This window comes from Achromobacter sp. 01N37 (genome assembly GCF_056399725.1).
On the sequence record NZ_JBFTRX010000018.1, the window covers coordinates 1 to 55,690 of the forward strand.

The window sequence follows — 55,690 nt, forward strand, 5'->3', positions numbered from 1 at the left end:
ACCGTCCAGTGTCCGCGATGGCGTCAGAGGTGAGAGACAGGGGTTTAGTCTTCAGAACAGGGTCGACCACCTAAGGGAGCCGCAGAAACTCACCTGTCTCTCGTGGAATGGTAGCTAACCATTCCAGGGCTCAAGATACAAGGGAGCCGCAGAAACTCACCTGTCTCTCGTGGAATGGTAGCTAACCATTCCAGGGCTCAAGATACAAGGGAGCCGAAGGCGGACGAAGATGACAAGGGGGAAGTCCGGAGCGAAGGCTCCGGACCGCAATCGTTGCCCCGCGCCCCGCAGGCCACCGCCGTCACGGGCGTCTTAAGAACCCAACCGACAGCCCATAAAAAAAACCCCGATCCATCAAGGCAACGCCTCAGGCACCCCCAGTTCGACAGCCAACTTACTCAACCCATCCCAGATGCGGCTGTCGAACTCTACCGAGTCCGCATTCACCGCCCGGTTCCGAGCTTCGTACTCCCCCGGATACTGCACCGCTTCCACGCCGGGTTGCGGTTTGCACGCGTGCAGGTAGTCAATGAACGCACCCACTTCCATCGACCGCCAATCCGTATTGAAGTCCACTTGCGGGTCCAGCAGCAGCGCGAACATATTGTTCGTCGCCACGCCGATGCGCGGGTGCTCGGGTTGGATCGTGCCGCCGCCAGACAGCACGCCGGCTAGCAGTTCGGCCACCAAACCCAGTGCATAACCCTTGTGGCCACCGAACGGCAGCAACGCGCCGGGCGGGTCCGCGAACAGCGCGCCTGGGTCCGTCGTCGGATTGCCTTCGGCATCGATCAGCGATCCCGGCGGTGCTTGTTCGCCCTTGGCGGCCAACACGCGCGCCTTGTTCACGGCGATCGAACTCGTTGCCATGTCCACGATAAAGGGCGGACGGCCGCCGGGCAGGGGGCCGGCAAAGCACAGCGGGTTCGTGGTCAGGCACGCTTGTGCGCCGCCGAACGGCGCCACGGTGGGCGCGCGGTTGATCACGTTGGTGAAGGCCAGCAGGATCAGGCCCTTGGCCGCCACCATTTCGCCAAAGTGGCCCATGCGGCCCAGGTGATGGCTGTGGCGCAAAGTCAGGATGCACTGGCCATGTTCCTGCGTGCGCTCGATCGCTTTTTCGATCACGACCTTGCCCACGTATTGACCCAGACCGTGGTGGCCGTCATAGGCCAGCATCGCGCCACGGTCGTTCACCAGTTCGGGGCGGCCGTCGGGCTTGGCCAGCCCTTCGGACAGCACACGCCGATAGTTCGTCAGGATCGACAGCCCGTGGCTGGTGTAGCCCACCCGGTCGGACTCGACCAAGTGTTCAGCCACGTCGCGGGCGATGTCTTCCGGCACGCCTTGCGCCATCAGCACCAGGCGGCCGTATTCATTGGCTTGAGCTAAAGAGAGTTTCATGATGCGTGCTCCTTAGATCCAGCCGAGCCAGCGCCAGTAGGTCGCGCCCATCACCAGCATCAGCAGGTAGCCCACGATGGTGACGATGATGCCGACCTTTGCGAACTGCTTGGCGTTAAACGTTTCCGTACCCAGGCACACCATGTTCTGCGGCGCGTTGATCGGCAGGATGAAGCCGTAGCTGACCACGAAGCCCAGCAACATCGTCATGCCCAGGCGGCTGAAGTCGCCCGGCAGCGTGGCCAGCACCGAAATCAGAATGGGCAGCATGGCCGACGTCAGTGCCGTCGCGCTGGCGAAACCCAGGTGGATGACGATCAGGAAGGCGGCAAGAATGGCGAAGATGGCGAGCGGCCCCAGGTGATCCAGCCCGGTGTGCGCCACGACCTGGTTGCCCAGCCATTGGCCCGCTTGCGTCGTCAACAGGGCGGTGCCCAGGCTGATACCCACGCCGAACACAATCACCGTGCCCCATGGGATACGCGATTGCACGTCTTTCCACGTCATCACGCCAAAGCGCGGCAGCATCAGCAGGACCAGACCGAAGTAGGTGGTCGAGGTGGTGTCGAACTTGTGCAGCTTGCCTTCGGTCGACCAGAACAGCAGCAGCATGATCGACACGGCCATCAGGCGCTTTTGCGCGCCCGTCATCGGGCCCAGTTCAAGCAGCGACTTTTCGACCGCTTCCTTGCCCCCGGCGATGCTGTCGCTTTCCGGCGGCAGCAGCTTCAGAACGACGACAATCAGCACGGCCGACATGATCAGCGACCAGGGGGCGCCGGCAATCAGCCAGTCCGACCACGCCACGCGTTCGCCCAACATCTTTTCCATGAAGCCGACCGTCAGCAGGTTCTGCGCGGCGGCGGTTTGGATGCCCACGTTCCAGATGCTGGTGGCTTGCGCCACGATGATCATGATGCCGGCGGCGATATTCGAACGCTTGTCCACGCCGAAGGCCGCGATAACGCCCATCATGATTGGCACGACGGCGGCGCTGCGCGCAGTGGCGCTGGGCACAACCAGGCTCAGCACGATCGTCACGGCGATACATCCGATCAGGATGCGGCGCGTGCTGGTGCCCACCCGGGACAGCGTGACCAGCGCGATGCGCCGGTCCAGCCCGGTGAAGGTCATGGCGGCCGCAATAAACAAGGCGCCGGTCACCAGCGCCAGCGCCGAGTTCGCAAAGCCTGTCAGCGCCATGCTGATGGCGGCCGACGTGCCGTACAGCACGTTCGGGTCTTTGATTGTCGGAGCCGTGCCCAACAGGAAAGCCATCAGCGTCGTGATCATGATCGCGCTGGCTTCGTAAGACACGGCTTCGGTAATCCAGACCACCACCGCAAAGGCCAGGATCGCCAACATGCGGTGTCCCGCGACCGGCAGGTCGGCGGGCAAGGGCATCATCAGCACCCCGATCATCACCACGATGCCGGCGACGAGTCCGATTGGAATTTTTGCTTTCTGGGGTGCCTGTGAGGCAGGGACAGCGGCTGGCGCGGTCATATCCATCTCCGGTTGAGGTCAAACTGACGACACACGCCCCGCGAGCACGGGTTTATCTAATTCGATGTGTCGACGCTACAGGACGATCGTGACGGCATTGAGGAAAACCCGCATTGATGTGGATCAAGCTGATGAAAATCTGGGCTTGAGCAAACCCATCCGGGGCATTATGCTCGTCCGCCCTTGATGGTCGCAAGCCGGGACTGTTGCATGAATGCACACGAATTGTGCCAGCGCCCTACGCAGTTGGCACCTGATTTTTACTTGAATTCGTTCGTGTTATGCCGCTAATGCGTGGGCGTACTTAACCCAGCGCCAGGCGCAGTTGCTCATCCAGATGCAGCGTCGGCGCCACGCGCCAGCCGCTTTGCGCATAACGCAGCCAGCGGCCCAGCACCAGATGCGTCAGCAGGCTGGCGTGCGCGGCCACATTGGCGTCCGAGGGCAAGCCGCCATCCGTGATGGCGATGCGTAGCGATTGCTTCAGCGACGTTTCGATGCGGTCGTTGATATGGTTGATGCGTTCTTGCAGCCGGTTGTCTTCCGTGACCAGCGCGTCGCCCGTCAGCACGCGCGTCATGCCCTTGTTGCGTTCGGAAAACGTCAACAGCATGGCCACGGTCTTGTGGGCTTGCGGCACGCCGTAGGGTTCGGCGGCGGCGATCTGGTTCACCAATGTGAAGATGCTGGTTTCGATGAATTCGATCAGCCCTTCGAACATCTGCGCCTTGCTGGCAAAGTGCCGGTACAGCGCGGCTTCGGACACTTCAAGGCGCGCGGCCAGCGCGGCCGTGGTGATGCGAGCCGCATGCGGCTGCTCCAGCATCTCGGCCAGGGTTTGCAGAATTTGGGTCTTGCGCTCGCCGGGTTTGCTCGCCATGGAAGGAACTGCTCTCGCGCAGGCTTGACGGTGTGGGGGGAGGGAGACGCGCGCCGTTATCCCCGCAGGGGACGCCGGCGTAACAACAAATCACTGACGGAGTTTACTCGCAAGTCGACGTAGCCCGGACGGTGGGATTGGCCGCGCGAAAAGGGGGTGCCAGGGTGATAAACGTGCACCGTGCGCACGCCGACGCGCCGCGCGCCGCGCAGGTTGGCCAGCGTGTCTTCCACCAGCACCGCGCGATGAGCCGGCACGCCTTCGCGGGCCAGCACGTAGCGCAGCAGCGCGGGCGACGGCTTGGGGCGGAACTCGCCGTGCAGGCGCATGTGTTCAATGGCCCACAGGCTGTCGAACTGGCGCAGGATGCCCAGCCGCGCCAGCACGGATCGCGCATAGTGCAGCGGCGCATTCGTCAGCAGCACCTTGCGGCCCGGCAGTTGCCGCAGCTTGTAGGCCAGCGCCTTTTCGGCGCGCACCAGCGGGTTGACGTCGAAGTCGTGGCTGCGATGCAGGAACTCGTGCGGGTTCACGCCGTGATGCCGCACCATGCCGATCATCGTGGCCCCGTAGCGCTGCCAGTATTGGCGGCGCAAGTCGTTGGCGGTATCGATATCGACATTCAACGCCTCGGCGACGGCCATGGTCATGCCGTGGTCGATCTTCGGAAAGATGGCGTGAGAGGTGTCGTGGAGCGTGTTGTCCAGGTCAAACAGCCACAGGCGTTCGGAAACGCCCGTGGCCTCGCGGCGCGAGCGGCGCATGCGCACCGCCGGCCGCAACAGCAGACGCTGTGCTCGCATCAATGCGAGCTGATCATCGTGCCAACGCCTTGATCGGTCAGGATTTCAAGCAGCAGGCAGTGCGGCACGCGGCCGTCGACGATGTGGACAGAGTTCACGCCGTTCTTGGCGGCGTCCAGCGCCGACGAGATCTTGGGCAGCATGCCGCCCGAGATGGTGCCATCAGCGAACAGTTCGTCGATGGTCTGCGCCGACAGGCTGCGCAGCAACTTGCCGGCCTTGTCCAGCACGCCCGGGGTGTTGGTCAGCATCAGCAGCTTTTCAGCGCCCAGCACTTCAGCCATCTTGCCGGCGACAACGTCGGCGTTGATGTTGTAGGCCGTGCCGTCTTCGCCGTAACCAATAGGCGAGATGACCGGGATGAACTGGTCGTCTTGCAAGGCCTTCACCACGGCCGGCTCAACCAGCGTGATGTCGCCCACGAAGCCGATGTCGATCGGTTCATTGGGGTTGTCCTTGTTGGCCATCAGCTTTTTCTGGGCCTGGATCAGACCACCGTCTTTGCCGGTCAGGCCAACGGCCTTGCCGCCGACTTCGTTGATCATCATGACGATGTCTTGCTGGACTTGGCCGCCCAGCACCCATTCGACCACTTCCATGGTCTCGGCATCGGTCACGCGCATGCCCTGGATGAAGGTGCCTTGCTTGCCGATGCGGCGCAGCGCGTCGTCGATCTGCGGACCGCCGCCGTGCACCACCACCGGGTTCAGACCCACCAGCTTGAGCAGCACGACATCGTGCGCGAAGCTGCGCTGCAAGCGCTCTTCCGTCATGGCGTTGCCGCCGTACTTGACCACGATGGTCTTGCCGTGGAATCGTCGGATATACGGCAGTGCTTCAGACAGCACAGCGGCTTTGACAGCGGGGGACGAAACGGCAGCAGGGTCGGGGGTGTCGGTCATGGCAGCTAAGTCGGCAATATATGTGTAAGTGGTTAGAAAAAATGCCTGCACAAAAACGCGTTTGGCACGCGGTAGCGCAAGCATACGACGGATTGTAGTACCACACGTTTCATATACCCAAAACCCATGTTCATATGCCCGACAAATAACCGTCATTCAGGTAAATTGGGGGCGTTTTCGAGGACGCGGGGCCCCGCAAAAGGGGGCTGATCCGCACTGGTTGGGCATCGGCCCCCAATTTTTATCCTATAAAAGAGGCGACACATGCGTTTGAACTTCGTCCGCTCTGCCCTGATGGCATCGGCCTTCCTGGTGGCAGCCAATGCCGCTCATGCTGAAAAAGTCGTAGTGGGCGCAACCCAGGTGCCGCATGCCGAAATTCTGGAAGTGGTGAAGCCGCAGTTGGCCAAGCAAGGCGTCGAGCTCGACATCAAGGTGTTCAGCGATTACGTGCAGCCCAACCTGCAACTGGTCGACAAGCAGCTGGACGCCAACTTCTTCCAGCACAAGCCCTATCTGGATTCGTTCAACAAAGACCGCAAGGCCACGCTGGTGCCGGTGGCGCTGGTTCACGTCGAGCCGTTTGGCGGTTATTCCAAGAAGATCAAGAGCTTGTCCGAGCTCAAGGACGGCGCCACGGTCGCCATCCCGAACGACCCGTCCAACGGCGGCCGCGCGCTGGCGCTGCTGCAAAAGCAGGGCGTGATCAAGCTGAAGGACCCGTCCAACATCCTGGCTACCGCCGCTGATGTGGTCGAGAACCCCAAGAAGCTGAAGTTCCGCGAACTTGAAGCCGCGATGTTGCCGCGTTCGCTGGACGACGTGGACCTGGCGCTGATCAACACCAATTACGCGCTGGAAGCCGGCCTGGTGCCGACCAAAGACGCACTGTTCATCGAAGGCGCCGATTCGCCCTACGCCAACATCCTGGTCACCCGCACGGACAACAAAGACGCGCCGGGCATCAAGAAGCTGGTCGACGCGCTGCACTCGCCGGACGTGAAGAAATTCATCCAGGAAAAGTACAAGGGCGCCGTGGTTCCGGCGTTCTAAGTTTCAGCCCGCTGCGGTCTCCTGCATGAACCGCCCGCTTGCCGGGCGGTTTTACTTGGGCGAAACAAAAGGCGGAAAAAGGGCGGAAAAACAAAAAACCGCCCAAGCGGGCGGTCTTTGGAGGCGGTGGCGATGACCCGGGCATCAGCCCGCCGCCAGCGCCTTTTCTACGGTGGCGTGGAATTCGGCCACATCGTATTCGCCCAGATAGCGCTTGATGATGTGCCCCTGCTTGTCGATCAAAAAGGCCGTGGGCGTGAGCCGGATGTCGCCAAAGGCGCGGGCGATGTCGCCCTTGGTATCCAGCGCCACGGGGAACGGCAGCTTGCGCTGGTCGGCGAAGTTCAAGACGAAGTTGGGCGGATCGTAATTCATGGCGACCGCCACGGCCTCGTAACCCTTGCCGGCGTATTCCTTATAGGCGGCGATGGTTTCCGGCATCTGCTTCACGCACGTCACGCAGCTGGTTGCCCAGAACTTGACCAGCACGACCTTGCCGCGCAGATCCTGCATCGAGAAAGTTTTGCCTTCCAGGGTGGTGAAGGTGACGTCGGGTGCGGTCTGGGCGGGGCGCCAGACGAACCAGGCGCCGATACCAACCGCCACCAGGACGGCCAGGGCTACGATGGCTTTTTTCATTTGATGGGCATCGCTTCAACGCCATTGCTCGTGCCGGCCGCGTTGTTGTCGCTGGGTGCTGTGCCGGTGCCGCTTTGAATGGGCGCTTTGGTTTCGGTGGAGGCGTCTCGGGTGCTGCTGTTGGACAGCCGGATCGCTTCTTCGCGGCTGATGGTCTCGAACAGTTTAACCACCTTGGCCACGCCGCCCACGTCCGCGGTGGCGTTGGCGGCATACTCGCCTTCAGCCTGCGTGACCTTGCCCATCAGGTAGACGACGCTGTGATCGGTCGTCAGGGCGATGGTGCCGGATGGCACGTACTTGGTGTTGATCAGCGCGGTCTTGACCTTGGACGTGAGCCAGGTGTCGTTCGAACGCGTGCCGAACGAGGCGATGGGGCCCACGTTCAACTGGTTGATGACCTGTTTGACGTTCTCGATGCTTTGCGCGATGGCGGTCGCCTGGGACTTGGCTTCCTCGGTGGGCACGTCGCCCGTCAGCAGCAGGTGGCCGCCGTAAGCCATGGCGTTGACCCGGGCGGTGTCGCCCAGCTTTTGCGAAATCTGGCTTTGCGCCTTGAAGGCCATGTTCTGGTCTTCAAGCTGGATACCGGAGGTGCGGCGGTCGGTGACGACAACCGCCGTGGTGGCGGCGGCGCCGCCTACGATCAGCGGCGCGCAGGCCGACAGCGACAGCGCGGCCGTGGACAAGGCCGCGGCAAGCATCAGCGGGCGGACGGCGGTTCTGACGTCAGACATCATTCGGTATCTCCAAGCAGAAGAGCGTCGATGCCGTCGCACAGTGCGTGCAGCAGCAGAATATGGACTTCCTGGATACGCATCGTGCGATCGCTGGGAACACATAGATGGACGTCCATGGGCGTAATGAGTTCCCCCATGACGCCGCCGCCTTTGCCCGTGAGGGCCAGTACGTGCATTTCGCGCGCGCTGGCGGCTTCCATGGCGCGGACCACGTTGGGCGAATTGCCGCTGGTGGAAATGGCCACCAGCACGTCGCCCGCCTGGCCAAATGCATTGACCTGGCGTTCGTAGATCTCGTCAAAGCCATAGTCGTTGCCGACGGCGGTGAGGATCGAGGTATCGGTGTTGAGCGCGATGCCCGCCAGCGGCAGGCGCTCGCGTTCGAAGCGGCCCACCAGTTCGGCGATGAAATGCTGCGCATCGGCGGCCGAGCCACCGTTGCCGCAAGCCAGAATCTTGCCGTTGTTCGCCAGGGCGCCGAATAGCACGTCCACCGCCACTGCCAGCGGTTCGGCCAGGACGTTCATACTTTGTTCGCACGCAGCCATGGCGTCGCGAAAGTGCGACGTCATACGAGAGGTCATATCCATGGGCGCGATTATCTCACGGGGCCGCCTCGCTGTTCTGTCCATGCGTAACGACTGTGCGGATGGTCGTTACGGAGGGGCCGCGTGAGAGGCAACGGCGAGCCGGGCCGGCGCGTCGGGGCAGAGAGAGGTGGGCAGCGAGCTGGGCCGGCGCGTCGGGGCAGAGGGAGGCGGGCGGCGAGCCGGGCCGAAGCGTCATGGCAGCGAGAAGGCGTCGCGCAGCCATTGTGGCTGGCCGGCCTCGAAGACGACGGCGTCGAACCGGGCGGCGGGCTGGGAGCCCGCCCAGTGCCGCCGGGCCAGCTCCGGCAGCCATTGCGCCGCAGCGCGGGCCAGCCGGGCCTGCTTGTCGTGGCCGATGCTGGCCGCGGCACCCCCGAAGCGCGTGCCCGCGCGGGCGCGGACTTCGATGAAGACCAAGGTGTCGCCATCACGCATGACAAGGTCGATCTCGCCCATCCGGGTCCATAGATTGCGCGCCAGCAGCACCAGGCCCTGCGCTTCTAGCAGACGCAGCGCGGCGTCTTCGTGGCCATCGCCCCGACGCTGCATGGGCGAGCGGTGCACCGGCGTGTCGTCGGGTATGGCGTGTGGCGCGACGCGCGGCCGGGCGCGCCGGCGCCGCTTGTTTGCGCGCACGCGTGCGGCCAGCGCCAGTTCGCAGGCCAGTCGCAAAGCGTCATCCGTCATGAAGGCTCCAAGGGGTTGCGGCCGGAAGGCGGCGGGCATTGGCGGCTACACTGACATGGTTTTCCGTGTCAGTAGGCTGCAATGAATCAAAATGTCTCACCCCCGCCTGCCGGCGATGCCTGGAGCCGCGTCGCTGAACGCGTTGCAGGGCAGCATTGGCCCGCGTCGACCTTGTACGTCGTGGCCACGCCGATCGGCAACCTGGGCGACTTGGGGCTGCGTGCCTGGCATGCCCTGCAACGCGCCGACGTGATCGCGGCTGAAGACACGCGCGCCAGCCGCACCTTGCTGGACGCCTGGGGGGTCAATACGCCGTTGATGGCGGCCCACCGCCATAACGAAGCGGCCGCCGCCCAAGCCATCTGTGAACGCCTGGCCCAAGGCCAGCGCGTGGCGCTGGTGTCAGACGCGGGCGCACCCGCCGTCAGCGACCCCGGCGCCCGTGTCGTGCGCGCGGTGCGCGACGCCGGTTTTGCGGTGGTGCCCATCCCCGGCCCCAGCGCCGTTATCGCCGCGTTGATGGGCAGCGGCGTCACCACCGACGAAAATCCCGCCTATGCGTTTGCCGGTTTCCCGCCGCCCAAGGCCGTGGCCCGCCAGCGTTGGCTGCGGTCGTGGTGCGCCTTGCCCGCGCCCGTGGTGATGTTCGAATCACCGCATCGGCTGGCGGCAACGCTTGCCGATTTGCTGGAAGTCTGTGGCCCTGACCGCCAATTGACCGTGGCCCGCGAACTCACCAAGCGCTTCGAGGAAATCGCAACCATCACGATGGGCGAAGCTGCCGCGTGGCTGGCCGCGGACTCGCACCGCGAGCAGGGCGAATTTGTGCTGATCGCGCACGCCAAGGTCGAACAAGAGATTGATGAAGACGCCGACCCGCGCACAGACGTGCTGCTGGACGCGTTGCTGGAATCCATGTCCGTGCGCGACGCCGCGCGCGTCGCCGCCAAGGTCACGGGGCAGCCGCGTGACGTGTTGTACAACCGCGCGCTATCGCGCAAGAAGTCGGCGGAGTCGGAGTAAAGCATGGCGTACGCAACCCTCGTATCGAACAAGCCTGCCGATCCGCTGGAACCCATTAGCTATTGCGACATGGCCACGCCCTTGGGCGAATTGCGCCTGGTCGCCAGCCCCAAGGGCCTGCGCGGCGCCTGGTTCACCGACCAGGAAGGGCTGCCGTCCACCGAGGGCTGGACGCTGTCGCAAACCGATCCCATCCTGGAGCAGGCGCGCCGCGAGCTCGACGATTGGTTCGCGGGCAAGCGCCGGCATTTCGACGTGGCGCTGGACCCTGTCGGCACCACGTTCCAGCACAAGGTCTGGCATGCGTTGTGCGATCTGGGTTTCGGCAAGCTGGCCAGTTATGGCGATCTGGCGCGCACCGTCGGACGGCCCAAGGGCGCGCAGGCGGTAGGCGGCGCGGTGGGTCGCAATCCGATCATCATCATCATTCCGTGCCACCGCGTGATCGGCGCCGATACGTCGTTGACGGGGTTTGGCGGCGGCTTGCCGCGCAAGCAGGCATTGCTGGCGCACGAAGGCAACCGCTACCTGAGCCGCAACGCCCGCGCGCGTCGCGTTTGTGACGGTCAGGCGGAATTGCCCTGGTAATGGGAAGACCCGGGAAGACAGACCCGCGAAGACAGACCCGGGAAGACGGACCCCGCGAATTCGGGCTGAGCGAAAGCTGGCCGGGTTTGCGGAATCGCACTGATCAGGGCGCTTACCCGACAGGGTTTCCGAGGTGACTGCCGCGCTTATTGCGTGGCGATGCTTGGCAGAATGCCGATCTTGTCCGACACCAGCGGCACGGCGTTCAACGCGCTTTGCCGGTCGGGGTAGGGCCCGATCTTCACGCGGTACAGGTTGTTCGACTGCTCAACCTGCGCGGGCGGCGCGCCTGCCGTACTCAATTGCGAGTTGATGCGGGCAACCAATGATTGCGCGTTGCCCGGCTGGCTGAACGCGCCCACCTGCAAATAGACATTGCCGATGCCACCCGCAGCAGGCGCCTGACGGACCGGTGCCGAGCCGGAAGCGGGCCCAGCGGCCGCACCCGAAAGCGGTTCGGCCGCCAATGCCACCGGCACGGCGGCAACCGGCGCCATGACTGGCAAGGAACCCGTGGCCGATGCGGGCTCGGGGGAGGGCGCGGCGGGGGCGCCTTGCGAAGCCAGCCGGCGGATCTCGTCTTGCGGGATGCTTTCCACCACGACTTGCCCGCTACCCGGCCCGATGATGCCAAGCTTGTACGCGGCCACGTAGGACAAGTCCATGATGCGGTCGCTATGGAACGGCCCGCGGTCGTTCACCCGCACGACGATCGTCTTGCCGTTGACCAGGCTGGTGACGCGCGCATAGCTGGGAATCGGCAAGGTCGTATGGGCGGCCGTCATGGCGTACATGTCGTAGGACTCGCCGATGGACGTGGAATTGCCATGGAATTTCTTGCCGTACCAAGACGCCGTGCCGCGCTGCTTGTACGGCTGGCCGGTCGTGTCGGGCACATAGCGCTGGCCGAACACCACGTAGGGCCGGTTGGCGCCGCTGGCGTAGGGCTCGATACGCGGCACCGCATCCGGCACCTGGTCCAGGTTCGATGGCGGGTTCGCGTCCGGCCCGTCGTCCTTGTAATACCCGCCGCCCTTTTTGCGACCCCCGGTGGAAGAACAGCCGGCCACGGCAATGGCCAGCAACAGCATCAGGATCAGGTGGAGCGGGCGGGACAGGGTCATGCGGATTCGGCGGGCAGTTGGTTTCGGTGGCGCACCAGCAAGGGGTCGTGGTCAGCGAAGCGCAGCGCCAGCTGTTCGACGACATAGACGGAACGGTGCTGGCCGCCCGTGCAGCCGATCGCCACGGTCAGGTAGTTGCGGGTGTCTTGCGTGTATTGCGGCAGCCAGCGGTTCAGGAAGCCGGCGATGTCGTCGATCATCTGGCCGACCTGTTCGTATCCGGCCAGCCAGGTTGCGACGGGCTCGTCGCGCCCGGTCAGCGGCCGCAGGTTGCGGTCGTAGTGCGGGTTGGGCAGGCAGCGCACATCGAACACCAAGTCGGCGTCGCCCGGTACGCCACGCTTGTAGGCGAAGGATTCGAAGGTCAGCACGAGCGGGGCGCGGTCGGCTTTGATCAGGTCGCGAATCCAGGCGCGCAATTGACCCGGCGTCAGGTCAGAGGTGTCGATCACATGTTCTTGCTCGCGCAGCGGTGCCAGCAGTTCGCGCTCAAGCGCGATGCAGTCCGTGAGCGACGGCGTGGACCCGCCATGCTGCAGGCGGTCGGTCAGCGGATGACGGCGGCGGGATTCCGAATAGCGCTGCACCAGCGTGGCGGTGCTGGCGTCCAGGAAGACCACGCGCAGGCTCGTGCCCATGGCGCGCAACGCCGTGACGACATCCGGCAGCTCGGCCAGTTCGCCAGGGGAGCGGACGTCGATGGCCACCGCAACGCGCTCCATGCCGTCGTCGCGCGCGTTGGCGATGAACTCGGTCAGGAAGCGCACGGGCAGGTTGTCGACGCAGGTGTAGCTGGAATCTTCGAGCATGCGCAGGGCAACGGATTTGCCTGAGCCTGAGATGCCGGTGACAAGGACGACTTTCAACATGGTCATGATTGTGGCACGCTTTTCCAGGACGATGCCGGCGGGATAGCATCTGATATGGCCGTAAACTCAGAATCTGCGCCTGTACCCTGATTCGTCCCGTGGCGTAAGCTGTGGGCCGGATACTCGATCGATTCACTTACGCGCCCCGCCGTCATGCGATTCGGGGGATTGGAATTCGACCTAGATGTTAGCCCTCATTTCCATTAGTAGTGTTTCACTGCCGCGGTTTGGGGCGATTTCTCGCGTGTTGGCGACGGCTGCTGTTGTCTTTATGACAAGTGCCGCGCACGCGCAACAGCCCTCCCAAGACACGCTGCGCCCAGACACCATGGCGGCCCGCGTCGCGGCCTGTACGGCCTGTCATGGCGCGCAGGGCCGGGCCGGCGCCGACGGCTACTACCCGCGCCTGGCCGGCAAGCCGCAGGAATACCTGTATCACCAACTGCTGAACTTCCGCGACGACCGCCGCCAGTACCGGCCCATGTCGCATCTGCTGGCTGGCCTGCCCGACGATTACCTGCGTGACATGGCGGCGTATTTTTCCGAGCAGCACGTGCCGTATCCGCCGCCGTTGCGTGCCGACGTGTCCAGCGCCACGCTGCAAGCCGGCCGCACGCTGGCCATGCAGGGTGACGCGGCGCGCGGCTTGCCCGCCTGTGCGTCCTGTCATGGCGCCGCGCTCAGCGGCGTGATGCCGGCCATTCCCGGCTTGCTTGGCTTGCCGCGCGACTACATCGGTTCGCAGATCGGCAGCTGGAAAAACGGCCTGCGCCGCGCCGCCGAGCCTGACTGCATGGCGGACATCGCCAACAAACTCACCCCCACCGACATCGGCGCCCTGGCGGCGTGGCTGTCGTCTCAACCTGTCGTCGAGCCTTACGCGCCCGAAGCGGCGGGTTCGCTGAAACTGCCCGCAGAATGCGGCAGCCAGGCGCAACGCTGACCGGGGGCCACGATGACACTGCTCAAACGAATTCTGTCTGTGGTGCTGTTGGCCTTGGTCATTGCCGTGGGCGGCCTGTATTGGCTGGGCACGCGTGATGACGCCAGCACGGGGCCTGCCGCGGTGGCGGCCGACGCGTCCACGCTTGTCGAGCGCGGCCGCTACCTGGCGCTGGCCGGCAACTGCATGGCTTGCCACACCAGCCGGGGCGGCAAGGCCTTGGCGGGGGGCACGCCGATTCCCACGCCGTTCGGTACCGTGTACGGCCCGAACATCACGCCTGACGACAAGACCGGCATCGGCACCTGGAGCGCCGACGATTTCTGGCAGGCGCTGCACAACGGCAAATCCAAAGACGGTTCGCTGCTGTATCCGGCGTTCCCGTACACGGAGTACACGCGGGTTACGCGTGCCGACGCCGATGCCTTGTACGCCTACCTGCGCAGTGTGGCGCCGGTCAGCCAGCCCAACCGGCCGCCTGAGCTGGACTTCCCTTACGATCAGCGCCCCTTGCTGGCCGCTTGGCGCGCGCTGTATTTCAAGCCGGGCGTGCAAGAGGCTGACGCGAGTCAGTCCGTGCAATGGAATCGGGGGCGTTACCTGGTGGAAGGGCTGGGGCATTGCGCCGCTTGCCACACACCGCGCAACCGCCTGGGCGCGACGCGTTCGTCCGAGCCGCTGACAGGCGGCGTCATCCCGGTGCTGGACTGGTACGCGCCGCCGCTCACCAACGACATGCAGACGGGCATGGGCCGCTGGACGGCGGCAGACATCGCCGCGCTGCTCAAGACCGGCATCTCGGCGCATTCAAGCGCCAGCGGCCCAATGGCTGAAGTGGTGCTGGGCAGCACGCAGCACCTGACCGATGACGACGCGCTGGCGATTGGCGTCTACATCAAGTCGCTGCCCGCGACGCCGGCCTCGCTGCCTCGGCAGAGCGTGGCGGTGGCGCCCGCCGCAATGGAGTTGGGCAGCAAGATCTACAGCCAGCAATGCGCGCAATGCCATCAACCGAAGGGCGAGGGCAGCGGCACCGCGTGGCCTGCGTTGGCGGGCAACCCCACGGTGACGGCGCCGTCGCCGGTCAACGCGATCCGCATGGTGCTTGATGGCGGCTACGCGCCCGCCACGGCAGCGAACCCGCGGCCGCACGGCATGCCGCCGTTTGGGCAGATACTGAACGACAGCGATATCGCCATGCTGGTGTCCTACATCCGGAACAGCTGGGGCAACGAGGCCGGTGGCGTGACGGCGCTTGAGGTCAAACGTGCGCGGGCGGCGTCTACGTTGAATTGATGCGCCGCTAGCGCGCGGGCCTTACCGCGCGCGCGCATGCCTCGCGGGCCAGTTCGCCCAGCACGCGGATGGCGGCGTCGTGCGATGCGTCCCAGGGGTGGCCGTAGTTCAGGCGCAGCGCGCTTGCGAACTGGCCGCTGGCCGAGAAGATCGGGCCGGGCGCCACACTGATGCCGCGCGTCAGCGCCTCGCGATGCAAGGCCAACGCGTCCACGGCAGCGGGCAATTCCACCCACAGGAAGAAACCGCCTTGCGGACGCGTCACGCGTGTGCCGGCGGGAAATTCATGCGCAATCGCATCGGCCATGCGCTCTTGCTGCGTTTGCAGCGTGTCACGCAAACGGCGCAAATGACGGTCGTAGCCGCCTTGCTCCAGGTATTCCGCGATTGCGCCTTGCGCGGGGCCCGATGCCGACAGCGTGGACGACAGCTTCAGCCGTTGCACGCGCTGCGTGTACCGGCCGGCAGACGCCCAGCCGATGCGATAACCCGGCGCCAGACATTTCGAAAACGACGAGCAATGCAGCACCAGCCCCTGCTTGTCGTAGGCCTTGGCAGGCACCGGCCGCGCCGCGCCGAAATACAGTTCGCCGTAGACGTCGTCTTCGATCAGCGGGATGTCATGGCGGGCCAGCAATTCCACCAATTGCCGCTTTCTGTCGTCCGGCATCAGGCTGCCCAGCGGGTTCTGGAATTGCGTCATCAGCCAGCACGCTTTGGGGGCATGCCGTTTGATGGCCGCTTCCATCGCCGCAAGGTCCATGCCGGTGCGCGGATGCGTCGGCACTTCCAGCGCTTTCAGCCCTTGTCGCTCCAACGCCTGCAATGCGCCGTAGAACGTGGGCGCTTCGACGATGACGGTGTCGCCCGGTTGGGTCACGGCTTGCAGGCACAGGTTCAGCGCTTCCAGCGCGCCATTCGTGATGACGATATCGTTCGCGGGCACGTTCATGCCGCCGATCAGATAGCGCAGCGCGATCTGCCGCCGCAGGTTCGGATTGCCGGGGCTCAGGTCTTCGACGGTGTCCAGCGGGTCCTGGCGTTTCAGATGCGCGGCCATGGCTTGCGCCAGACGGGGCAACGGAAACAGCAAGGGTGAAGGGAAGGCGGACCCCAACGGCGTCACGTCGCGATTGCGCACGGAGCCCAGGATGTCGAAGATGCGTTCGCTGATGGCGAGTTCGGTGGATTCGCCGTCAGGACAAGACGCGCCCGGTTCAGGCGGCAGGGATTCGGCGGGGGCGTGGACGTAATAGCCCGACCGTGGCTGGGCGCGGATCAGGCCGCGCGCTTCAAGCAGGTAATAGGCCTGGAATACCGTCGACGGGCTGACCCCGCGCGCGGCGCAGGCGTCGCGCACCGAGGGCAGTTTGTCGCCCACGCGCATCACGCCGTCGCGGATCGACTTGGCGATCTCGTCGGCCAGGGTTTCGTACAGGCTCACGGTGCCGCAAAGCGACGCGCGTTCATTTGCTGCTTTGCAGGATCGCCATGGCCTGGCGTTCCATGAACTCGCCCAGCGTATCGATGCCGCGCAACTTCAGTATCGTGTTGCGCACGGCGGCTTCCACCAGCACCGCCAAGTTGCGGCCAGCGGCCACTTGCAGCATCACCTTGCGCACGGGCAGGCCCAGCATGTCTTGCGTGATGTCTTGCAGCGGCAGGCGTTCGAACTTGTCCTGCGCGGTGGCGCGCACCAGATGCACGATGAGCTTCAAGCGCATCTTCCGGCGCACCGAGGTTTCGCCGAAGATGGTGCGGATGTCGAGCAGACCCAGGCCACGCACTTCCAGCAGATTTTGCAGCAGCTGGGGGCAGTGGCCTTCGATCATGTTGGGCGCGGTGCGCGAGAATTCCACGGCGTCATCGGCCACCAGACCGTGTCCGCGCGAAATCAGTTCGAGTGCCAGTTCGCTTTTGCCCAGGCCCGATTCACCGGTGATCAGCACGCCCAAACCCAGCACGTCCAGAAACACGCCGTGCACGGTGGTGGTGGGTGCGAGCTTCTTGCCCAGATAGATGCGCAGCAGATCAATCAGCTGCGCCGCAGCCACCGGGGTGGACAACAGCGGCACCTGATGCTGATCGCATTGATCCACCAGATCTTGCGGGGGCGTCAGGCCGTCGGCCAGCAAAATGGCGGGTACGCCGCCAATCAGCAGCTCGTCCATGTGGTGCATGCGGCGGCGCAGGTCGAAGCGCGTGTAATACGCCAGCTCTTCCTGCCCGAACACCTGGATGCGCGAGGGGTGGATCAGGTTCAAGTGGCCGACAAGGTCGGCGGCCGCCATGCCGTCATCGGGAATGGCGCGGTCTGCCGCGCCTTGGCCCGAAATCCAGTTAAAGGGGATTTTGTCGGCGTTGTCGTCGACGAGTTCCTGCACCGTGAGCATGGCAGCGTTTCCGCGTGGTCAGAGTTGGCCGGTCGTGAGCATCTTGTGGACGATGGCCGGATCGGCCTCCGTGGCCAGGGCTTCACGCAATGCCTTGTTCGACATGAGCTGCGCGAGTTCGGCCAGGATGTCCAAGTGCTGCTGCGTGGCCGTTTCCGGCACCAGCAGACAGAGCAGCATCGACACGGGTTGCCCGTCGGGCGCGTCAAAGGAAATGGGCTGCGCCAGGCGGATGAACGCCGCCAGCGCCTGCTCAAGTCCCTTTACTCGGCCGTGAGGAACGGCCACGCCCTGCCCAAGAGCAGTGGAGCCAAGACGTTCCCGGGCAAACAGGCTGTCGAACACGAGCGCTCGTGCCAAGCCATGGTTGTTTTCAAAAAGAAGGCCAGCTTGTTCGAACGCCCGTTTCTTGCTCGTTGCGAGCATATCGAGCACGACGTTGCCGGCGGGTAGGATGCGCGACAAATGATTCATCGGATCATTATATGGTTATATGACGCAGTGCAATAAATTGGCCTCGTGCGGCGCCCATTGCGTAGGCGGCCGACGGCATGGCAAGAGCGACAGCATAGACTGATCACGATGGATTGTGGGCATTCCGGTGCGCAGATACCCCTCAAAACGCGGGATTTGGCCGGAATCAGCGCATAAGTGGGAAAACGAGGACGCAACGCGAATTCGCCGGCAAGACCGGGAATGGAGGGACACAGCTGGGGGGATGGGGTAATACAGGACGGGTAGTGCAGGAGGGGAGTCTTGCCGATGCCCCGGCTGGACTGACGTCTAGCGGGACACCGGGACTTAGGCAGGATTTTTCAATCGCTGTTTAACTCAATCGCTCAGGGCGAGTGATCATGAAGCGCGGTTACTGCTGGGGTGGCGAAAGAATCGCCGCTTGCCGCTTCACGGACTCCGCTGAGTGACTACGTACCTTGTCCTTGTGCTTGATGACCTGACGGTCGACTTTGTCAGCAAGAAGGTCTATGGCTGCATAGAGGTTTTCATCGGTTGCTTCACAATGAATGTCCTTACCGCTTAGACGCATGGTGATTTCGGCTCTATGCCGCAGGGGCTCTACTGAGAGCATGACCTGGGTATCGATGACGTGATCGAAATGCCGCAGCACTCGCGCCAATTTGTTCATGACATATTCCCGGATTGCCGGGGTGACGTCGAGGTGACGACCGCAGATGCTCAGGTTCATAGTGTGCTCTCCTTCTAAAAGAGAAAAAATGGTTGCGCAAAATGCGCGGTGATGTCTTTAGGCGTTCTCCTTGATTGGGTGGGTGCGTTTAGTACTAGTGTATAGACTCGGGCCGATAAAACAAGCTGACCTAGCGCAAGAACATGGCATTTTTATGGCGCAAGCCCTAGGGAGTATTCGCCTTGGCCCGAGAGGGGCCTAGGGGTCTTCCCCAGGGCCTGTTACATGCGGAAGTGCTCGCCCAGATAGACGCGGCGAACGGCCGGATCGCCCACGATTTCGTCGGGGTGGCCATCAGTCAGCACCTTGCCTTCGCTGATGATGTAGGCGCGGTCGCAGATGCCCAGCGTTTCGCGCACGTTGTGGTCGGTGATCAGCACGCCGATGCCGCGGCCCTTCAGGAACCGCACGATGCGCTGGATTTCAATCACGGCGATAGGGTCCACGCCGGCAAACGGTTCATCCAACAGAATGAAGCGCGGGCTGGTGGCCAACGCCCGCGCGATTTCCACGCGGCGGCGTTCACCGCCCGACAGCGAAATAGCGGCGTTGCTGCGGATGTGGCCAATCTGAAGCTCTTCCAGCAGCGATTCCATCTGCTCGTTGATCTTCGGCGTGGACAGCGGCCGGCCATCAGGACCCAGCTGCAATTCGAGCACGGCGCGGATGTTCTGTTCGACCGTCAGCCGGCGGAACACGGACGCATCCTGCGGCAGGTACGACAGGCCCATGCGCGCGCGCTTGTGAATCGGCATCGCGGTGATGACGGAACCGTCGATCTCGATGCGGCCGGCGTCTGCCGGCACCAGGCCCACGATCATGTAGAAGCTGGTGGTCTTGCCGGCGCCGTTGGGGCCCAACAGGCCGACGACTTCGCCGCTGACCACGGACAGGGACACATCCTGCACCACGGTCCGGCCGTTATAGGTCTTGCGCAAACCGGTTGCGCGCAGGCTGCCCTGCTTGACCCCCGAGGGGGAGGAGGTCACGGGTGTCGGCACAGAAGGTTGATTCATCGTGGGTGCGTATGGTGTTGCATGGGGGGCGCTTTAGCGCCCTTTCTTTGCGGCTTGCTGCTTGCGGCATTCAGCCACGGCGGCATCCGACTTGGCGCGCGGTTCGGCCACCGAGCGCACGCGGCCACCCGCCGCAGCGGAGTTGGGGCCGCCCTGAGCTTCGTAGGTACCGGTTTTTTCGTTGTAGCGTACCCGTTCGCCGCGAATCGTGTCGAACGGTTTGCCACAGACGTAACGGATGACAACGGCCTGGCCGATCAGGTCGAACGTGCTTTTCGTGCCGTCGTATTCGGCGCGCAGGCCCTTGCCTTCGATGAGCTCGAACGTGTCGGGGCGTTCCTGGCGGATCGTCACGACTTTGCCCTTGTTGGCGGTGGCGGTGCCGTACTGGCCGCCTTGCGCGTCTTCGTGCATTTCCAGCGTGTCGGACGTCAGCGTCATCAAGCCGCGCGTCATGTTCACGTTGCCAGTGAACACGCTTTGTTTCTTCACGTCGTCGTAGTGCAGCGTGTCCGACAGGATCAGCGTGCTGGGCTCTTCAGCGGGGGCCGCCTTGCTGGAGCCGGCGGCGGGCTTCGCAGCCGCGTCCTGCGCGTGCGCCGGCGCAAACACCGAAGCCGTCAGCAGAACGGCGCCAAGCAGGCGAGTCGTCGGGGCAAGGAGAGTCCGAAGGTCGGTCATGGTTTCTTCTGGTCAGAGTTGTTGGCGGGTATCTCGGTCCGGCGTTGTTGCTTGCCTTCGGAACCGGCAATTTCAACATCCGTCGACGCCGACACCTGCAATTGGCGTGTTTTGTTGTTGTAGTGCATGCCCTTGCCGTTCATCCGCGAACGGCCCTTGATCACCTCGGCGGGCAGGTCGGTAAAGACCACATCGTCGTCGGGCAGGATGATCAGTTGCTGGCTGCGCACGTCCAGCACATCATTGTTGGCGTCGGGCTGGCGGTGCACGTGGGCGTCGCCGTTCATGACGATGCGCTTGCCGCCTTGCTCCATCACCGCAGTCTTCGAAACACCTACCGTGATCGGGTTGGCTTCGCGTTGGCCCACCGCGCGCGGCGCGGTGATGTGATACGAGTCATCGTCCGGGAAATGTTCCGCGTAATCGCCTTCCAGCCGGTTGATGGGGCGTCCGGTGGGGTCGGTGCGCAACATCACGAAGTTGCGCGACCAGGCGTCCATTTCATGCGTGATGCGGCGGGGCGGGTCCACCTGGATGGCGCGCTGCGCGTAATCGGCCGCCCACCACGAGCTGGTGACCAGCACCAGCAGCAGGAACAGCGCGATCAGGGAAGGAAAACGTTCTTTCATCGGGTTCGCCACGAGGGCGGTTGGGGGGTCAGAGCGGTCATTGGATGGCGCCAGGGCCGAGCAGGCCCGGCGCCGCCAGGAACGCGCCCAGGCGTCCCTGCGAAGCCAGCAGCAGATCGCAGCATTCGCGCACCGCGCCGCTGCCGCCCGGTTGCGTGGAAACCCAGTGCGCAGCCTGGCTGACATAGCCCGGCGCGTTTGGCACGCTGGCGGCAAAGCCCGCGCGCTGCATGGCCGGCAGGTCGATGATGTCATCGCCCATATAGCCGGTTTGGTTCAGTTGGACACCCGAGCGCTGCGCAAGTTCGGCCAGCGCCGCACCCTTGTCGCGCACACCCTGCATGACTTCCGCAATGCCCAGTTCGGCGGCGCGGCGCGCCACGATGGGGCCGGATCGGCCCGTCATCAGCGCCACCGTCAGCCCGCCTTCCATCAGCAGGCGCAGGCCGTGGCCGTCCAGGGCGTTGAAGCGCTTTTGCAGTTCGCCGTTTTCGCCGTAGTACAGGCTGCCGTCGGTCAGCACGCCGTCGACATCGAACACCATCAAGCGAACCGTCGCGGCGCGGTCGCGCACGGTGGCGGGAATACGGGCAAGCACCAGCGCTTCGGCCGGGTGAGTCACGGAAGCAGGAAGAGTCATAGTCATACCACTTTAGCGGCCATCAGATCATGCATATGCAAGGCGCCCAGCAGCGCGCCGTCGGAGTCCAGCACCAGCATCTGGTTGAGCCGCAGCTCGTCCATCTGTTGGGCGGCCTCGACGGCCAGCGCGTCGGGGTTGATGCTGCGTGGCGAACGGGTCATGCCCGCCTCCACGGTCAGACTGCGGATATCGCCGTGCCGGGCGATCAGACGGCGCAAGTCGCCGTCGGTGAAGATGCCCAGCGGGCGGTGCTGCGCGTCGGTCACCACCGTCATGCCCATGCCCTTGGCGGACATGACTTCCAGCGCTTGCGACACGGGGGTGCCGGCCAGCACGATCGGCAAGGCGTTGCCCTGGCGCATGACGTCGCGCACGTGCGTCAGCAGTCGGCGGCCGAGCGCGCCACCCGGATGCGACCGGGCGAAGTCCTGCGGGCCGAAGCCGCGCGCTTCCAGGCAGGCCACGGCCAGGGCGTCGCCCAGGGCCAGCGCCGCGGTGGTGCTGGCCGTGGGCGCCAGATTCAGCGGGCAGGCTTCCTGCGCCACGCTGCCGTCCAGGTGCACGTCGGCCAGCAGGGCCAGTTCGGATTGCGGGTTGCCGGTGATCGCCACCAGCTTGGCGCCCATGCGGCGGGCGACGGGCAGGATGGTCAGCAGCTCTTGCCCCGCGCCCGAGTACGACACGGCGATCACCACGTCGTCCTGCGTGATCATGCCCAGGTCGCCATGCACGGCTTCGGCGGCGTGCACGAAGAAGGCGGGCGTGCCGGTCGAGGCGAACGTCGCCGCGATCTTGCGGGCAATATGGCCGGTCTTGCCGATGCCCGTGACCACCACGCGGCCACGGCACGCGAGCAACAGCGCGACCACTTGGGTAAAGGAGTCGTCCAGTCGTGCGGATAGGTCCAACAGACCCTGGCTTTCGATTTGCAGCGTGCGGCGAGCAGATGCCAGCGCGGTATCGGACGATGTAGAGGGATGATCAGTCATTCAGAGATTTTAATATCAGTGGGCGCGTTTGCCCCCGGCAGGGGGGTATGGCATTCTGGCGGCTCATTTCAACGGCTTTCAATCCTTCACTCCAGGCCCGCTCCATGTCCAGCATTTCCAGCCCCGTCCTTGGCACGCCCTTGTCCCCCTTGGCCACCCGAGTCATGTTGCTCGGATCGGGCGAATTGGGCAAAGAGGTCATCATTGCCCTGCAAAGGCTGGGCGTGGAAGTCATTGCCGTGGATCGGTATGCCGACGCCCCGGGCCATCAGGTGGCGCACCGGGCGCATGTGGTCTCCATGACCGACGCGGACGCCCTGAAGAAGATCATCGAGCAAGAGCGGCCGCACGTTATTGTCCCCGAAATCGAAGCCATTGCCACCAGTTTGCTGGTAGAGCTGGAAGCCGCCGGCGTGGCGCGCGTGACGCCGACCGCCCGCGCAGCCCAACTGACCATGAACCGCGAGGGCATCCGCCGCCTGGCCGCCGAGACGCTTGGCCTGCCGACGTCCCCGTACCGCTTTGTCGACACCGAAGAAGAATTGCGCGCCGCCATCGACGGCGGCATCGGCTACCCCTGCGTCATCAAGCCCGTCATGTCCTCGTCGGGCAAGGGCCAATCGGTCATCAAGAGCGCCGACGACGTTGCGGCCTCCTGGCGCTATGCCCAGGAAGGCGGCCGGGTGGGCGGCGGCCGCGCCATTGTTGAAGGCTTTATCCGCTTTGACTACGAAATTACCTTGCTGACCGTGCGCGCCCGTGGCGCCGACGGCAAGGTCGAAACCCGGTACTGCGAGCCCATTGGCCACAAGCAGGTCGACGGCGATTACGTCGAAAGCTGGCAGCCGCACCCGATGTCGCCCGCCGCGCTTGAACGCGCACGGGAAATCGCGCTGGCCGTCACGTCCGACCTGGGCGGGCTGGGCATCTTCGGCGTGGAACTCTTTGTGGCGGGCGACCAAGTGTGGTTTTCGGAAGTCAGCCCGCGTCCCCACGACACCGGCATGGTCACCATGATCACCCAGGCCCAGAACGAGTTCGAGCTGCACGCCCGCGCGCTGTTGGGCTTGCCGGTGGACACCAGCCTGCGCCAGCCGGGGGCCAGCAGCGTCATCTACGGCGGGGTGGATGCCGCCGCCGTGTCGTTCCACAACGTCGCCGAGGCCCTGACCGAGTCCGGCACTGACATCCGCCTGTTCGGCAAGCCTGAGTCCTTCGTCAAGCGCCGCATGGGCGTGGGCCTGGCCGTGGCCGACGACGTCGCCGCCGCCCGCGCCAAGGCCAAGCGCGTGTCCGCCGCCGTGTCCGTCAAGGCGGGCTGATTCCCCGGGGCAATCGCTGCCCCGTTTGTGGACCCCGCATTAGCCCCTGGCCCTGCATAGCCACCGGCCCCCCATAGCCCCCGGGCCCTCACAGCCGTCGGCCCTGCATAGCCACCGGCCCTGCATAGCCACCGGCCCCTCACAGCCACCCGCCTCACGGCCGGTGGCTGTTTACATGCCCCGCCCGCCTGATCGTCCCCATTTTCCATGGCCTGTCACATTCTCAGGCTACGTTGACGCATTCCCATTCGCCCGCCAAGGCTTGCGGCAATACCCCTGCCGGCGATGTGGTTTGCGCTTTCGCACAGTTTGTTCGATAATTTCAGGAATTACTGAAAGCGGTGTAACGGTATCTAACAGCCAAACCGCACTCTTGACCCTGGCGCTGAACACTCATGGAACTCACCCCTCAAAACGAACGTTTCGTCCTGCACTTTGGCGAAATGGGCAGCCGCTGGGGGGTCAACCGCACCGTCGGGCAAATCTACGCCCTGCTGTTTCTTCACCCTGAACCCCTGAACGCTGACGACATCGCCGAAACCCTCGGCTTTTCCCGTTCGAACGTCAGCCTGGGGTTGAAAGAGCTGCAATCGTGGCGCCTGGTCAAGCTGATCCACCAAGTGGGCGACCGCCGCGACTATTTCGAGACGCCCAAAGACGTCTGGGAAATCTTCCGCATCCTGATGGAAGAAAAGCGCAAGCGCGAAATCGAACCCACGCTCACCCTGCTGCGCGACACGCTTCTTGAAGGGCCGTCAGGTCCTGAAGACGCCTACGCCCAGCAGCGCATGACCGAAATGCTGGAGCTCATCGAACTGTCCACGGGATGGTTCGATGAGGTTCAACGCCTGCCGCCAGAGACCCTTCAAACCCTGATGAAAATGGGTTCGAAAGTGCAAAAAGTACTGGGCTTCGCCGGCAAATTGCGGGGCAAGGGCTGAGTCCCATCCGCCTCGATTTTTCAGGAAACCTCTATGAAGTTGTATCCAACGCTCGTAACATGGCGCGAGAGACGGCCTGGGAACCATGCCGGTTGCCGCGGCACCTCAACAGCTTGGGAGCGCCCCAATGATTGATCTCGACGTCGTAAATCTGTCGCGATTCCAGTTTGCCGCGACCGCGCTTTACCACTTCCTGTTTGTCCCCCTCACGCTTGGCCTGTCGTTCATCCTGGCCATTATGGAAAGCGTGTACGTCATGACCGGCCGCCCCATCTGGAAGCGGATGACCATGTTCTGGGGCACGCTCTTCGGCATCAACTTTGCACTCGGCGTCGCCACCGGCGTGGTGATGGAATTCCAGTTCGGGATGAACTGGTCCTACTACAGCCACTATGTAGGCGACATCTTCGGCGCCCCGCTCGCGCTTGAAGGGCTGATGGCCTTCTTCCTGGAAGCCACCTTCGTCGGCCTGTTCTTCTTCGGCTGGAACCGCATGTCGAAGGTCAGTCACCTGATCGTGACCTGGCTGGTGGCGTTCGGCACGAACTTCTCGGCGCTGTGGATTCTGATCGCCAACGGCTGGATGCAGAACCCGGTGGGCGCCATCTTCAACCCCGACACCATGCGCATGGAGATGACCGATTTTGCCGCGGTGATCTTCAACCCTGTCGCGCAAGCCAAGTTCGTGCACACGGTCAGCGCCGGTTATGTGGCGGGCGCGATGTTCGTGATGTCGATCAGCGCCTGGTATCTGCTGAAGGGCCGGCACACCGATCTGGCCAAGCGTTCGATGGCGGTGGCCGCAAGCTTCGGCTTGGCGGGCGCGTTGTCCGTCGTGGTGCTGGGCGATGAAAGCGGCTACCTGACCACCGAACATCAGAAGATGAAGATCGCGGCCATGGAATCCATGTGGCACACGGAACCCGCGCCCGCGTCCTTCAACCTGATCGCGATTCCCAACCAGGCCGAACGCAAGAACGACTTCGCCATCGAGATTCCCTACGTCATGGGCATCATCGGCACGCGTTCGTTGACCACGCCGCTGCTGGGTATCGATGACCTGATCCTGCGCGCCGAAAACCGCATCCGCGATGGCATGGTGGCGTACGACGCCTTGCAGAAGATCCGCGCCAGTCCCAAGGATGTGGATGCGCGCATGGTCTTCGACAAGACCTGGCCGGACCTGGGCTACGCCTTGCTGGTCAAGCGGTATCAGGAAGACATGACCAAGGTCACCGAGGCCGACATCAAGCAGGCCGCGATTGACACCGTGCCCAACGTGGCGCCGCTGTTCTGGGCGTTCCGCATCATGGTGGCGGTGGGCATGTACCTGATCCTGTTCTTCGGCGTGGCCTTCTGGCTGGCGTCGCGCGGCCGTCTGGACAGCCGCCGTGGCCTGCTCAAGGTGGCGCTGTGGAGCTTGCCGCTGCCGTGGGTCGCCATTGAAAGCGGCTGGTTCGTGGCCGAATACGGCCGCCAGCCCTGGGTGATTGAAGGCGTGCTGCCGACGTATTACGCCGCATCCGGCCTGACGATCGCCGACCTGGCCATCAGTCTTGCCATCTTCCTGGTGCTGTACACGGTTCTGCTGATCATCGGCGTGAAGGTCATGCTGCACGCGATCAAGGCGGGTCCGAAATCCGATGGGCCGGTGGCGGGCGCCGCCGCCGATCCTGTGCGCGCCGCCGTGCGCGCCTAAGGGGAGAGAAGCAGATGGATACCCTTATTCCTTTTGACTATGGCACCTTGCGCGTGATCTGGTGGGTGCTGCTGGGCGCCTTGCTGATCGGCTTCGCCGTCATGGACGGCTTTGACCTGGGCGTGGCGGCGTTGCTGCCCGTGGTGGCCAAGACGGACGCCGAACGCCGCGTGGTGATCAACGTTGTCGGCCCCGTGTGGGAAGGCAACCAGGTCTGGCTGATCACGGCGGGCGGCGCCATCTTTGCCGCCTGGCCGCTGTTGTATGCCGCGTCGTTCTCGGGGTTCTACCTGGCGATGATGCTGGTGCTGATCGCGCTGATCCTGCGTCCCGTAGGCTTCAAGTACCGCAGCAAGATGGAAGGCACGCGCTGGCGTAACAGCTGGGACGGCGTGCTGTGCTTCTCGGGCGTGGTGGCTTCCCTGGTGTTTGGCGTGGCGATGGGCAACATCGTCCTGGGCGTGCCGTTCACGTTCGACGCCGTGACGCTGCGGCCCATCTACGAAGGCCATTTCTATCAGCTGTTTGCGCCCTTCGCCTTGCTGGCCGGCGTGCTCAGCGTGGTGATGCTGGCCATGCACGGCGCGGTGCTGCTGGCGTGGCGCACGGAAGATCCGATTGCTTCGCGGGCTCGCAACTGGGGCCGGCTCGCCGCCTTGCTGACGGCGGCGCTGTTTGCGGCCGGCGGCTTCTGGGTGGCAGGCGGCATCGGTGGCCACACCATCACCAGCGCGGTCAACATGGCGGGTCCGTCCGATCCGATGCTGAAGACCGTTTCCGTACAGACCGGCGCGTGGATGGCCAACTATGCCAAGTGGCCGTTGATGTGGATCGCGCCCGTGCTGGGTGTGGCGGGTGCGTTGCTGGTGGTGCTGCTGCTGACCGTACGCGCCAACGTGCTGGCGTTCCTGGCGTCTGCGGTGTCGATCGCCGGTGTGATCCTGACGGTGGGCTTTTCGCTCTTCCCGTTCATCATGCCGTCCTCGACCAAGCCGCAGGCCGGCCTGACCATCTGGGACGGCTCGTCCAGCCATCTGACGCTGTGGATCATGGTGATCGCCGTGGCCGTATTCCTGCCCATCGTCACGCTCTACACCGCCTGGGTGTATCGCGTGATGCGCGGCAAGGTCACCCATGAATCTGTGGGCGACACGCCCAACTCATACTAAAAGGAGCCTCCACCATGTGGTATTTCTCGTGGATACTCGGTCTGGGTTTGGCGTGCGCGTTCGCCATTCTCAATGCAATGTGGTTCGAGCTGCGCGAAGGTCATTCGCATGACCCGCGCGCCAGCCGCGACGACGAGTGAGCGGCGGCGCTAGCAGCCTCGAGCACGACCCTTCGGCCAGTTTGCAGAAACCGCCGCGCGAGCAGTCGCGGTGGTTGATGGCGCTTGCCAAGGCGGCCAGGCTTCCGTTGATGTTGGCAGGCGCCGCACCGCTCGTAAGCGGCGCCTTGCTGGTGGTGCAGGCCTGGCTGTTGGCCAGCGTGCTGGACGCGGCCATCATGCGCGATGCGTCGCGCCAGGAATTGCTGGCCCCCATTCTGGGCATTGCCACGCTGATGCTGGTGCGTGCCTGTATTACATGGGCCGGCGAACGTGCGGGCGCGGATGCCGCCGAACGCATCAAGCGCCATGTGCGCCAAGCGCTGTTTTCCCGGATGGTTGCCAAGGGGCCGTACTGGAGCCGGGGCAAGGCGTCCGGCGAATTGGCCAGCGCGGTGGTGGACCAGGTCGAGGCGCTGGATGGTTTCTTCGCCAAGTACCTGCCCGCCATGGCGGCGGCCGCGATGTTGCCGGTGGCGTTTTCGGTTTTGCTGTTGCCGGTGGATGTGGTCGCCGGCCTGGTGCTGCTGATCACCGCGCCGCTCATTCCCTTGTTCATGGCCTTGGTAGGGTGGGGCGCGCAAGGCGCCAGCCGCCGCCATCTGCGCGCGTTTGCCCGCTTGTCTGGCTTCTTCGCCGACCGGTTGCGCGGCTTGTCTACGCTGAAACTGTATGGCCGCGCGGACGCCGAAGCGGCGTCCGTCGTGGCCGCCAGCGATGCCCTGCGCCAGCGCACGATGTCGGTGTTGCGCATTGCATTTCTGTCGTCGGCCGTGCTGGAATTTTTTGCCGCCCTTGGCGTGGCGGGCGTGGCCGTTTACATCGGCCTGACGTATCTGGGCTTTCTGGATGTGCGCTGGTCGCCGCTGACGTTGCAGGCGGGCTTGTTCTGCCTGCTGATGGCGCCGGAGGTCTATGCGCCGCTGCGCCAGTTCGCCGCGCATTATCACGACCGCGCCACGGCACTTGCCGCCGTGACGCAAATCGCCGTGTTGTTCGATGGCCTGCCGCAAGACGAAGCCGTGGCGCAAACGCGTATCGGCCGCGCGGCGGCATCGGCATCATCGGGCGCCGCGTTGGCGCTTACCGGGCTGACGGTAACGGCGCCCGGCCGGGGGCTCGCCGTGCTGTCAGACGCCGCGCTGACCCTTGCGCCCGGTGAACATGCGGCGTTGATGGGGCCCAGCGGCATCGGAAAATCCACCCTGATCGAAGCCATTGCGCGGCTGCGCCCCAGCCAGGGTGATATCCGCATCGATGGCATACCGCTGGCCGATTGGGATGAAGCCGACCTGCGCGGCCGCGTGGCGCTGATCGGACAGAAGCCGCAATTGCTGGCCGGTTCCATCGCCGACAACATCCGCCTGGGGTGCCCGGACGCCGCCGATAGCGATGTGCACGAAGCTGCCCGCCGCGCCTGCGTGCTGGAGTTTGCAGAAGCGTTGCCGGAAGGGCTGAACACGCCGTTGGGTAGCCGAGGCCACGGCCTGTCGGGCGGGCAGGCGCAGCGCGTGGCGCTGGCCCGTTTGTTCCTGCGCGACCCCGGGCTGATCCTGCTGGACGAACCCACCGCGCATCTGGACGACGCCACGCAGTCGCGCGTGCTGGATGAAATTCTTGCGTTCGCAGCCGGGCGCACCTTGCTGCTGGCAACGCACTCGCCCGCCGTGGCGGCCCGCTTTGGCCGGGTGCTGCGGGTGGCGGACGGAAACGTGGAAGACGCATGAAGAATCTGCTGTTGCTGTTGCCGTTATATGCGCGTCGAAAAGGCGGGCTTTTACTCGCATTGTTCTGTGCGCTGGCCACCGTTGCGGCGGGCGTGGGCTTGCTGGGCGTCTCTGGCTGGTTTTTGACGGGTGCTGCGCTGGCGGGCGCAGGCGGCATGTTCAACCTGTTTGCGCCGTCGGCGCTGGTGCGCGGTTTGTCTTTCCTGCGCATCGTGTCGCGTTACGCCGACCGGGTGGTGGGGCATTCCGCCACCTTGCGCCTGCTGGCCGATTTGCGCGCCACCGTGTTCGGCGCCTTGATCCGGCTGACGCCGCGCCAGTTGGCGCGCTATCGCAGCGGCGATCTGGTGGCGCGCATGACGGGCGACGTCGATGCGCTGGATACCGTCTTTCTATTTGTGCTGGCGCCGTTGGCCACGGCCATCCTGGGTGGCGCCGTGCTCACCGCAGTGCTGGGCATGTGGGTGCCGGCCGCCGCACTGGCGTTTGCGCTGGCGCTCATGACCGCCTGCGTGCTGGTGCCGTGGTGGTTGCTGCGCGCAGCGCGCAAGCCGGGTGTGGCCGCGCAGGAAAGTGCTGCCGGCTTGCGCGCGGCCGCGTTGGATGCGGTGGACGGCCATGCGGACATGGTGGCGCTGCACGCACAGGCGCAGACCGCCGCGCATTTTGAACGCCTGTGCGAAGCCAGTGCGCAAGCGCGCCGTACCCAGGCGCGCGTAGCGGCGCGCGGGCAATGGTTTCTGCAAGCCGCAGCGGGCATTTCGGTATTGGCGCTGCTGTGGTTCGGGCTGGCCACGCACGAAGCGGGCGGCATTGAAGGGCCGGTGCTGGTGGGCCTGTTGCTGGCAGTCATCGGTATTTTTGAAGTCGCGGGCCCAATCATGCGCGGGGCGTCCCGCATGGGCTCGGCGATGTCGGCGGCGGCGCGTATCCGCGATGTGACGCAAAGCCAACCCGACATGCAAGACCCCGTCGCGCCGCTCGCCTTGCCGCTCCATGGCGCACTGGAACTGAACGATGTCAGTTTTCGCTACCCGGCGCGTGGGGCGGAACTGGCTGCGGCGGTATTGGATGGCATCGGCTTGCGCGTGGAACCCGGCGAGCGCATCGCGATTGTTGGCGCCAGCGGCGCGGGCAAGTCCACGCTGCTGCACCTGATCCTGCGCCTGGAAGACCCGCTAGCCGGGCAAGTGCGATTCGGCGGTTGCGATGCGCGCGACGCGGCGCAAGCCGATTGGCACCGGCGCATCGCGTTGCTATCGCAAGATGCGCCGGTATTCCTGGGCACCTTGCGCACGAATCTGCTGATCGGCGACCCCGATGCCGACGACGCCACCTTGTGGCGCGCGCTGGACGCCGCCCGGCTGGGGGATTTTGTGCGCGGTTTGCCAGACGGGCTGGACACCTGGGCGGGAGAAACCGGCTCGCAATTGTCGGCAGGGCAGGCGCGGCGCTTGTGTCTGGCGCGGGCATTGTTGTCGCCTGCGGCGGTCATCGTGCTGGATGAGCCCACCGCCGGGCTGGATGCTGCAGCCCAAGCCGACTTCTTCAACGACCTGGAAGGCGCGGTGCGGGGACGCACCGTCATCTTGACCACGCACGCCGATTTGCCCCCGGGTGCCGTCCACCGTTGCCTGGAACTGCGCAACGGACAATTACATGACTTGTCACAGCAGGCGGCAATCCTGGCTTAAGCGCGGTGGCAAGGTTATAGTTCGCCTTGCTTCAATTCTTCAGGGCCGCCTTCCATGCAGACCGACAACGCCGAGTACATCCGGCGCACCATCCGAAGCGTTCCGGACTGGCCCCAACCCGGCGTCATCTTCCGCGATATCACGCCGGTATTGCAGGACCCGCGTGCCTTCCGGGTGCTGATCGATCTCTTCGTCTACCGCTATATGCGCCAGCGCCTGGATTTGGTGGCGGGCGTGGATGCGCGCGGCTTCATCGTGGGCAGCGTGTTGGCCTATGAACTCAACCTTGGGTTCGTGCCCGTGCGTAAGAAGGGCAAGCTGCCGTTTCGCACGGTGGCCGAGGAATATTCGCTGGAATACGGCAATGCCGCGGTCGAGATGCACACGGATTCCGTGCGCACCGGTCAACGCGTACTGCTGGTGGATGACCTGATCGCAACCGGCGGCACCATGCTGGCCGCCATCAAGCTGCTGCAACGCCTGGGCGCCAATGTGGTCGAGGCCGCGGCGATTATCGATCTGCCCGATCTGGGCGGGTCGGCCAAGGTGGCCGAGACGGGCACGCCGCTCTACACGGTCTGTCAGTACGACGCGGGCACGCCGTAATTCACGCCGTAATTCACGCCGTCGTACACACGTTAGGGCGCGCCTGAATTCACGCCTTAAGTCACGCGGTCGGGCGGGCCGTAAGTTCCGACCCGCCTCGCGCTTCTCTCTTCAAGAATCCGACAACCTGGGCTGAATGAAGTCCAGGAAAGCCTTGGTTTTTGCGGGCAGCATGCGCGAGGGCAGCAGGGCAAAGAGGGGCAGGGGCGTCAAGCTCCAGTCCGGCAGCACGCGCACCAGGCCCGATTGCTCGATGGCGCGTTCCATCGCATCGAACACCAGCAAGGGCGTGATGCCAAGCCCCTGGCTCGCCAGCCGGCCTAGCATGCCCACGTTGTTCGCCGACAGGCGGCCCGACACCTGCACGCGTTCCACCTTATCGCCCGAATGCAGCATCCAGAACGAGGACTCCTCACGCATCGTGGGGCGCAGGCATTCGTGGTGCGTCAGGTCGGCAGGCACACGCGGTTCGCCATGGCGCGCCAGGTAATCGGGTGACGCGTACAACTGATGCGCCATCAGCACGATCTTGCGCGAGATCAGGCTGGAATCCGGCTGCTGGCCGAAGCGCAGAATCAGGTCGAACGGGTTGCTGATGGGGTCGATCGGACGCATGCTCAGATCGAAATCGCATTCGATATCGGGATGCTGTTCGCGGAATTCACTGATGACGGCGGGCAGAAACAGCTGCGCCAGACTGGTGGGCAGCGAAATGCGCAGGCGGCCTTTAGGCTGCACCGCCATGTCCAGCAACTGGTCGTGCGCAATGCGCGCTTCTTCCACAATGTGCCGGCAACGTTCGAAGTAGATGGCGCCGGCTTCGGTCAGGTCGATCTTGCGCGTGCTGCGGTTCAAGAGCCGCATGCCAACGCTGCGTTCCAATTCACTGACGCGGCGCGAGAGCGTGGATGTTGGAATATTCAAGGCTTCCGCAGCGTGGCTGAAGTTCTTGCGCTTGGCGACTTCGACAAAGAGCGCGATGTCGTTAAGCTGGATATCCATGGGGCCCTCGAGACTCAAAATTCCATTTCTGGCAGGTTTGTATGATAAATGGATTTATTGTCCCGCCAGCAGAAATGTCTATTTCCTTGCCGGGGATAACGCGTTGCGCGAATGGTGAGCTCACGTTCCGTTACTCAACTGGCGGACAGCTGAACGCTGGCAAGGCTTGTGCTGCCTGCGTCTGCGAGGGGATTGCGCAATAAACGCGCAGATTGCACCGGATACAACGTGCAATTGTCCCATCCGTGCAAATATGTTCACCAAAATAAGGGTTTTTACTAGGCGCGATTCCCCAGATACTTCGTCCCAGCAATCAAACAGTCACATCGCACCTGCCAGCCTGGCAGAAGACGCTGTGCAAGGTTTAGGATGGAGTCATCACAATGAAAGCCCTAGCAACCGCACTCATGGTTACCGCAACCCTAGTGGGTATGTCCGCCGCTCACGCCGATGGCAAGACGCGTGAACAGGTCCAACAAGAACTGCAAGCCGCCAAGGCCGCCGGCCAGGTCACGTTTGGTGAACTGGACTACCCGCCCGCCACCGTGCAACAAACCGGCCTGACGCGCGACCAGGTTCAGCAAGAGCTGCAAAGCGCCAAGGCCGCTGGCCAGGTCACCACTGCTGAACTGGATTACCCGCCCCGCGCCGCCGTGTCGCAATCCGCCGGCAAGACCCGCGAACAAGTCCGCCAGGAATTGGCTGAAGCCAAGGCTCGCGGCGAATACACCTTCGGTGAACTGGACTATCCGCCCAAGGGCAAGTAAGTGCCGGGGCGCACGCCCTGACCCGAGGTCACGAGAAACCCCTTGAGACGCCGAGGGGTTTTTTATTGCCGGCGCATTGTGCGGCGTGGTGAGCAGTGTGGCGTTTTTGCTGCATCACTGTTCGCGCCGGGCAACAAGTTCTGTCGGTGAAAGGGGGGGTGGCGATCATGCTTTCGCCTGCTTGGCGCCCAATTGCGAGCAAAGATTCATATTTGTTTTCAACGCGTTAACGGCGCATTCCCATTGGTTTTCAGACCGGTGCGCGTGTCAGCAGTTCGTCATTATCCCAACCATGGAAAGTAGTTCGTCGAAATCCGTGTTACTTCGGATCGCCGCGCGCCGGACACTAGATTTAGTGCAGACGCCGCTTGCTTGTTCGCAGCGGCACGCCAAGGCGCCGTCAACAGGACGGCGCTTTGGCGGATGCCTTTCATCTCGCCATTTTGGGGACTTATATGAAGAAGACGCTATTGGCCGTCGCGTTGCTGGCAGGCTTTGCCGGCGCCGCGCAAGCCGCCGACTCCGTGACGCTGTACGGCTTGATCGACGCCGGTGTCGGCTACGAGCAAGTGAAGTTCAACGGCGTGTCGCAAAGCCGCGTGGGCGGCGTTCAGGGCGTGAGCAGCGGCTCGCGCTTTGGTCTGCGTGGCACGGAAGATCTGGGCGACGGCCTGCGTGCCGTGTTCACCTTGGAAGGCGGCTTCGGCCCCATGAACGGCAAGTCGGCCCAGAACGGCCGTCTGTTCGGCCGTCAAGCCACTGTGGGCCTGGATAGCGATTCCTGGGGCCGTCTGGAATTCGGCCGTCAAACGAACCTGGCGTCGAAGTACTTCGGTTCGATCGACCCGTTCTCGATCAGCTACAACACCGCCAACATGGGTACGACGTTCGGTAGCGCCAACACGATGCGCCTGGACAACATGGTGCTGTATCAAACCCCGAGCCTGGGCGGCTTCAAGGTGGGCGTGGGCTATTCGTTCAGCGCGGATGACACCGTCAGCGACACGACGCAGACGGGCTTTGCCACCGGCAACAACAACCGCGTGCTGACCGCCGGCGTGCAATACGTCAACGGCCCGCTGAACCTGGCCGCCGCTTACGACCGCTTCGACCCGACGAACAATCGTGTCGGCGGCAAGGATTCGGCGCGCATCCAGGAATACATCATCGGTGGTTCGTACGACTTTGAAGTCGTGAAGCTGGCGGCCGCTTTCGGCCAGACGCGTGACGGCTGGTTCGTTGGCCAGAACATGGGCACGACGCCGGAAGGCATGAACAACCTGGGTTCGTTCAAGCTGGCTGATGGCTTTCGCGCCAACTCGTACATGATCGGCGCGACCGTGCCGCTGGGCCGCCACGCCATCTTCGGTTCGTGGCAGCGCGCCACCCCGGGCAACGACAAGCTGACGGGCGACGACGCCACGTTCAACGTGTACAGCCTGGGCTACACCTACGACTTCACCAAGCGCACCAACCTGTACGCGTACGCCTCCTATGGCGACAACTACGCGTTCCAGCACGACGCCCGCGACACCGCGGTTGCCGTGGGTGTGCGTCACCGGTTCTAAGCGACGGCGCGCCTGACTGGACCTTGCTGAATGCGCGGTTTATCTCCGTAAGCCGCCGAGTGACAGCGAACCCCCCCCTACTTGGGTCCAGGCAGGCGCCGCTGATAGTTAGAAGGGAAGGGCCTCCGCAAGGAGGCCCTCTCGCATTGGGGCGGCGCCTGCGCGGTGGGCGGCGCTAATGGAAAAGAACTACAGAAACAGCTTGTAGGCCGGGTTCTCGGTCTCGTTCCAATGCGGATAACCCAGCTCGGCCACAAACGTGCGGAACTGCTTCTTGTCCGCCGGCGGCACCTGAATGCCGATCAGGATGCGCCCATAGTCCGCGCCCTGGTTGCGGTAATGAAACAGGCTGATGTTCCAGTCCGGATTCATCGCATTCAAAAAACGCATCAGCGCGCCCGGACGCTCGGGGAATTCAAAGCGGTACAGCAGTTCATTTCGCGCCAGCGCCGAATGCCCGCCGACCATGTGGCGCAAGTGCGTCTTGGCCATTTCATCGTGAGTCAGGTCCAGCGTGTCAAAGCCATGACGCCGGAAATTCGCGGCGATCTTGTCGGGCTCAGCGGCGGACGATACCTGGATGCCGACGAACACATGCGCGCGGTCCGCGTCCGAAATGCGGTAGTTGAATTCCGTCACGCTACGTTCCCCGACCAATTCGCAGAAGCGGCGGAAGCTGCCGCGTTGCTCGGGCATGGTGACGGCGAAGACGGCTTCGCGCATTTCGCCGACCTCGGCGCGTTCGGCCACGAAGCGTAGGCGGTCAAAATTCATGTTGGCGCCGCAGGCAATCGCAACCAGCGTCTTGCCTTTCAGATGGTGCTCGGCCGCGTATTGCTTGGCGCCGGCCACCGCCATGGCGCCCGCGGGCTCCAGCACGCTGCGCGTGTCCTGGAACACATCCTTGATGGCGGCGCAGATGGAATCGGTGTTGACGACAACGAAGTCATCGACGTACTGGCGCGTGAGCTTGAAGGTTTCCGCGCCCACCATCTTGACGGCGGTGCCGTCTGAAAACAGCCCGACATCATTCAACTGCACGCGGCGGCCCGCGCGCACGCTGCGCAGCATGGCGTCGGAATCTTCGGTCTGCACGCCAATGATCTTGATATCGGGGCGCAATTGCTTGATATAGACGGCCACGCCCGAGATCAGGCCGCCGCCGCCAATCGCCACGAAGATGGCGTCGATGGGACCCGGGTGCTGGCGCAAGATCTCCATGCCCACGGTGCCTTGGCCGGCGATCACGTCGGGGTCATCGAACGGGTGGACGAAGGTCAGCTTCTCTTTCTTTTCCAGCACTTGCGCGTGCGCAAAGGCGTCGGTGAAGCTCTCGCCCGCCAGCACCACTTCGCCGCCCAGCCGGCGCACGGCGTCAACCTTCACCTGTGGGCTGGTAGTGGGCATGACGATCACGGCGCGGCAGCCCAAGCGGCTGGCCGCCAGCGCCACGCCTTGCGCGTGGTTGCCGGCGGATGCCGCGATCACGCCGCGGTTCAGCGCGGCTTGCGGCAGGTTGGCCATCTTGTTGTACGCCCCGCGCAGCTTGAAGCTGAACACCGCCTGCGTATCTTCGCGCTTGAGCAGGACCGTGTTCCCGATGCGCGCGGATAGCTGGGGCGCCGCTTCCAGCGGCGATTCAACCGCGACGTCGTAAACCTTCGAGGTCAGGATGCGTTTCAGATAATCAGTGGACATGGACCGCGCAGAGAGCAAGAGTGAGGACGTGGGCACGATTATTGCAGGGAAAGCCGCAACGCCTGACAGGTTTATGCCCGCGATGACGCGGCATGGACGCGAACGGCCGGATCAATTCCTGATCGTCATTCTCTTTCGCGCGGCTACACTCGCTCATCATGGAAGAAAGCCTCTTATCCGCTGTTCACTGGCTCCTGGGGATGCTGGCGCTGCCCTCGGTGGGCTTGTCGGCCATCTTTACGGTGTCGCTCGTATCCGCCACTTTGCTGCCGCTGGGCTCAGAACCCGCGGTGTTCGGCTACATCAAGCTGTCGCCCGATATGTTCTGGCCGGCTGTGCTGGTGGCGACGGCCGGGAACACGATCGGTGGCGCAATCAGCTACTGGATGGGCCTGGGCGCCGAAAAGGCCTTTCAGCGCTGGAAAGAAAAACACCCGCACCCCCATCCGGGCGCCACCGAGGGCGGCCGCATGCGCGGCCGCTGGAACGAACGCGCCCACGACTGGCTGCACCGCATGGGCCCGCCGGCCTTGCTGCTGTCCTGGTTGCCCGCCGTGGGCGACCCGCTGTGCGCCGTGGCCGGCTGGCTGCGCCTGTCGTTCTGGCCTTGCGTGCTCTATATGGCCATCGGCAAATTCCTGCGCTACCTGGTGATGACCGCCGGCCTGCTTTGGGCCTTTCCCGGGCAAATCTAGCGCTGACTTCGAACTTAAAACGGGGACGGTTCATGCCGGTTTCCCGCCGCTTTTGGCCGGCTTCCTAAGGGTATTAGGGGTCAAGTCCGGCCAATGGCATAAAATAATTTTTTATGGGCCCCTCTTGCCGCCATGAACGCCCCACTCGCTAGCCACATTTTGAACGGGGCGATGCCGCCCGCCGCTCCCGCGCGATTGCGCGAAATCCCCTACAACTACACGTCGTTTTCCGACCGCGAAATTGTCGGCCGGCTGTTGGGCGATGACGCCTGGAGCCTGCTCACCGATTTGCGCGGCGAACGCCGTACGGGCCGCTCCGCGCGGATGCTGTACGAAGTGCTGGGTGATATCTGGGTGGTGCGCCGCAACCCGTACCTGCAGGACGACCTGCTCGACAACCCCAAGCGCCGCAAGCAGCTCATCGACGCCTTGCACCATCGCCTGGGCGAGATCGACCGCCGCCGCGAACCGGGTTCGCCCACGGAAGAGGGCCATGATCCGCATCGCGACGAAAAGGTCGTTGGCCTGCTGGCCCGCGCACGCTCCGCCATTGCCGCGTTCGAAGGGGAGTTCGACCAGACGACCATGATGCGCAAGCAGGCGCAAAAGGTGCTGGGCCGCATCACCGCCCGCGACAACATCAAGTTCGATGGCCTGTCGCGCGTGTCCCACGTGACGGACGCGACCGACTGGCGCGTGGAATATCCCTTCGTGGTGCTGACGCCGGACTCGGAAGACGAGATCGCCGCGCTGGTCACCGCCTGTATTGAGCTGGGCCTGACCATCGTCCCGCGTGGCGGCGGCACCGGCTACACGGGCGGCGCCATTCCGCTGACGTGGAAATCGGCCGTCATCAACACCGAAAAATTCGACAAGCTGGGCAAGGTCGAGTCCTGTATTTTGCCGGGGCTCACCGAGCCCGTGGCCGTTATCCATGCCGGCGCCGGTGTCGTCACCAAGCGCGTGTCAGAAGCGGCCGAGGCCGCGGGCTTCGTGTTCGCCGTGGACCCCACGTCCGCCGAAGCGTCGTGCGTGGGCGGCAACATCGCCATGAACGCGGGCGGCAAGAAGGCCGTGTTGTGGGGCACCGCGCTCGACAACCTGGCCTGGTGGCGCATGGTGGACCCGGATGGCAACTGGCTTGAAGTCAGCCGCCTGGAACACAACATGGGCAAGATCCATGACGTGGATACGGCGCGCTTCGAGCTCAAGTGGTTCGACGGCAAGGGCAAGCCCGGCGAGCGTCTGCTGAAGACCGAACTGCTGGAAATCAAGGGCCGCGTGTTCCGCAAGGAAGGCCTGGGCAAGGACGTTACCGACAAGTTCCTGGCGGGCCTGCCCGGCATCCAGAAAGAGGGTTGCGACGGCCTGATCACGTCGGCGCGCTGGGTGCTGCACCGCATGCCGCGCCATACGCGCACGGTCTGTATGGAATTCTTCGGGCAGGCGCGCGACGCCATCCCGTCGATTGTCGAGGTCAAGGGCTATCTGGACGGCGAGGGCAAAGCCCGCGGCGCCATCCTGGCCGGCCTGGAACACCTGGACGAACGCTATCTGCGCGCGGTGGGCTACGCCACCAAGAGCAAGCGCGGCGTGCTGCCCAAGATGGTGCTGATTGGCGATATCGTCGGCGACGACGATGACGCCGTGGCCGCCGCCGCCAGCGAAGTCGTGCGCCTGGCCAACACGCGCCATGGCGAAGGCTTTGTGGCCGTGAGCCCCGAAGCGCGCAAGAAATTCTGGCTGGACCGCTCGCGCACCGCCGCGATCGCGCGCCACACCAACGCCTTCAAGATCAACGAAGACGTCGTGATTCCGCTGCCCCGCATGGGCGAATACACGGATCACATTGAACGCATCAACATCGAACTGTCGACCAGCAACAAGTTGAAGCTGCTGGGCGCGCTGGACGCGTACCTTTGTACGCCGCTGCCGGTGGGCAAGGCCGATGATGCCGACATCGAGAACACCCGCGCCGAAGTGCTGGCGGATCGCACCCGCCAGGCGCTTGAACTGCTGGGCGGCGTGCGCCAGCGCTGGCAATGGCTGCTGGACAACCTGGACCTGCCGCTGGCGCAAGCGCTGCCGGAATTGCAGGCGCTGGGGCTGGGCGACGTGTACAACGCGCTGTCCGACCGCCTGGCCGCACAGTCCACCGCGCGCGTGTTCGACGTGGTGCAAGACCGCACCATTCGCGTGTCCTGGAAGACCGAAGTGCTGGCAGGCTTGCAGCGCACGTTCTCGGGCGCGGCGTACAAGAAGATTGTCGACGAGCTCATCGCCATTCACGGCCGCGTGCTGAAAAGCCGCGTGTTCGTGGCGCTGCACATGCACGCGGGCGACGGCAACGTGCACACGAACATCCCGGTCAACTCGGACGACTACGAGATGCTGCGCGAGGCCCATCAGGCTGTTGACCGCATCATGCAGATTGCCCGCGACCTGGACGGCGTGATTTCCGGTGAACACGGCATCGGCCTGACCAAGTACGAATTCCTGACCGAAGCCGAACTGGCGCCGTTCCAGGACTACAAGCGCCGCGTCGACCCCAACGGCCACTTCAACGCCGGCAAGCTGATGCCGGGCGCGGACCTGCGCCATGCCTGGACGCCCAGCTTCAACCTGATGGGCCACGAGTCGCTCATCATGCAGCAAAGCGACATCGGCGCCATTTCGGAATCCATCAAGGACTGCCTGCGTTGCGGCAAGTGCAAGCCCGTGTGCGCCACCCACGTGCCGCGCGCGAACCTGCTGTATTCGCCCCGCAACAAGATTCTGGCGACGTCGCTGCTGGTCGAAGCCTTCCTGTATGAAGAGCAGACGCGTCGCGGCGTCAGCCTGAAGCACTGGGAAGAATTCGAAGATGTAGCTGACCACTGCACGGTCTGCCACAAGTGCTACAACCCCTGTCCCGTGGATATCGATTTTGGCGACGTGTCGATGAACATGCGCGCCGTGTTGCGCCGCATGGGCCGCAAGTCGTTCAACCCGGGCACGGCCAGCGCCATGTTCTTCCTGAACGCGAAAGACCCGGCCACCATCAACGCCACGCGCAAAGCGATGGTGGGCGTGGGCTACAAGGTGCAGCGCGCGGCGCATGACCTGTTCTCGGGCCTGGTGAAGAAGCAGACGGCCAAGCCGCCGGCCACGGTTGGCAAACCGCCGCTGCGCGAGCAGATCATTCACTTCGTGAACAAGAAGATGCCGGGCGGGCTGCCCAAGCAGGCCGCACGCAAGCTGCTGGATATCGAAGACGCGAACTACGTGCCTATCATTCGTGACCCCAAAGCCACGACCGCCGACACCGAAGCCGTGTTCTATTTCCCGGGCTGCGGTTCGGAACGTTTGTTCTCGCAAGTGGGTCTGGCGACCCAGGCCATGCTGTGGCATGCGGGCGTGCAGACGGTGCTGCCGCCGGGCTACTTGTGCTGCGGCTATCCCCAGCGCGGCAACGGCATGACGGACAAGGCCGAGCAGATCATCACCGACAACCGGGTGCTGTTCCACCGGGTCGCCAACACGCTGAACTACCTGGACATCAAGACGGTGGTGGTCAGCTGCGGCACGTGCTATGACCAGCTGTCAGGCTATGAGTTCGACAAGATCTTCCCGGGTTGCCGCCTGATCGACATCCACGAATACCTGCTGGAAAAGGGCATCAAGCTGGAAGGCGCCAAGGGTGTGCGCTACATGTACCACGACCCCTGCCACACGCCGATGAAGCTGCAAGAGCCGATGAAGACCGTGCGCGCCCTGGTGGGCGACGAGGCCATCAAGAGCGACCGCTGCTGCGGTGAGTCGGGCACGTTGGCGGTCAGCCGTCCGGACATCTCCACGCAGGTGCGTTTCCGCAAGCAGGAAGAGCTGTTGAAGGGCGACGCCGACTTGCGCAGCGACGGCTTCACCGGCGACGTCAAGGTGCTGACGTCGTGCCCGTCGTGCTTGCAAGGGCTGTCGCGCTATGAAGGCGATACGAAGATGGAAGCGGACTATATCGTCGTCGAAATGGCTCGCCACATCTTGGGCGAAGGCTGGATGGAAGACTACGTGAAACGCGCCAACGCGGGCGGCATCGAACGCGTGCTGGTGTAAGGCTGCGCGCGCGTCGGCTGGCGCTTATCTGACGGCGTCGCGCGCCTGTCGCCATCACCCCGAAAAAAAACCCGCGTTCATCGCTGAACGCGGGTTTTTTATCGTCTTGCCGGATCACTCCAGCTTGATGTTCGCCTTCTTGATCACGTCCGCCCAGGCGGCGCGTTCTTGTTCGGCGTAGGCCTTGAAGTCTTGCGCCGACATCGGCATCGGCACGACGCCCATGTCCAGCAGCTTCTGCGACACGGCCGGGGTCTTGAGCGTGGCGTCCAGGTCGGCCGACAGCTTCTTCACCACCGCTTCCGGCACGCCGGCCGGGCCGACCAGGCCTTGCCACGCGTAGGCCGTGAAATTGGCCACGCCTTGCTCGGCCATCGTGGGGGTGTCAGGCAGCACCGACACGCGCTCCGGCGTGGCGGCGGCCAGCACGCGCAGCTTGCCGGCCTTGACGTTCGGCAGGCCCGAGGCCAGGTCGATGAACATCACGTCCACTTGTCCGCCCAGCAGGTCCTGGATGGCGGGGGCGGCGCCCTTGTACGGCACGTGCAGCAGGTTGGCGCCCGTGCGCTGCTTGAAGAGTTCCAGCGCCAGATGGTGCGGCGAACCAGCGCCGGCAGAGGCCGCGGTCAGCTTGCCCGGTTCCTTCTTGGCGGCCGCCAGCACGTCGTCCACCGTCTTGTACGGCGAATTGACGTTCACGGCCAACAGCAGCGGGAACTTGGCGATGCCGCCGATGTAGGTGAACTTGGCCGGGTCGTAAGACAGCTTGGCGTACAACGACGAGTTGAACGCCAGCGTGCCGGAGTCGGCCGTGCCGATCATGTAGCCGGTGGGATCGGCCTGCGCGATGGCGGTGGCGCCGATGATGGTGGCGGCGCCGGGGCGGTTTTCGACCACGATGGTCTGGCCCAGCGGCTTTTCCAGGCCGCTGGCGACGGTGCGCGCAACGACGTCGGTGCCGCCGCCGGCCGGGTAGGGCACGATCCAGCGGATCGGTTGCGTGGGCCAGGATTGGGCGGAAGCCGTGGCGGCGGCCAGCGACAGAGCGGCCAGCGCCAACAGGCGCCGTGCGGGGGTATGCATGAAGTGTCTCCTCGTGCGGGGTCAAGTTCGAGCGCGGTGCGCGCTGCGTCTTGCTGTGCGTTGTCAGGGTGCGCGGCTATTTTTGCGCCGCATTTTTGCGCCGCTATTATGCTCGCCTTCGACGCGAAAAGGGGCCGGTGCGGCCCCCTGTTTTCCCGCACCGGTCAGGCGGATTACTGCGGGTCGGGATACGTGCGCGCGCCGAAGATTGCCGTGCCGATCCGCACTTCGGTCGAGCCTTCCTCAATGGCGAGTTCAAAGTCGCCGCTCATGCCCATCGACAAGCGGTCCAGCGAGACGCCCGCGATGTGCTCACCTTGCAGGCGGTCGCGCAGCTCGCGCAGCGTGCGAAAGCATGCGCGCACGGCCTCGGGGTCAGGCGAGTTCACGGCCAGCGTCATCAAGCCTTTCACGTGCAGCGTGGGGAAGTCCGCGGCAATCAAGCGCAGGAAGGCAGGCACGTCGTCGGGCGCCATGCCGAATTTGCTGGGTTCGGATGACGTCTTCACCTGAATCAGCACGTCCAGCGTCCGGCCCTCGTTAACGAGCCGGCGGTGCAGGGCTTCGGCCAGGTCGGCGCGGTCCAGTGACTGCACTTCCGTTGCATCGCGGGCGGCATCGCGGGCTTTATTCGTTTGCAGGTGGCCGATCAGCACCCATTGCAAGCCCTGGCCGGCCAGCGCGGCAGACTTCTGCCGGATCTCCTGCGTCTTGTTTTCGCCAAAGCGCGTCAGGCCCAGCGCCATGGCTTCCCGGATGGCGTCCACGTCGAAGGTCTTGCTGACGGGCAGCAGGACCACGCTGTCAGGTGCGCGGCCGGCACGCGCGCAGGCGTCGGCAATGCGTTGCTGGATCTGGGCGATACGCCCGGCCATGGTGTCGACAGAGGTCATGCAGCTCTCTTGCAGGAACAGGATGTCCCATAGTGTAGGACTCTGGATGATCGTTTCGCCACACTGCCCGCGTGCGTCGTTGACCCTGTGTAATTGGCAGGCTTAGAATTTGCGGAGATTTGTTTATATTTCAATGTTCTAAGCCCTCCGGCGCCGCCCCAGGGTCGTCCATCTTCCTCCAGTCCCCCGCCATGTCCAGCGCAGCGCCAGAATACGCCTTTGCCACGCCTTTCCTGAATCCTCCCGCGTCCCCCATCCGCTCGCTCATGCCCTACGCCATGCGTCCAGGCACGATTTCGCTGGCCGGTGGCTATCCCGCGCAAGCGCTGTTCGATGTCGAGGGCTTGTCGATTGCGTCGACGCAAGTCATGGCCCGCCTGGGCGCGTGTCTGCAGTATTCCAACATCGACGGCCAGGCCAGCCTGCGCCACGAACTGGCCCGCTTGTCGGCCGCGCGCGGCCTGAACTGCAACGCGGATACTGAACTGGTTGTGACGGGCGGCTCGCAGCAGGCGCTGGCCTTGTTGACCCGCGTCATGCTGCAACCGGGTGACCACGCCATCATCGAATCGCCCGCCTTCCCGAACTCCGTGCAAGCGCTGCGCTACACGGGCGCAACCGTACACACGGTGCCTTCGGGCCCGGACGGCATTGATGTGGATGCGCTGGATGAATTGGCTGCCCGCATCAAGCCCAAGATGGTGTGCGTGGTGGCGTCGTTCTCGAACCCCTGCGGCGCGACCATCACGCGCCAGCGCCGCCTGCGCTTGCTGGAACTGGCGGTCAAGCACCGCTTCCTGATCGTTGAAGACGACCCCTATAGCGAACTGCGCTTTGCGGGCGAAGCCGTGCCGCCGATTGCGGCGCTCGCCGAAGGCGAAGCCCGCCATTGGGCCGTGTACCTGGCCAGCATGTCCAAGACCATGGCGCCCGCGCTGCGCATCGGCTGGCTGGTGGCCCCGCCCGAAATCCGCCGCCGTTGCGTCAGCGCAAAAGCGGCCGATGACATGGCGTCTTCGGCCTGGATTCAAGAAGTGGTGGCGCAGTACCTGGCTAATGGCCGCTACGAAGAGCACGTGCCGCGCATCCGCGCCGCTTACGGCCTGCGCTGCGACGCCATGGCCGACGCGCTGGCCCGCGAACTGAACGGCCGCGTCACGTTCCGCAAGCCCGAAGGCGGCATGTTCTTCTGGGCGCGCCTGACGGGCGACATCGACGCCACGCGTCTCTTGCCCTACGCCATCGAACACGAAGTGGTCTATGTGCCGGGCAAGGCCTTCTACGCCAACGCGGAAGAGGCGGATCTCTTCGCCATGCGCATGTCGTTCGCCACCATGAACGAAGCCGAAATCGCGCAAGGCATGGTGCGCCTGGGCCGCGCGCTGGATGCTTGCCAAGCCAACGAGCCGGTGTCGATTTCGCTGGCGGCTTGACGGCCTGACATACCTAAATAAGCGCTGGTTATTTGGCGCGGGCGCTTCATGTCTATAAGCTTCTCGCCTCGGCGCGTCCCCGCGCCCGGCTTAATAGGAATCCAGGTCATGAACATTGCAAAAGGGTTGGTGGGTGCGGCGCTCTTGATGGCGGCGGCGCAAGGCGCGCAGGCGGCAACGGTAGACGTCGTGCGCCAGCGCGGCGCCGTGGCTTGCGGCACGACCACGGGCTTCGCCGGTTTCTCGGCGCCCGATGCGCAAGGCAAGTGGCAGGGTCTGGATGTGGACCTGTGCCGCGCCATCGCGGCGGCGGTGTTCGGTGATGCCAACAAGATCAAGGTGGTGCCGCTGAATTCGCAGCAGCGCTTCACCGCGCTGCAATCGGGCGAAGTGGACGTGCTCACGCGCAACACCACTGTCACTCAGCAGCGCGACACCGCGCTGGGCATCATCCACGCGGGCATCAACTTCTACGACGGCCAGGGGTTCCTGGTGCCGAAGTCGCTGGGGGTGAAAAGCGCCAAGGACATCAACGGCGCCACGATCTGCCTGCAAACCGGCACGTCCAACGAGAACACGCTGGCCGATTGGGCGCGCGCCAACAACGTGACGTACAAGCCGGTCGTGATCGAGACCTTCAACGAAGTGGTCAACGCGTTTGCTGCGGGCCGCTGCGATGTGTTCTCGACCGATGCATCGGGCTTGGCCTCGATCCGCATTTCCAAGCTGCAAAACCCGGACGATTACGTCGTGCTGCCGGAAATCATCTCGAAGGAACCGCTGGGCCCCTTCGTGCGCCAGGGCGACGATACGTGGCTGAACATCGTGCGCTGGTCGTTGTCGGCAATGATTGAAGCCGAAGAATACGGCGTCACGTCCAAGAACGTGGACGAGCAACTGAAAAGCGCTAACCCCAACATCAAGCGCATCCTGGGGGTTACGCCGGGCAGCGGCGCGAACCTGGGGCTGGACGAAAAGTGGGCCTACAACATCGTCAAGCAGGTGGGCAACTACGGCGAAAGCTTTGACCGCAATGTGGGCGAGGGCAGCCCGCTGAAGATCAAGCGCGGATTGAATGCGCAGTGGACCCAAGGCGGTTTGATGTACGCGATGCCGATTCGTTGATGGCCAGGATGGGTTGTGCGCGATGGACTCCCACCGCGCGCAATCCATCATCCCCGCCGGTACAACTCAGCAATCTTCACAAACGCGGTACGCAGTTCCCGCGTGCCGCCTTGAATGATCACGGGCTTGCCCCGATGCGTGAAGATCACCAGCCGCTTTGAAAACAGCATCGGTACGAAGCGCGCGGCGCGCACGTCTTCCCATGCCACTTCGCGGCGCGTGAACCAGGTCTGGCGCAGGCCGTTTTCATCGATCGTGGTGATCGACGTCTGCATGTGCCACGACACAAACAGCAGCCCCACGAAACACAGCACCACCACCACGGCCAGCACGGTATCGAACGGCTGCGCGGGCGCGCGGATGGCGGTGGTGACGACCTGCACGCCCAGCACGGCCAGAATCACCCAGGCCAGGATGCGCACCCAGTCGGGCCAAGCCTGGCCCGACAGCGGCAGCGGGCCGATCTCGCGCAGCAGCGCCGCGCGGTCTTCGGTGGACGGGGCAGGGGCAGGCGTCGTCATGCGGCCCGTTTACGCGGCGCGTTTGGCGGCGATGGCGTTGCCCGCGCGGCTGGAACCCTTGCGGTTCAGATGCGCTGACATCCATTGGCCGATATCAACCACGGCGTCAAAGTCCACGCCCGTGTCGATGTCCAGCCCACGCAGCATGTACAGCACGTCTTCGGTGGCGACGTTGCCCGTGGCGCCCTTGGCGTAGGGGCAACCGCCCAGACCCGCGACCGAGGTGTGGAAAATCGAAATACCCGTTTCCAGCGCGGCCAGGATGTTGGCCAGCGCCTGGCCGTAGGTGTCATGGAAGTGGCCGGACACGTGGGCGGGGTTCACCACGCGCGTCACCGCCGTCATGACGTCGCGCACGCGCTGCGGGGTGCCGACGCCGATGGTGTCGGCAACGTCGATCTCATCAACCTGCATGGCCAGATAGCGCTGCGCCACATCGACCACGGCTTCAACGGGGACTTCGCCTTGGTAGGGACAGCCCAGCGCGCAGCTGATGCTGCCGCGCACGCGCATGCCGGCTTCGCGCGCGGCTTGCACCACGGGTTCGAAGCGGGCGATGGATTCGGCGATGGAGCAGTTGATGTTCTTTTGCGAAAACGCTTCGCTGGCGGCGCCGAAGATCACGATTTCGTCAGCGCCTGCGGCCAGCGCGCCTTCAAACCCCTTCATGTTGGGCGTCAGTACCGAGTAGATCGTGCCGGGGCGGCGCTCGATGCGCGCCATCACGTCGGCGCCGTCGGCCATTTGCGGCACCCACTTGGGTGACACGAACGACGCGGCTTCCACGTTGGGGAAGCCCGCGGCGGACAGCCGGTTGATCAATTCCACCTTGATGTCGGTGGGCACGAATTCCTTTTCATTCTGCAGACCGTCGCGAGGCGACACCTCGACGATCTTCACGCGGGAGGGCAAAGCCATGTCTCTTCCTGGTTCGGTATTGGATGGCGCCGCGGGCAACGCGGCGGCGCTATCGGCAATAGTAGCGCCATCGCATGACGGGCTGCTTGGTCCATCGGACGGAGGCTTCGGATGGATGCCGGCGCAAAAAGTCCCTACTTCAGACGCTGGTATCGGCCGTCGTCCAGGCGGGCGATGCGGCCCTGCAATTCCAGCTCGACCAGCTGCGCCTGCAAGTCGCCGATATCCAGCCCCGTGCGCGCCTGGATGGCGTCCAGGTGCAGCGGGTCGTAGCCCAGGGCGTCCAGCACGGGATGATCCGGTAACGCGGCCTCGGCCTCGCGCGTGTGGCGCGCGGCAGGGGTGGGGCCGCCACCCAGTTCGTCGGTAATGTCCGCAGCGGTTTCGACAAGCTTGGCGCCCTGGCGGATCAGCGCATGGCAGCCGCGCGACAGCGGCGAATGAATGGAGCCGGGGATGGCGAACACCTCGCGCCCGCTTTCGCCGGCCAGCCGGGCCGTGATGAGCGAGCCGCTTTGCTTGGCGGCTTCGACCACCAGCACGCCGCGCGCCAAACCCGCCACGATACGGTTGCGCTTGGGGAAGTGGGGCGGCAGCGCGCCCGTGCCCAATGGAAATTCAGAGACCAGCGCGCCGTGCGCCGCGATGCGGTGCGCCAGGTCGCGATGGCGGGCGGGGTAGATGCGGTCAATGCCGGTACCCATGACGGCGACCGTGCCCGCGCCATCGCGGCCGGCGTCCAGCGCGCCTTCGTGCGCGGCGGCGTCAATACCCAGCGCCAAACCGCTGACGACGCGCCAGCCGTGTGCGGCCAGATGGCGGGCGAAGGCGTGGGCGTTTTCCTGGCCGCCGGGCGTGGCGTTGCGGGCGCCTACCACCGCTAGCGACGGGCCTTGCAGAAACGCCGGGTCGCCCGCCACATACAGCAGGATGGGCGGGTCGGCGATGGTCAGCAGGCTTTGCGGATAGGTCGGGTCAGCCAGCGTCACGATGTGGCGGCCGGGGCCGCTGACCCATTCCAGCGCGCTCTCCACCAGCGCCGCCATATCGGCCGGCATTGGGGCGGCCAGTTGCCGCGCCAGCGCTTCCGGAATGTGGCGGGAGAGCGCCGTGGCGCGTTGCGCGTAGATCTGCTCGGGCAGGCCCAGCGCGCTCAACAGGGTACAGGCGGTGGCAGAGCCGATGTTGGGCTCGAGCGATAAGCGCAACCAGGCGGACAGTTCGTCGGAAGAATGCGTAAGCGGCATGAGCAGGGACGGCGGGGTAAGGCGAGTCAGGCGTTAAGGGTCTGGCAGTGTCGCATGCGGGGGCAGCGGGGTGCGGGCCAGACTGGGACAAAACCGTCACCGCAGCGTCGTTGTAAACGCGTCTGAAAAGCAGGGACACAACCGTGTAGACATCAACGGCGCAATGCCTGACTTAGCCGAAAACTATTAGAAATCAAGACTCTAATGAATTAAACTCTTACCCAAACTTTATTTTGGCGATTCCCCTTCAATGGCTTTACTTCCTATCCTTCGCTACCCGGACCCGCGCTTGCACAAAAAGGCCAAGCCGGTAGCCGAAGTCGACGACCGCATCCGCCAACTGGTGCGCGACATGGCCGAGACCATGTACGACGCGCCCGGCGTGGGCCTGGCCGCAACCCAGGTCGACGTGCATGAGCGCGTGGTCGTGATCGACGTGTCCGAAGACAGCAACGACCTGCTGACGCTGATCAACCCCGAGATCACCTGGCACAGCGACGACTACAAGATCTACGAAGAAGGCTGTCTGTCGGTGCCGGGCATCTACGACGAGGTCGAACGCGCCTCGCGTATTCGCTGCAAGGCGCTGGACATCGACGGCAAGCCCTTCGAGTTCGAAGCCGACGGCCTGCTGGCCGTGTGCGTGCAGCACGAACTGGATCACCTGGAAGGCAAGGTCTTCGTCGAATACCTGTCCAACCTGAAGCAGAACCGCATCAAGACCAAGCTGAAGAAGGCCGAGCGCGAAGCGCTGCGCGACTGATTCCCGGGTTGCTTCCCGCGGGTTGCTTCCCAATTTTCCACTCTTTGGTCCGACACCCCATGCGCCTAGTTTTTGCCGGCACGCCGGAATTCGCCCGTATCGCTTTCGACGCTTTGCGGGCCGCAGGTCACGAGATTCCGCTCGTCATGACTCAGCCCGACCGGCCCGCTGGCCGGGGCTTGAAGCTGACGCCCAGCCCGGTCAAACAGGCGGCTTTGGACGCCGGTATTCCCGTCGCCCAGCCACGCAGCCTGCGTCTGGACGGCCGCTATCCCGACGAGGCCGCCGAGGCCCGCGCGTTGCTGGAGCAGATTGCGCCGGACGTCATGGTGGTGGCGGCCTATGGCCTGATCCTGCCGCAATGGGTGCTGGACCTGCCGCGCCTGGGTTGCCTGAATATCCACGCCAGCCTGTTGCCGCGCTGGCGCGGCGCAGCGCCCATCCAGCGCGCCATTGAAGCGGGCGATGCGCAGACGGGTGTGACCATCATGCAGATGGATCAAGGCCTGGACACGGGCGACATGCTGCTGGAACGCGTGGTACCCATCAACGCTGACACCAACGCTGCGCAACTGCACGACGCGCTGGCCCTGGCCGGTGGCGAAGCCATTGTGCAAGCCCTGAACGCCTTGGCCCAGGGCGGTTTGACGCCAGTGAAGCAACCCGAAGACGGCGTGACGTACGCGGCCAAGCTGGACAAGGCCGAAGCCGCGCTGGACTGCACGCAAGCGGCCGAATTGCTGGAGCGCCGCGTGCGCGCCTTCAACCCCGTGCCGGGCGCCAGCATTCGTTTGCCCGGCCTGGCCGACCCGGTGAAGGTGTGGCGCGCGCAGGTGGTTGCGTCTGACGCCACCGGCGAACCCGGCAGCGTGTTGCGTGCCGACGCATCAGGCATCGATATCGCCACGGGCAGCGGCGTGTTGCGCTTGCTGGAGTTGCAGAAAGCCGGCGGCAAGCGCCAGCCGGTGGATGTGTTCGTGCGCGGCTGGCAACCGGGCTGAACGCTGACGTCTGGCAGCGCGGACCGCTCTGACGGACCCCGACGCTGCCAGCGTGTCTTACGGCTGGCGGCTGGCCAGCAAGTCCAGGTAGGCGCCCGACAGCAGTTGCTTCGCCGACACCCCCAGCCCGGCCATCAAGGTGCGGGCTTCTTCCATGCCATCGCTGGCGCTTTCACCGTCGCGCAGCACCACTTCCAATTCCAGGAATTCCCCCAGGCCCTCGACGCGGTCCAGGTGGATGCGCGTGCGTCCGGCCATGAACACGACGCGCTGCTTCTTCACGCGGCCGATTGCGCCGTACGCCAGCGTCAGCGCTTCGCGCAAGGTGTCGGGCGAGTCGGTGGGCGAGATCACGTAGAAGCTTTCCTTCGGCCCCTTGTCGTCGGCGCGCTGATAGAAGATAAGCTCGCCCGTGCCATCCGCAAACGCGCGCAGTTTCAGCCGGCCGTGGGTGCAGGCGAAGAAGGTGTCGTCTTGCGCGATGGCAACCGGTTCCTGGCCGGACAAGGCGGCAGCCAAGGGTTCGATGGCGTCCAGGCTATCCACCTGGGCCTTGATTTCCACATTGCGGGCCATGAGCGACACCTCTACGTTGCGATCAGTACAGCGTGCTGGCTACGCGGGCGGGCAAGTCGCGGTCGTAAGTCACGCCATCAAACGTGCCGGCCGTCAGATCCGACAGTACGCGGCCGACGCTGGGCAAAGCGCTGCGCGGCACTTGGGTGGACGCATCCCACAGCCGCGAACGCAGCAGCGCGAGCGAACACTGGAAGTACACAGTTTGCACATCCACGATCAGCACGGAACGCGGCAGCTTGCCATCCATTTCAAAACGCGCCAGCAAGGCCGGGTCAACGCTGATGCGCGCTGTGCCGTTCACGCGCAGGGTCTCGCCCACGCCGGGTATCAGAAACAACAGCGCCACACGCGGATCGGCCAGCACGTTTTGCAGGCTGTCGACGCGGTTGTTGCCGCGGCGGTCGGGCAGCAGCAACGTCTTTTCGTCTTCGACCACCACGAAGCCTGCGGGGTCGCCGCGGGGGGACGCATCCAATCCGCCGGGGCCTGACGTTGCCAGCACGGCAAACGGCGCGGCCTCGATGAACGCGCGATAGTGCGGGTGCACGTGATCCACTTCTTTCTTCAGCGAGGCTTCGCCGGGCGCGCCGTAGAGCGCCTGCAAGGCATCGGCGTCGGTGATGAGGTGCGCGGGATCAGTGTGCATGGCAAGGTTCCGGTTCAGGCCAGGATGGCGGAAAGGTCGTCGACAGCAAGGAATTGTTCGTCCGGGCCGCGTTCACGCAGCGCGTCCATGTGGTTATAGCCCCAAGCGACGGAACCGACACGCACGCCGGCCTTGCGGGCGGCGTCGATGTCGCGCATCTCATCGCCTACCAGCAAGAAACGTTCCGGCGCGATGGTGTGGCGGCGCATCAGGCGGTCGATCTTGGCGGCCTTGCCGAACAGGTCGGTGCCGCATTCATAGTCGTCAAACAGCGCGGCCGTTTCCGCGCCCAGCACGCGCTGCACATTTTCGATGGAGTTCGAGCTCACCACCGCCAGCCGCATGCCGCTGGCCTTCAACTGCGCGAGCGCGGCAGGAATGCCGTCGAACAGGTGCACGCTGGGGTCGATGTCCTGCATCAGCGTGCGCACGTGCGTCATGATCGACGGCAGCTTCCACAGCGGGATGCCCAGATACTTCAGGATCTCGGAGGCTTCGCGGTGGCGCAGCTGGTCGCGTTCCGACAAGTCGATTTTGCGAAAACCATACTTGTCAGCCACCGTGTTGAGGATGGAATTGAACCAGGGCATGGTGTCCGCCAGGGTTCCGTCGAAATCAAAAGCAGCAAGGTCGTATTTCAAGTAATCAATCCGATAGCCGGCTGGCGGCAAGGCCTACTAGCCGTTGGGGTGAAGCAGATAATGGACGACCGGCGCCAGGCCTTCCAGCGGCGGCGCGCTGGCCACGACGCGGGCAGCGTTGGTCCACGGGTAGTCCAGGCCCAGCAGCCAGCCAAAGACGGCGGGCATGTCGCCGGGCGGCAGCGTCACCATGGTTTCGATGGTGATGGTCAGGTCGGTCGCGCGATACGGTTCGGGCTGGAACTTCCAGTCATAGCGGCCACAGCCCACGCGCACGTTGCCGGTGGCCTTTTCCGTCATGCCGACGATCCAGTCGCATTGGTAATCAGGCAGCCGCTCGCCGGACTCGGGGCGCGACAGGTAGAACGTGTACACGTTCTCGTAGGTTTGGCCAAATTTGCGCACCAGCGTGTCGGCAATTGCGGCTGCGCCATGCGATTCGGGCGGGAAGGCAATGGCCTGCGTGCGCAGCGCCATTTTCAGCACGGCGTCGGGGGCGAACGCACGCATCATGAAGTGCGGGCGGTTTTCGTCCTTCGCGTGAAAGTAGTCGCGCAGCACGGACTCGGTGCTGGAAGGGGACAACGAATCAGAGGACATTACGTGGGTTTCCGTCATGGTCTTGATATGGGTGTCAGGCGGCCTTTATGGGATCGAACCATTTCGAGACATTGGGCGGCTCGTAAATGGCGTAGCGGTCAAGCAGCACGGCCGGGTCTTCTTCCACCACCAGCATGTCGCGATGCTGCGGACGGATGAAGGCTTCGTCGACGGCGTGGTCCACAAACTGGACCAGCGCATCGTAGTACCCCGCAATGTTCAGCAAGCCGCAGGGCTTTTGATGCATGTTCAATTGCGCCCAGGTCCAGACTTCGAAGAATTCCTCAAGCGTGCCGGCGCCGCCGGGCAGGGCGATGAAGCCGTCGGCCTTGTCGATCATCATCGCCTTGCGTTCGTGCATGTTCTGCACCAGGTGCAGCTCGGTCAGGCCGCGATGCGCCTGTTCCTTCTTTTGCAGCAACTCGGGAATCACGCCAATCACGCGGCCGCCGCCCGCCAGCACTTCATTGGCGATCACGCCCATGATGCCGACGACCGATCCGCCGTACACCAGGCCCAGATCCCGTTTGACCAGTTCGCGGGCCAGTACGCGGGCTTGCTCGATGTAGTCGGGGCGCGTGCCCGGATTCGAGCCGCAATACACGCAGATGTTCTTCAGAGTCATAAAAGGGTTGCAGATTGCCGGGCCAGTTACAGATTGCGTCACCGGCTTTTCGGGAAGCCGATAGTTTACGCAAGGTTTGACCGAGGGGTTTTCGCCCCTTGGGGGTGGCGCAAAACGGGGGCGGGAGCAATGTTTGGACACAGCAAGATCCGCCATGATCGGTAGACTCAATCATTCGGTACGACTGGATATCCAGCGTCGTCGTGCTTTCACTAACCTAGAGGAGCTAACGATATGGAACAAGCAACCCGAAACCCCCGCCCCTTCGACATGGACGTGAAGGCGATACGCGCCAAGGCGCGTCAGGATATTGAATCTGGCGCCGTCACGGACAGCTACCGTGCAGACCGGCAGACCGTGTTGAAACTGCTGAACGAGGCGCTGGCCACCGAGATCGTCTGTGTGCTGCGCTACAAGCGCCACTACTTCATGGCCCGTGGATTGAACGCCGAACCGGTGGCCGCGGAATTCGCCGAACACGCGGCGCAGGAACAGCAGCACGCGGACCAACTGGCCGAACGCATTGTGCAGCTGGGCGGCGAACCGAACCTGTCGCCCAAGGGCATTCTGGACCGCAGTCATTCCGAGTATGTCGAAGGCAATACGCTGGAAGACATGATCAAGGAAAACCTGATCGCTGAGCGCATCGCCATCGACAGCTATCGCCAGATGATCGAATACATCGGCGAACAGGACTCCACCACGCGCCGCATGCTGGAAGAAATCCTGGCGGTGGAAGAGGAACATGCCGACGATATGTCGGACTTTCTGGCCAAGACGTAAGCGAAAGCAGCAATAGGAAGACGGATGCGCGACCGCGCAGACGTAAAAAAACCCGGCCTTGCGAGGCCGGGTTTTGTTTTGGGGTGAAGGCGTTTTTCGCTTTTCGCCTTACCCGCCAGGATCAGATCACGTCGCCCCACAGGTCGTATTCGTCGGAATCCGTGACGCGCACGCGCACCATGTCACCCGCCTTCAAGGGCTTGTCCGAACTGACGTAGACGCAGCCGTCGATCTCGGGCGCGTCGGCGCTGCTGCGGCCCACGGCGCCGTCTTCGTCGACCTCATCAATCAGCACATCGATCTCGCGGCCGACCTTGCGGGCCAGGCGCGCGGTCGAGATGCCTTGCTGCAATTCCATGAAGCGTTCCCAGCGGTCTTGCTTCACGTCGTCCGGCACGGGGTTGTCCAGCAGATTCGCGGGCGCGCCTTCCACCGGCGAATACTGGAAACAGCCCACGCGATCCAGCTGCGCTTCCTGCATCCAATCGAGCAGGTACTGGAAGTCTTCCTCGGTTTCGCCGGGAAAGCCCACGATGAAGGTCGAACGAATGGTCAGGTCGGGGCAGATCTCGCGCCAGCGCTTGATGCGCGCCAGCGTCTTGTCTTCAAACGCCGGGCGCTTCATGGCCTTCAGGATGCGCGGGCTGGCGTGCTGGAAGGGAATGTCCAGGTACGGCAGGATCTTGCCTTCCGCCATCAGCGGAATCACTTCGTCCACGTGCGGATACGGGTACACGTAGTGCAGGCGCGTCCAGATGCCCATTTCGGACAAGGCCAGACAGAGCTCGGTCATGCGCGTCTTGACCGGGCGGCCATTCCAGAACCCGCTGCGGTACTTCACATCCACGCCGTAGGCGCTGGTGTCTTGCGAGATCACCAGCATTTCCTTCACGCCGGCTTTGACCAGGCGCTCGGCTTCGCTCAAGACATCGCCCACCGGACGGCTGACGAGGTCGCCGCGCATCGACGGAATAATGCAGAAGCTGCAACGGTGATTACAGCCTTCCGAGATCTTCAGATAAGCGTAGTGGCGCGGCGTGAGCTTCACGCCTTGCGGCGGCACCAGATCCAGATAGGGGTTGTGGTCCTGCT

Annotated in this window: 55 protein-coding genes (1 of these 55 cut by a window edge); 22 read left to right on the top strand and 33 right to left on the bottom strand. The window is 64.1% G+C overall.

Going from position 1 to position 55,690, the window contains the following annotated elements:
• Positions 1-354: 354 nt before the first annotated feature.
• The 5 genes from AC1DSJ_RS26390 to argB form a co-directional block, all read right to left on the bottom strand.
• Positions 355-1,404: an Ldh family oxidoreductase gene (locus AC1DSJ_RS26390; RefSeq protein WP_175171721.1), complete on the bottom strand. Its 1,050-nt coding sequence runs from the start codon at positions 1,402-1,404 to the stop codon at positions 355-357.
• A 12-nt stretch (positions 1,405-1,416) separates the two neighbouring features.
• Complete coding sequence (locus tag AC1DSJ_RS26395; protein ID WP_054420680.1) at positions 1,417-2,910, bottom strand: DASS family sodium-coupled anion symporter; 1,494 nt, start codon at positions 2,908-2,910, stop codon at positions 1,417-1,419.
• A gap of 304 nt (positions 2,911-3,214) precedes the next feature.
• The gene (slmA, locus tag AC1DSJ_RS26400) at positions 3,215-3,790 is read right to left on the bottom strand and encodes a nucleoid occlusion factor SlmA (protein ID WP_054420679.1); all 576 of its coding nucleotides are present in this window, start codon (positions 3,788-3,790) and stop codon (positions 3,215-3,217) included.
• 56 nt (positions 3,791-3,846) lie between these two features.
• Positions 3,847-4,593 carry a pyrimidine 5'-nucleotidase gene (locus AC1DSJ_RS26405; protein WP_054420678.1) on the bottom strand — a complete coding sequence of 249 codons (747 nt, stop codon included), beginning with the start codon at positions 4,591-4,593 and terminating at the stop codon, positions 3,847-3,849.
• A complete protein-coding gene (argB, locus tag AC1DSJ_RS26410; protein WP_006224740.1) occupies positions 4,593-5,495 on the bottom strand; it encodes an acetylglutamate kinase in 903 nt (300 codons plus the stop codon). The genes AC1DSJ_RS26405 and argB overlap by 1 nt, the downstream gene beginning before the upstream one ends.
• 264 nt (positions 5,496-5,759) lie before the next feature.
• On the opposite strand from argB, the gene AC1DSJ_RS26415 reads away from it, so the two are divergent.
• Positions 5,760-6,548 (top strand): MetQ/NlpA family ABC transporter substrate-binding protein, encoded by a 789-nt coding sequence (locus AC1DSJ_RS26415; protein WP_054420677.1) that lies wholly within the window; start codon positions 5,760-5,762, stop codon positions 6,546-6,548.
• A 144-nt stretch (positions 6,549-6,692) separates the two neighbouring features.
• On the opposite strand, the gene AC1DSJ_RS26420 is transcribed toward AC1DSJ_RS26415, so the two are convergent.
• The 4 genes from AC1DSJ_RS26420 to AC1DSJ_RS26435 all read right to left on the bottom strand — a co-directional run bounded on the left by AC1DSJ_RS26420 (position 6,693) and on the right by AC1DSJ_RS26435 (position 9,204).
• The gene (locus AC1DSJ_RS26420) at positions 6,693-7,187 is read right to left on the bottom strand and encodes a peroxiredoxin family protein (RefSeq protein ID WP_054420676.1); all 495 of its coding nucleotides are present in this window, start codon (positions 7,185-7,187) and stop codon (positions 6,693-6,695) included.
• A complete protein-coding gene (locus AC1DSJ_RS26425; protein WP_054420675.1) occupies positions 7,184-7,927 on the bottom strand; it encodes a BON domain-containing protein in 744 nt (247 codons plus the stop codon). The genes AC1DSJ_RS26420 and AC1DSJ_RS26425 overlap by 4 nt, the downstream gene beginning before the upstream one ends.
• Positions 7,924-8,517, bottom strand: a complete 594-nt coding sequence (locus AC1DSJ_RS26430) for a phosphoheptose isomerase (RefSeq protein ID WP_013396736.1) — start codon at positions 8,515-8,517, stop codon at positions 7,924-7,926. Before AC1DSJ_RS26430 ends, AC1DSJ_RS26425 begins: the two co-directional genes overlap by 4 nt.
• A gap of 192 nt (positions 8,518-8,709) precedes the next feature.
• Entirely contained in the window at positions 8,710-9,204 is a 495-nt protein-coding gene (locus AC1DSJ_RS26435) for a YraN family protein (protein WP_441372518.1), read from the bottom strand.
• Positions 9,205-9,285: 81 nt separating this feature from the next.
• Here AC1DSJ_RS26435 and rsmI point away from each other — a divergent pair, with 81 nt between their 5' ends.
• The gene (gene rsmI / locus AC1DSJ_RS26440; RefSeq protein WP_346553445.1) at positions 9,286-10,227 is read left to right on the top strand and encodes a 16S rRNA (cytidine(1402)-2'-O)-methyltransferase; all 942 of its coding nucleotides are present in this window, start codon (positions 9,286-9,288) and stop codon (positions 10,225-10,227) included.
• A gap of 3 nt (positions 10,228-10,230) precedes the next feature.
• The gene (locus tag AC1DSJ_RS26445) at positions 10,231-10,815 is read left to right on the top strand and encodes a methylated-DNA--[protein]-cysteine S-methyltransferase (protein WP_346553446.1); all 585 of its coding nucleotides are present in this window, start codon (positions 10,231-10,233) and stop codon (positions 10,813-10,815) included.
• Between the two features lie 146 nt (positions 10,816-10,961).
• Here the strand turns inward: AC1DSJ_RS26445 and AC1DSJ_RS26450 are convergent, their stop codons facing one another.
• On the bottom strand, positions 10,962-11,939 hold the full coding sequence (locus AC1DSJ_RS26450) for a septal ring lytic transglycosylase RlpA family protein (protein WP_346553447.1): 978 nt from the start codon (positions 11,937-11,939) through the stop codon (positions 10,962-10,964).
• Positions 11,936-12,808, bottom strand: a complete 873-nt coding sequence (rapZ, locus tag AC1DSJ_RS26455) for an RNase adapter RapZ (RefSeq protein WP_054421348.1) — start codon at positions 12,806-12,808, stop codon at positions 11,936-11,938. Before rapZ ends, AC1DSJ_RS26450 begins: the two co-directional genes overlap by 4 nt.
• 184 nt (positions 12,809-12,992) lie before the next feature.
• Between rapZ and AC1DSJ_RS26460 the strand changes: the two genes are divergently transcribed.
• The gene (locus AC1DSJ_RS26460; RefSeq protein WP_175171727.1) at positions 12,993-13,751 is read left to right on the top strand and encodes a c-type cytochrome; all 759 of its coding nucleotides are present in this window, start codon (positions 12,993-12,995) and stop codon (positions 13,749-13,751) included.
• Positions 13,752-13,763: 12 nt separating this feature from the next.
• Positions 13,764-15,047 (top strand): cytochrome c, encoded by a 1,284-nt coding sequence (locus AC1DSJ_RS26465; RefSeq protein ID WP_175171728.1) that lies wholly within the window; start codon positions 13,764-13,766, stop codon positions 15,045-15,047.
• A gap of 7 nt (positions 15,048-15,054) precedes the next feature.
• Here the strand turns inward: AC1DSJ_RS26465 and AC1DSJ_RS26470 are convergent, their stop codons facing one another.
• The 9 genes from AC1DSJ_RS26470 to AC1DSJ_RS26510 form a co-directional block, all read right to left on the bottom strand.
• The gene (locus AC1DSJ_RS26470) at positions 15,055-16,491 is read right to left on the bottom strand and encodes an aminotransferase-like domain-containing protein (RefSeq protein ID WP_054420669.1); all 1,437 of its coding nucleotides are present in this window, start codon (positions 16,489-16,491) and stop codon (positions 15,055-15,057) included.
• Between the two features lie 22 nt (positions 16,492-16,513).
• Complete coding sequence (hprK, locus tag AC1DSJ_RS26475; protein ID WP_006216298.1) at positions 16,514-17,440, bottom strand: HPr(Ser) kinase/phosphatase; 927 nt, start codon at positions 17,438-17,440, stop codon at positions 16,514-16,516.
• Between the two features lie 18 nt (positions 17,441-17,458).
• Positions 17,459-17,914, bottom strand: coding sequence for a PTS sugar transporter subunit IIA (locus AC1DSJ_RS26480; protein WP_054420668.1), 456 nt, complete (start codon positions 17,912-17,914; stop codon positions 17,459-17,461).
• Between the two features lie 391 nt (positions 17,915-18,305).
• Positions 18,306-18,644, bottom strand: coding sequence for a ribosome hibernation-promoting factor, HPF/YfiA family (gene hpf, locus AC1DSJ_RS26485; RefSeq protein WP_054420667.1), 339 nt, complete (start codon positions 18,642-18,644; stop codon positions 18,306-18,308).
• 221 nt (positions 18,645-18,865) lie between these two features.
• Positions 18,866-19,660, bottom strand: a complete 795-nt coding sequence (lptB, locus tag AC1DSJ_RS26490) for an LPS export ABC transporter ATP-binding protein (protein ID WP_054420666.1) — start codon at positions 19,658-19,660, stop codon at positions 18,866-18,868.
• Between the two features lie 33 nt (positions 19,661-19,693).
• On the bottom strand, positions 19,694-20,341 hold the full coding sequence (gene lptA, locus AC1DSJ_RS26495) for a lipopolysaccharide transport periplasmic protein LptA (RefSeq protein WP_054420665.1): 648 nt from the start codon (positions 20,339-20,341) through the stop codon (positions 19,694-19,696).
• Positions 20,338-20,970 (bottom strand): LPS export ABC transporter periplasmic protein LptC, encoded by a 633-nt coding sequence (gene lptC / locus AC1DSJ_RS26500; protein ID WP_054420664.1) that lies wholly within the window; start codon positions 20,968-20,970, stop codon positions 20,338-20,340. The genes lptA and lptC overlap by 4 nt, the downstream gene beginning before the upstream one ends.
• Positions 20,971-21,007: 37 nt before the next feature.
• Positions 21,008-21,616, bottom strand: coding sequence for a KdsC family phosphatase (locus tag AC1DSJ_RS26505; RefSeq protein WP_082386887.1), 609 nt, complete (start codon positions 21,614-21,616; stop codon positions 21,008-21,010).
• Positions 21,613-22,602 carry a KpsF/GutQ family sugar-phosphate isomerase gene (locus tag AC1DSJ_RS26510; protein ID WP_054420662.1) on the bottom strand — a complete coding sequence of 330 codons (990 nt, stop codon included), beginning with the start codon at positions 22,600-22,602 and terminating at the stop codon, positions 21,613-21,615. Before AC1DSJ_RS26510 ends, AC1DSJ_RS26505 begins: the two co-directional genes overlap by 4 nt.
• A gap of 104 nt (positions 22,603-22,706) precedes the next feature.
• Here AC1DSJ_RS26510 and purT point away from each other — a divergent pair, with 104 nt between their 5' ends.
• The 8 genes from purT (at position 22,707) to AC1DSJ_RS26550 (ending at position 31,918) form a co-directional block, all read left to right on the top strand.
• Complete coding sequence (gene purT, locus AC1DSJ_RS26515) at positions 22,707-23,924, top strand: formate-dependent phosphoribosylglycinamide formyltransferase (protein ID WP_054420661.1); 1,218 nt, start codon at positions 22,707-22,709, stop codon at positions 23,922-23,924.
• A gap of 395 nt (positions 23,925-24,319) precedes the next feature.
• Entirely contained in the window at positions 24,320-24,865 is a 546-nt protein-coding gene (locus AC1DSJ_RS26520; RefSeq protein ID WP_054420660.1) for a GbsR/MarR family transcriptional regulator, read from the top strand.
• A gap of 127 nt (positions 24,866-24,992) precedes the next feature.
• Positions 24,993-26,564, top strand: coding sequence for a cytochrome ubiquinol oxidase subunit I (locus tag AC1DSJ_RS26525; protein WP_441372517.1), 1,572 nt, complete (start codon positions 24,993-24,995; stop codon positions 26,562-26,564).
• Positions 26,565-26,578: 14 nt separating this feature from the next.
• Positions 26,579-27,733: a cytochrome d ubiquinol oxidase subunit II gene (cydB, locus tag AC1DSJ_RS26530; protein ID WP_054420658.1), complete on the top strand. Its 1,155-nt coding sequence runs from the start codon at positions 26,579-26,581 to the stop codon at positions 27,731-27,733.
• Between the two features lie 14 nt (positions 27,734-27,747).
• Complete coding sequence (cydX, locus tag AC1DSJ_RS26535) at positions 27,748-27,873, top strand: cytochrome bd-I oxidase subunit CydX (protein WP_006216286.1); 126 nt, start codon at positions 27,748-27,750, stop codon at positions 27,871-27,873.
• 77 nt (positions 27,874-27,950) lie between these two features.
• Positions 27,951-29,618: a thiol reductant ABC exporter subunit CydD gene (gene cydD, locus AC1DSJ_RS26540; RefSeq protein WP_441372516.1), complete on the top strand. Its 1,668-nt coding sequence runs from the start codon at positions 27,951-27,953 to the stop codon at positions 29,616-29,618.
• Entirely contained in the window at positions 29,615-31,312 is a 1,698-nt protein-coding gene (gene cydC / locus AC1DSJ_RS26545; protein WP_441372515.1) for a thiol reductant ABC exporter subunit CydC, read from the top strand. The genes cydD and cydC overlap by 4 nt, the downstream gene beginning before the upstream one ends.
• Before the next feature lie 54 nt (positions 31,313-31,366).
• On the top strand, positions 31,367-31,918 hold the full coding sequence (locus AC1DSJ_RS26550; RefSeq protein WP_054420655.1) for an adenine phosphoribosyltransferase: 552 nt from the start codon (positions 31,367-31,369) through the stop codon (positions 31,916-31,918).
• Positions 31,919-32,029: 111 nt separating this feature from the next.
• On the opposite strand, the gene AC1DSJ_RS26555 is transcribed toward AC1DSJ_RS26550, so the two are convergent.
• Positions 32,030-32,920: a LysR family transcriptional regulator gene (locus tag AC1DSJ_RS26555; protein ID WP_054420654.1), complete on the bottom strand. Its 891-nt coding sequence runs from the start codon at positions 32,918-32,920 to the stop codon at positions 32,030-32,032.
• Between the two features lie 383 nt (positions 32,921-33,303).
• Here AC1DSJ_RS26555 and AC1DSJ_RS26560 point away from each other — a divergent pair, with 383 nt between their 5' ends.
• Both AC1DSJ_RS26560 and AC1DSJ_RS26565 read left to right on the top strand, forming a co-directional pair.
• Positions 33,304-33,687: a DUF4148 domain-containing protein gene (locus tag AC1DSJ_RS26560; protein WP_054420653.1), complete on the top strand. Its 384-nt coding sequence runs from the start codon at positions 33,304-33,306 to the stop codon at positions 33,685-33,687.
• Between the two features lie 455 nt (positions 33,688-34,142).
• The gene (locus tag AC1DSJ_RS26565; RefSeq protein ID WP_054420652.1) at positions 34,143-35,255 is read left to right on the top strand and encodes a porin; all 1,113 of its coding nucleotides are present in this window, start codon (positions 34,143-34,145) and stop codon (positions 35,253-35,255) included.
• A gap of 189 nt (positions 35,256-35,444) precedes the next feature.
• Here the strand turns inward: AC1DSJ_RS26565 and ilvA are convergent, their stop codons facing one another.
• Positions 35,445-36,953, bottom strand: coding sequence for a threonine ammonia-lyase, biosynthetic (gene ilvA / locus AC1DSJ_RS26570; RefSeq protein WP_054420651.1), 1,509 nt, complete (start codon positions 36,951-36,953; stop codon positions 35,445-35,447).
• A 158-nt stretch (positions 36,954-37,111) separates the two neighbouring features.
• Between ilvA and AC1DSJ_RS26575 the strand changes: the two genes are divergently transcribed.
• Positions 37,112-37,648, top strand: a complete 537-nt coding sequence (locus tag AC1DSJ_RS26575) for a YqaA family protein (protein ID WP_441372513.1) — start codon at positions 37,112-37,114, stop codon at positions 37,646-37,648.
• A gap of 132 nt (positions 37,649-37,780) precedes the next feature.
• Positions 37,781-41,740 carry a DUF3683 domain-containing protein gene (locus AC1DSJ_RS26580; RefSeq protein WP_054420649.1) on the top strand — a complete coding sequence of 1,320 codons (3,960 nt, stop codon included), beginning with the start codon at positions 37,781-37,783 and terminating at the stop codon, positions 41,738-41,740.
• Between the two features lie 114 nt (positions 41,741-41,854).
• Here the strand turns inward: AC1DSJ_RS26580 and AC1DSJ_RS26585 are convergent, their stop codons facing one another.
• The gene (locus tag AC1DSJ_RS26585) at positions 41,855-42,823 is read right to left on the bottom strand and encodes a Bug family tripartite tricarboxylate transporter substrate binding protein (protein WP_054420648.1); all 969 of its coding nucleotides are present in this window, start codon (positions 42,821-42,823) and stop codon (positions 41,855-41,857) included.
• Positions 42,824-42,996: 173 nt separating this feature from the next.
• Entirely contained in the window at positions 42,997-43,716 is a 720-nt protein-coding gene (locus AC1DSJ_RS26590; RefSeq protein ID WP_054420647.1) for a YggS family pyridoxal phosphate-dependent enzyme, read from the bottom strand.
• A gap of 191 nt (positions 43,717-43,907) precedes the next feature.
• Between AC1DSJ_RS26590 and AC1DSJ_RS26595 the strand changes: the two genes are divergently transcribed.
• Positions 43,908-45,149 (top strand): aminotransferase-like domain-containing protein, encoded by a 1,242-nt coding sequence (locus AC1DSJ_RS26595; RefSeq protein ID WP_054420646.1) that lies wholly within the window; start codon positions 43,908-43,910, stop codon positions 45,147-45,149.
• Positions 45,150-45,257: 108 nt separating this feature from the next.
• The gene (locus tag AC1DSJ_RS26600; protein ID WP_441372512.1) at positions 45,258-46,274 is read left to right on the top strand and encodes an amino acid ABC transporter substrate-binding protein; all 1,017 of its coding nucleotides are present in this window, start codon (positions 45,258-45,260) and stop codon (positions 46,272-46,274) included.
• A gap of 47 nt (positions 46,275-46,321) precedes the next feature.
• Here the strand turns inward: AC1DSJ_RS26600 and AC1DSJ_RS26605 are convergent, their stop codons facing one another.
• From AC1DSJ_RS26605 to dprA, 3 genes are all read right to left on the bottom strand, one after another.
• A complete protein-coding gene (locus AC1DSJ_RS26605) occupies positions 46,322-46,795 on the bottom strand; it encodes a hypothetical protein (protein WP_342067184.1) in 474 nt (157 codons plus the stop codon).
• Positions 46,796-46,804: 9 nt separating this feature from the next.
• Complete coding sequence (locus AC1DSJ_RS26610; protein WP_054420643.1) at positions 46,805-47,713, bottom strand: hydroxymethylglutaryl-CoA lyase; 909 nt, start codon at positions 47,711-47,713, stop codon at positions 46,805-46,807.
• A gap of 134 nt (positions 47,714-47,847) precedes the next feature.
• Positions 47,848-48,960 (bottom strand): DNA-processing protein DprA, encoded by a 1,113-nt coding sequence (gene dprA, locus AC1DSJ_RS26615; RefSeq protein WP_441372511.1) that lies wholly within the window; start codon positions 48,958-48,960, stop codon positions 47,848-47,850.
• Between the two features lie 250 nt (positions 48,961-49,210).
• Here dprA and def point away from each other — a divergent pair, with 250 nt between their 5' ends.
• Positions 49,211-49,723, top strand: a complete 513-nt coding sequence (def, locus tag AC1DSJ_RS26620) for a peptide deformylase (protein ID WP_175171736.1) — start codon at positions 49,211-49,213, stop codon at positions 49,721-49,723.
• A 59-nt stretch (positions 49,724-49,782) separates the two neighbouring features.
• On the top strand, positions 49,783-50,724 hold the full coding sequence (gene fmt, locus AC1DSJ_RS26625) for a methionyl-tRNA formyltransferase (RefSeq protein ID WP_054420640.1): 942 nt from the start codon (positions 49,783-49,785) through the stop codon (positions 50,722-50,724).
• A gap of 57 nt (positions 50,725-50,781) precedes the next feature.
• On the opposite strand, the gene AC1DSJ_RS26630 is transcribed toward fmt, so the two are convergent.
• The 5 genes from AC1DSJ_RS26630 to AC1DSJ_RS26650 are packed head-to-tail and all read right to left on the bottom strand — an operon-like array spanning position 50,782 to position 53,815.
• Positions 50,782-51,300, bottom strand: a complete 519-nt coding sequence (locus tag AC1DSJ_RS26630; protein WP_054420639.1) for a class IV adenylate cyclase — start codon at positions 51,298-51,300, stop codon at positions 50,782-50,784.
• A gap of 22 nt (positions 51,301-51,322) precedes the next feature.
• Complete coding sequence (locus AC1DSJ_RS26635) at positions 51,323-51,949, bottom strand: pyridoxamine 5'-phosphate oxidase family protein (RefSeq protein ID WP_441372510.1); 627 nt, start codon at positions 51,947-51,949, stop codon at positions 51,323-51,325.
• A 14-nt stretch (positions 51,950-51,963) separates the two neighbouring features.
• Positions 51,964-52,590, bottom strand: coding sequence for an HAD hydrolase-like protein (locus tag AC1DSJ_RS26640; protein ID WP_054420637.1), 627 nt, complete (start codon positions 52,588-52,590; stop codon positions 51,964-51,966).
• 36 nt (positions 52,591-52,626) lie between these two features.
• Positions 52,627-53,190, bottom strand: a complete 564-nt coding sequence (locus AC1DSJ_RS26645) for a hypothetical protein (RefSeq protein WP_346553456.1) — start codon at positions 53,188-53,190, stop codon at positions 52,627-52,629.
• Between the two features lie 34 nt (positions 53,191-53,224).
• On the bottom strand, positions 53,225-53,815 hold the full coding sequence (locus AC1DSJ_RS26650) for an LOG family protein (RefSeq protein ID WP_054420635.1): 591 nt from the start codon (positions 53,813-53,815) through the stop codon (positions 53,225-53,227).
• Between the two features lie 234 nt (positions 53,816-54,049).
• On the opposite strand from AC1DSJ_RS26650, the gene AC1DSJ_RS26655 reads away from it, so the two are divergent.
• Positions 54,050-54,598 (top strand): ferritin-like domain-containing protein, encoded by a 549-nt coding sequence (locus AC1DSJ_RS26655; RefSeq protein ID WP_054420634.1) that lies wholly within the window; start codon positions 54,050-54,052, stop codon positions 54,596-54,598.
• A 121-nt stretch (positions 54,599-54,719) separates the two neighbouring features.
• Here the strand turns inward: AC1DSJ_RS26655 and rimO are convergent, their stop codons facing one another.
• Positions 54,720-55,690 carry the 3' portion of a 30S ribosomal protein S12 methylthiotransferase RimO gene (gene rimO / locus AC1DSJ_RS26660; RefSeq protein ID WP_054420633.1) on the bottom strand. 346 nt of this gene lie beyond the right edge of the window, so only the last 971 of its 1,317 coding nucleotides appear in the window; its start codon lies beyond the right edge, outside the window; it ends in the stop codon at positions 54,720-54,722.

Coding starts and splice junctions, on each gene's coding strand:
- AC1DSJ_RS26390 (WP_175171721.1), bottom strand. CDS start 1,404: ATGAAACTCTCTTTAGCTCAAGCCAATGAATACGGCCGCCTGGTGCTG.
- AC1DSJ_RS26395 (WP_054420680.1), bottom strand. CDS start 2,910: ATGACCGCGCCAGCCGCTGTCCCTGCCTCACAGGCACCCCAGAAAGCA.
- slmA (WP_054420679.1), bottom strand. CDS start 3,790: ATGGCGAGCAAACCCGGCGAGCGCAAGACCCAAATTCTGCAAACCCTG.
- AC1DSJ_RS26405 (WP_054420678.1), bottom strand. CDS start 4,593: ATGCGAGCACAGCGTCTGCTGTTGCGGCCGGCGGTGCGCATGCGCCGC.
- argB (WP_006224740.1), bottom strand. CDS start 5,495: ATGACCGACACCCCCGACCCTGCTGCCGTTTCGTCCCCCGCTGTCAAA.
- AC1DSJ_RS26415 (WP_054420677.1), top strand. CDS start 5,760: ATGCGTTTGAACTTCGTCCGCTCTGCCCTGATGGCATCGGCCTTCCTG.
- AC1DSJ_RS26420 (WP_054420676.1), bottom strand. CDS start 7,187: ATGAAAAAAGCCATCGTAGCCCTGGCCGTCCTGGTGGCGGTTGGTATC.
- AC1DSJ_RS26425 (WP_054420675.1), bottom strand. CDS start 7,927: ATGATGTCTGACGTCAGAACCGCCGTCCGCCCGCTGATGCTTGCCGCG.
- AC1DSJ_RS26430 (WP_013396736.1), bottom strand. CDS start 8,517: ATGGATATGACCTCTCGTATGACGTCGCACTTTCGCGACGCCATGGCT.
- AC1DSJ_RS26435 (WP_441372518.1), bottom strand. CDS start 9,204: ATGACGGATGACGCTTTGCGACTGGCCTGCGAACTGGCGCTGGCCGCA.
- rsmI (WP_346553445.1), top strand. CDS start 9,286: ATGAATCAAAATGTCTCACCCCCGCCTGCCGGCGATGCCTGGAGCCGC.
- AC1DSJ_RS26445 (WP_346553446.1), top strand. CDS start 10,231: ATGGCGTACGCAACCCTCGTATCGAACAAGCCTGCCGATCCGCTGGAA.
- AC1DSJ_RS26450 (WP_346553447.1), bottom strand. CDS start 11,939: ATGACCCTGTCCCGCCCGCTCCACCTGATCCTGATGCTGTTGCTGGCC.
- rapZ (WP_054421348.1), bottom strand. CDS start 12,808: ATGTTGAAAGTCGTCCTTGTCACCGGCATCTCAGGCTCAGGCAAATCC.
- AC1DSJ_RS26460 (WP_175171727.1), top strand. CDS start 12,993: ATGTTAGCCCTCATTTCCATTAGTAGTGTTTCACTGCCGCGGTTTGGG.
- AC1DSJ_RS26465 (WP_175171728.1), top strand. CDS start 13,764: ATGACACTGCTCAAACGAATTCTGTCTGTGGTGCTGTTGGCCTTGGTC.
- hprK (WP_006216298.1), bottom strand. CDS start 17,440: ATGCTCACGGTGCAGGAACTCGTCGACGACAACGCCGACAAAATCCCC.
- AC1DSJ_RS26480 (WP_054420668.1), bottom strand. CDS start 17,914: ATGAATCATTTGTCGCGCATCCTACCCGCCGGCAACGTCGTGCTCGAT.
- hpf (WP_054420667.1), bottom strand. CDS start 18,644: ATGAACCTGAGCATCTGCGGTCGTCACCTCGACGTCACCCCGGCAATC.
- lptB (WP_054420666.1), bottom strand. CDS start 19,660: ATGAATCAACCTTCTGTGCCGACACCCGTGACCTCCTCCCCCTCGGGG.
- lptA (WP_054420665.1), bottom strand. CDS start 20,341: ATGACCGACCTTCGGACTCTCCTTGCCCCGACGACTCGCCTGCTTGGC.
- lptC (WP_054420664.1), bottom strand. CDS start 20,970: ATGAAAGAACGTTTTCCTTCCCTGATCGCGCTGTTCCTGCTGCTGGTG.
- AC1DSJ_RS26505 (WP_082386887.1), bottom strand. CDS start 21,616: ATGACTATGACTCTTCCTGCTTCCGTGACTCACCCGGCCGAAGCGCTG.
- AC1DSJ_RS26510 (WP_054420662.1), bottom strand. CDS start 22,602: ATGACTGATCATCCCTCTACATCGTCCGATACCGCGCTGGCATCTGCT.
- purT (WP_054420661.1), top strand. CDS start 22,707: ATGTCCAGCATTTCCAGCCCCGTCCTTGGCACGCCCTTGTCCCCCTTG.
- AC1DSJ_RS26520 (WP_054420660.1), top strand. CDS start 24,320: ATGGAACTCACCCCTCAAAACGAACGTTTCGTCCTGCACTTTGGCGAA.
- AC1DSJ_RS26525 (WP_441372517.1), top strand. CDS start 24,993: ATGATTGATCTCGACGTCGTAAATCTGTCGCGATTCCAGTTTGCCGCG.
- cydB (WP_054420658.1), top strand. CDS start 26,579: ATGGATACCCTTATTCCTTTTGACTATGGCACCTTGCGCGTGATCTGG.
- cydX (WP_006216286.1), top strand. CDS start 27,748: ATGTGGTATTTCTCGTGGATACTCGGTCTGGGTTTGGCGTGCGCGTTC.
- cydD (WP_441372516.1), top strand. CDS start 27,951: ATGGCGCTTGCCAAGGCGGCCAGGCTTCCGTTGATGTTGGCAGGCGCC.
- cydC (WP_441372515.1), top strand. CDS start 29,615: ATGAAGAATCTGCTGTTGCTGTTGCCGTTATATGCGCGTCGAAAAGGC.
- AC1DSJ_RS26550 (WP_054420655.1), top strand. CDS start 31,367: ATGCAGACCGACAACGCCGAGTACATCCGGCGCACCATCCGAAGCGTT.
- AC1DSJ_RS26555 (WP_054420654.1), bottom strand. CDS start 32,920: ATGGATATCCAGCTTAACGACATCGCGCTCTTTGTCGAAGTCGCCAAG.
- AC1DSJ_RS26560 (WP_054420653.1), top strand. CDS start 33,304: ATGAAAGCCCTAGCAACCGCACTCATGGTTACCGCAACCCTAGTGGGT.
- AC1DSJ_RS26565 (WP_054420652.1), top strand. CDS start 34,143: ATGAAGAAGACGCTATTGGCCGTCGCGTTGCTGGCAGGCTTTGCCGGC.
- ilvA (WP_054420651.1), bottom strand. CDS start 36,953: ATGTCCACTGATTATCTGAAACGCATCCTGACCTCGAAGGTTTACGAC.
- AC1DSJ_RS26575 (WP_441372513.1), top strand. CDS start 37,112: ATGGAAGAAAGCCTCTTATCCGCTGTTCACTGGCTCCTGGGGATGCTG.
- AC1DSJ_RS26580 (WP_054420649.1), top strand. CDS start 37,781: ATGAACGCCCCACTCGCTAGCCACATTTTGAACGGGGCGATGCCGCCC.
- AC1DSJ_RS26585 (WP_054420648.1), bottom strand. CDS start 42,823: ATGCATACCCCCGCACGGCGCCTGTTGGCGCTGGCCGCTCTGTCGCTG.
- AC1DSJ_RS26590 (WP_054420647.1), bottom strand. CDS start 43,716: ATGACCTCTGTCGACACCATGGCCGGGCGTATCGCCCAGATCCAGCAA.
- AC1DSJ_RS26595 (WP_054420646.1), top strand. CDS start 43,908: ATGTCCAGCGCAGCGCCAGAATACGCCTTTGCCACGCCTTTCCTGAAT.
- AC1DSJ_RS26600 (WP_441372512.1), top strand. CDS start 45,258: ATGAACATTGCAAAAGGGTTGGTGGGTGCGGCGCTCTTGATGGCGGCG.
- AC1DSJ_RS26605 (WP_342067184.1), bottom strand. CDS start 46,795: ATGACGACGCCTGCCCCTGCCCCGTCCACCGAAGACCGCGCGGCGCTG.
- AC1DSJ_RS26610 (WP_054420643.1), bottom strand. CDS start 47,713: ATGGCTTTGCCCTCCCGCGTGAAGATCGTCGAGGTGTCGCCTCGCGAC.
- dprA (WP_441372511.1), bottom strand. CDS start 48,960: ATGCCGCTTACGCATTCTTCCGACGAACTGTCCGCCTGGTTGCGCTTA.
- def (WP_175171736.1), top strand. CDS start 49,211: ATGGCTTTACTTCCTATCCTTCGCTACCCGGACCCGCGCTTGCACAAA.
- fmt (WP_054420640.1), top strand. CDS start 49,783: ATGCGCCTAGTTTTTGCCGGCACGCCGGAATTCGCCCGTATCGCTTTC.
- AC1DSJ_RS26630 (WP_054420639.1), bottom strand. CDS start 51,300: ATGGCCCGCAATGTGGAAATCAAGGCCCAGGTGGATAGCCTGGACGCC.
- AC1DSJ_RS26635 (WP_441372510.1), bottom strand. CDS start 51,949: ATGCACACTGATCCCGCGCACCTCATCACCGACGCCGATGCCTTGCAG.
- AC1DSJ_RS26645 (WP_346553456.1), bottom strand. CDS start 53,190: ATGTCCTCTGATTCGTTGTCCCCTTCCAGCACCGAGTCCGTGCTGCGC.
- AC1DSJ_RS26650 (WP_054420635.1), bottom strand. CDS start 53,815: ATGACTCTGAAGAACATCTGCGTGTATTGCGGCTCGAATCCGGGCACG.
- AC1DSJ_RS26655 (WP_054420634.1), top strand. CDS start 54,050: ATGGAACAAGCAACCCGAAACCCCCGCCCCTTCGACATGGACGTGAAG.